Consider the following 57,148-nt stretch of genomic DNA (forward strand, 5'->3'; position numbering starts at 1 on the left):
TGGACTGGACCAATGCGCTGCTGGACCCGGACCGCATTGCGCTGGAACGGTTCCGCGAATCACCTTTTGCCCATCCTTCGGTCATGTTCCGTGCTGCGCTCATACCGGAGCACGGTCCGTACCGCGACGGCCCTTTTCCGGAAGATTACGAGCTGTGGCTGCGCTGGATGGAGGCGGGAGTGCGCCTTGCCAAGGTGCCGCAGACCCTGCTGCGCTGGGATGACCCGCCCACGCGTCTTTCGCGTACGGATTCCCGCTATGGCACAGACGTGTTCTACGCCATGAAAACGGGCTATCTGGCCCGCTGGCTTGCTGCAAACAATCCGTTCCATCCACATATTTCCGTTATCGGCGCAGGCAAGACAAGCCGTCGCAGGGCACTGCTGCTGCGTGAACATGGCGTTGTCATCGATCGCTGGATCGATGTGGACCCGCGTAAGATCGGCAACGTGGTGGATGGTGTGCGTGTTTGCGGGCGCGATTGCCTGCCCGCTCCGCAGGCAGGGTTCTGCCTTGCCTATCTGGCAGGACACGGCGCAGCGGACGATCTGGAAGCCTTTCTGCATTCCATCGCCTATGTGGCGGGCAGGGATTATCTGCTGGCCTCCTGATGGATGGCAGGGCAGGCATGCAGCGGCTCTGCGCCCCGTTTGTGCCTTCAGTTTTCCCTATTGTTCTGCCGCGGCAATGTGTTGAGCCAATTGCCTGTATAGGCTGTACAACCCGTTTTTCACAGTGTAAGCAGAGCAAAATGGACTGTGGGTAACCTGTTATTTACTAACGGATTCGAGCTGAATCGCCGCCTTGCATCTTTTACGATGCGGAGCGGCAGAGGGTCGCGGGAGGTGCGGCAATGCCTTGCGAAGAACGAGGAAGCATCTGCAAGTCCGAATTCGTTTTTGTTCAGCTGCGGGATAATATATTCCGGGGCGAACTGAAGCCCGGAGAGCCCCTTCCTTCCGCCAGACGGCTCGCCGAGCTGATGCAGGTAAGCAAGTATGCCGTGGACAAGGCCATGAATACGCTTGCGGACCTCGGCTATATCGAACGGCGCAAGGGCCAGCGCTGTGTTGTGGCGCTGCCGCACACGCAGGTGCCGTCCAGTCCCTTCTCCTTCATCATGAATCCCCGCAGCGCCACGCTGGATGAGCTGATGGAAGTGCGCATAGGGCTGGAAAGCCACGGCGTGACCCTTGCCGTGGAACGGGCAGACGAGCGCGACATTGCCTTTCTCAAACACTCGCTGGCAGAGCTCATGGACGGCGACCGCGACAGCGAACGCTCGCGGGATTCCGACATCAGGTTCCACATGGGCATAGCGCTGGCAACGCATAACTCCGTGTATATCGACCTGATACGGCATTTCTACAGCTACATGTTCGACAGCATAAGCGACCTGCACGACCAGCTGTATGAGAACAGAAGCAATCATCAGATTATCGAGCAGCATCACTACAAGATTCTGGACGCCATTGTGAGCCGCGATGCCAACGGTGCCAGGCGCTACATGGCCCAGCACATCATGTTCCTGCGCTCCTTCCTCCGCGACAGGAATACGGAACGGAACGCTGCCGCGAGCAAGCCGGATCCTCAACGGTCCGAATCGCAACTGTCCTAACCGCAACAGTCTGAAGCAGACACCGGTCCGCATGATCTGACCGGTTTTCCGGCTTTCTCCTCCTGCTTTCTCCCTTCTCCGGGTGTTGCCTCTCCGGTGTTCAGCATCGGGTCTATGGCTGCGCTGTAACCCTTCCTTCACCAGACTTTATGGTTTGCGTAACCATGGTGACACCTTGTGTTCACGCATGGGGCGCATGTGATGGTGAACATTGTACAGTTTGCAGAGCCGGGCAGGGAAACCCGGGAGGAGGGATGATGAACGGCACTGACACGAGCAAGGGCGACAGGGAGCAGGAAGCGGAGATACTACGGGCCGATCTGCATGTGCACTCCAGATTCTCGACCAGACCATCGGAGTGGATTCTGCAGAAGATCGGCTGCGCAGAAAGCTACACAGATCCCGTGGCCCTGTACCACACCGCCAGACGGCAGGGCATGGACCTTGTCACCATTACCGACCACAACACCATAGAAGGCGCGCTGCAGATAGCGCACCTGCCCGGCACCTTCATATCCGAGGAAGTCACTGCCTATTTTCCGGAAGACCGCTGCAAGCTGCATGTGCTGTGCTACGACATTACCGAAGCCCAGCATGAGGAGGTGCAGCGTCTGCGCACCAACGTGTACGAGCTGGTGGATTACTTTCTTCAGCAGAATATTCCGCATGCCATGGCCCACGCCATGTATTCCCTGAACGGCAAGCTCTCGCAGCAGCACCTTGAACGGCTCATTCTGCTGTTCCGAACCTTCGAACTCAACGGCGCGCGCAACGAGGTGCTGAACAACACCCTGTGCGAGATTCTCTTTTCGCTGGATGAAGTCCGCGTGGAACACATGGTCAACGACCACAACATCATGCCCCGGATGCACGAGCCGTGGCGTAAGTGCCTTATCGGCGGCTCGGATGATCATTCCTCGCTGAACATTGCCCGCACCCACACCCTTGTGCGCGACATGGCCACCGGCACCGCAGGGCGGGAGCGTATCCGCGATTTTCTGCGCGGCATCGCGGATGGCCGCTCAGAGGCCATCGGCAAGGCAGCGCAGCCGGAGACCATGGCCCACAACCTCTATTCCATCGCCTACCAGTTCTATAAGAACAAGTTTGCCCTGAACCGCCATGTGAACCGCGATCTGCTGCTGCGCTTTGCCGACCGCGCCCTGACCTCGTCGCCGGAGCCGGAAGGGGGCCTGCTGACCCGTCTGCACAGCCTTATCGGGTTCAAACGCGCCAAGCATATGTTTGCCAAACCGCCCCGCAGTGTGCAGGGACTGCTGCAGAAGGAGGCAGAAGAGATCATCTGGAATGATGGTGAGCTGCGCAACCTCATCAACACCATGGAGAACAGCGGGTTGGCTTCCGAGCAGGCATGGTTCCGGTTTGTGAACCACGCTTCGGAAACGGTCATGCGCAATCTGGCCGATTCGCTCATGGGCCATGCCCTGGGTGCAAATCTGTTCAGCGTCTTCAATACCATCGGCTCGGCAGGGTCACTCTATGCCATGCTGGCACCATATTTCGTGGCCTACACCCTGTTCACCAAGGACCGCACCTTCTGCGCCGAGAGCAGAGACCATTTCATAGAGCGCAGCCATGAACGGCAGCGCCTGCATATCGGTCACTTTACGGACACCTATCATGACGTTAACGGTGTGGCGCGTACCCTGCAAATGCAGCTGGACATAGCGCACAAGGTGGGCAAGCGGCTCAAGGTCATCACCTGCGGGCCATCTTCCGTAACGGATAACCGCCCCGGTGTGGTCAACTTCGAGCCGATAGGGACCTTCACCATGCCGGAATATTCCGAACTGGCGCTGTATTACCCGCCGGTGCTGCGCATGCTGCAATATGCCTACGACCAGAACTTCACACACATCCATTCCGCCACACCCGGCCCTATAGGTCTGGTGGCGCTGGCGGTTTCGCGCATTCTGCAGATTCCCATTCATGGCACCTATCACACGGCCTTTCCGCAGTATGTAAGCATGCTCACGGACGACGCCGCGCTGGAAGAAGCCATGTGGCGCTACATGATCTGGTATTACAACCAGATGGACAGGGTCTATGTGCCTTCGCACGCAACGGGCGAAGAGCTTATCGCCAAGGGGTTGCCGCGCGAGAAGGTGGTGTTCTACCAGCGGGGCATTGATACGGAGCAGTTTCACCCCCGTTACCGCAACGGCTTCTTCAAGCGCTATGCGGCGCAGACCGGTGATGCCGGTGGCGCCGGTGCTACCGCTGATGCTGCCGGAGCCGCGTCCAGCGGACGGCCTGACGATCGGGTGGCCGATCGGGCCAAATCAGCCACCGGTCATGTCTCCAGCGATGTCACATATGAAACGCAGGAATCCGGCTCCACGGTTTCCGCAACCTCCGGCATCTCCGGCGATGCAGCAGTGAACAGCGCTCATGAGGGAAGCGCAGGAGCGGCAGCGGGCATATCTGCGGGAGCAACTGCGGGAAAGGCCGCAGGCGAAGGGCAGAGCATCCGGAACGACCTGAAATTTGTGTACGTGGGTCGCATCTCGCGAGAGAAAAACATCCATGTACTGACAGAAGCCTTCCGGCTGATGGCCCACAGGCAGCAGGGTATCCGGCTTGTCGTGGTGGGAGATGGCCCCTATCGGGAAGAGATGGAGCTGGACCTGAAGAACCTGCCCGTTACCTTCACCGGCTACCTCACGGGCGAGGATCTGGCGGCGGCGTATGCCTCGTCGGACGTGTTTGTGTTTCCTTCCGGTACCGATACCTTCGGCAACGTGGTGCTGGAGGCGCAGGCTTCCGGCCTGCCGGTGATTGTCACGGATATGGGCGGCCCCAAAGAAAACCTTATTCCCGGCAAGACCGGCTTTATCGTGCCGGAGGGTGACCCCGTGGCATTGGCCGATGCCATGCTGCAGTTTGCGGATGCCCCGGAAATGCTGGATGAGATGCGCAAGGCCGCCCGCGTGTATACCGAGAGCCGCAGCTTTGAAGCCTGCTTCATGCACCAGTGGGAGATGTATCGCGAAAAGCGGGTGGCGTAGCTGCCCTGATTGTATTTACGGAATCTATTCACGGGAGGGGCGCAAATTTCGCCGTGCACATGCCCCGACCGTAATCGCCCCCGCCGGAATGGGCATCCGGCGGGGGCGGTGTTGTTTGCATGGCAGCTGGTATGGACAGGAGGAAACAGTTGCAGGTCCCAAAGGGTTTTCGTCCGAGGCGCTTGAACATCCGTATTCAGGACACGCCCTCAGGTGGAGTAGACAGATCATAAAAAAGCCGGAGGCGTTTCCGCCCCCGGCTCTCTTTTTCTTATGGCAATCCGGCCCTAGAACTCGATGTTGTTGGGCGTTCTGGGGAAGGGGATAACGTCGCGGATGTTGGTGATGCCGGTCAGCATCATCAGCAGGCGCTCAAAGCCCATGCCGAAACCGGCGTGGGGCACGGTGCCGAAGCGGCGGGTATCCAGATACCACCAGTAATCTTCGGTGTTCTGGCCCATCTCGCGGATGCGGCTTTCCAGCACGTCCAGACGCTCTTCACGCTGCGAACCGCCGATAAGCTCGCCGATGCGGGGTACCAGCACGTCCATGGCGGCAACGGTTTTGCCGTCTTCGTTAAGGCGCATGTAGAACGCTTTGATTTCCTTGGGGTAGTCGCGCACGATAACAGGCTTGCGGAAGTGTTCTTCCGCCAGATACCGCTCATGCTCGGTCTGCAGGTCGCAGCCCCAGGTTACGGGGTATTCCCAATCCTTCTTGGCGGCGAGCAGAATGTCTATGGCCTCGGTATACGTCACGCGGGCAAAGGGCTCCTTCACCAGCGTTTCAAGGCGGCCCATCAGTTCCTTGTCCACAAAGCTGGCAAACAGGTTCAGGTCGTCCGCGCAGTGTTCCATCACGTGCTTTACCACGTACTTGGTCATTTCTTCGCCAAGGTCCATGTCGTCATGGATGTCTGCAAAGGCCACTTCAGGCTCGATCATCCAGAATTCGGCAGCGTGGCGGGGGGTATTGGAATTCTCGGCGCGGAAGGTGGGGCCGAAGGTGTATACCTTGCCCAGACCCATGGCGAGCAGTTCCGCTTCCAGCTGGCCGGAAACGGTGAGGTTGCTCTCGCGGCCGAAGAAGTCGTTCTCGAAAAAATCGCCGCTTTCGGGCTTCTGTGCGCCCTCCACGGGCAGGGTGGTCACGCGGAACATCTCGCCTGCGCCTTCGCAGTCGGAACCGGTGAGAATGGGGGTGTGTACGTAGAAGAAGCCGCGCTCACGGTAGAAGGTGTGTATGGCATACGCGGCTTCGGAGCGGATGCGGAAAGCTGCGCCGTACTTGTTGGTACGGGGGCGCAGGTGGGCTATGGTGCGCAGAAACTCGTCGGAATGACGCTTTTTCTGCAGCGGAAAGGTCTCGGCATCTGCCACGCCGAGCAGCTTCAGTTCGGTACAGCGGATTTCCCACTTCTGGCCCTTGCCGGGAGATTCCACCAGCTCGCCGAGAATCTCGACGGATGCGCCGGTGTTCACGTCCTTGATGACGGGGTAGGTGGGGACTGTTTCATCCACGATGACCTGAATGTTGTTCAGGCAGGAACCGTCGTTCAGTTCAAGAAACGAAAAGCCCTTGGAGTCGCGGCGGGTGCGCACCCAGCCGCATACCTTCAGTTCCGCCGCCGGGCTCTGAGCATTGAGCGCATCAACTACCTGCGTTCTACGCATACACTATCTCCTTGCAATCCCTGAATATGATAAGGCCATGCCAGCGGCCCTTTTTCTGCCGGTAACGCGGCAGCCGAATGCCATGCCACTTCTGCCGCTGCCTTGGGATAGGCGCAATGCGCGTTATGGGTCAACAGATTTTGCCCGGGTGCGCAATAAAACGTCGGCACGCTGTGCATATCATGAATATGACAGAGAAGATACGGCTCAGGAGGGGGCGCGGTGCAGGCGCGGTGCATAAGAAAAGGCCTCCCTTAGCGCCAACAGAGGGAGGCCTTTCATGCCAAAAGCAAATCTTTCGCATTTATGCGGGCCGATACTCCTAGCGGTCCCGCATGACAGTAACAGTCCCGCCGCTCGGGCGACGGGAAAACTCCTCCACAATAATTCGGGGGAACCCTTCGCACTGGTTCTCTCCGCGTGGCACGGGCGGCAAGCCGCCGTTACCGGGGAACATCCGGCCCCACCGGATATTCCGGGAAAACCTATCATTCCGTCCCGTGCGCGAAACGGTCCGGAACAGACCTTGCGTGCGATAATGCCACCGATCAGACATTGCCGCTGCAGGCCAAGAAAATGATACATCCTCCGTCTCGGTTCATTGATCCCAGAAAAGCCACTGACATGGGAGCGTTCATATCTCCCGCCGTCCTGTTACCCCCTGTCGATACCTCCATCGGCAGGCAGAAGCGGCTGTCGGGTTGATCGCGGAATCCCGGCGACGCGGATTCAGAATCCGCAGCCCGTTGATCCGGCGCAGCATGCCGCAATGGCAATGCCGTTGTACCGGACCCTGCAGACGGGGCCGCCGAACCGTGAGCTGGCCGGTCTCCAGTCAGCAAGCTCAGGCGGGAAACACACCCCGACCATGAAAAACCCATGCAATCACTCCAGTTCTGTCAGATGCAAACATTCATGTCAATTCAGTTAGGTTTGTTTAAATGATCAGTTTATTTGAAGAGTAGCGCCGCTTTTAGCCCTGTTTGCAGCGCTTGACGTATCGGTTGCGCGATTGTAATGGGGATTTTTGCCGGAATGGTCATGAAGTGGTCCAAAGCCATGTTTCACAGGCTCCGGCAGGGATTATTGAGTTTCCGGCCGCATGTACCGTGTGGGGTGCGCGGCGGGGGGCTTTATGAAGAAGCGAGTTTGCAATTATGACGCATGCCAACAAAGATGAATTGATCCGTATTGCACGTGAATCGGGTCTGCCCGTTTCAGAAGATGCCACCGTAACCGATGTGGTGCAGCTGCTGGGCACGCTGCCTATTCTGACGGACGAGATCGCGGAAGCGCTGAACCATATTCTGGGCAACGTGCGCCAGGTGGATAACGCCGCGCGCGCCTAGCGTTTTCCCCCATGCGGAGCTGCGGGTTCCGCCTGCCGAGGCTGCCGGGCGTTTTGCCGGGCGGCATGATTTGCTGCAACCTTCAGAATACGTGGCCCCTGCCGAAAGGCGGGGGCTTTTTGTGTGTTGTTCCGGCAAGATAGGTTTGGGTGAGCGGAAGGGAGCGCCTGTGGTGCAGAAAGAAGCCGTTAGCATGCCTTGATGCAGAGAGCTGACAGGGAAGGGCAGGTCGACGGCAGTGCGGGGTGGGCAGGAAAAAATTAGCTGGCCGAACAGCGAGTTGCAGAAAATACCATCCGGCCCGATTGCCGAAACTCTGCAACTGGGATACCTGCGCAACACGTCCCTTGTGCGGACTAGCTCTCCGGTACCGGTTTGCCGAATCGTTCGGCGGGGGGGATGAGGAGAGCGCGGAGCAATTCCATGGATTTTGCCGAGGCAAAACGGCGGGCCTATGCCGAGATGCGGCTGTGGCAGCGCCCTTTCTTCATCCTGTTCTGCTACCTGTTCACCGCCTGCTTCTATTCCCTTGCCTACTTCATGCACTACAGGGAATTCAAGCAGTTGAGCCACAGCCTTGTAGACGCCTTCTACTTTTCCATGATCACCATCACTACGCTCGGATACGGCGACATAACGCCCGCCACCGAGCTGGCAAAGTGCATTGTGGCCTCGGAAGCCATTCTCGGCGTTATCGTTATCGGCCTTTTTCTGAACTCGCTGGCCAGCTTCTATGCCCGCGTGCGTGAAGAGACGGAAAAAGAGGATACAAGGCTCAAGCGCCTGTGGAACATCACCAAGCGGCTCGACCTTATCGAACCGGCAGCCGTGATTCTGCTCATAGCCATGAACAGCATGATGGCCAAGAAGGTGAAGAAGTTCACCGCGACGGAGCTGCGATCCATCACCTTTCATGTGGGCGATCTGAAAGACCTGTTTTCGCCCAGCCATTTTTACAGGGCGGGCATATCCACCCCCGCCGTGTTCTTCTACTTCGACTGTCTGCGTAAATTCACCGCCAAGGTGGACCTGCTTGTGGCGCAGGACGACATGTCGCTGGAGCGGGAGCGCGCGCGGCGTATCGTGAACCTGCTGCGCAAGATAGAATCCACGGATGTGGAACCGGCCTTTCGCGAAGGGCATGCCCGCAAGCTGAGCGATGGCAGGCGCGAGGCCGATGTCATCCGGTTCTATCTGAGCAGGGTGCGCCGTGATCCTGATTCCATTCCCCTGCGCACGGTGGTGACCCCCGTGTTCATTCTGCGCGACCAGATACGGCTGGTTATCGAACTGCTCATCGAGCTGGCCGAGCTTTCCGAAGGGGTGGACAGAAAGGCGCTGCATCAGTCGGTCTGATTTGCCTCAGTGGGCAAGCTGCCAGACTGAAACCGGCTCGCGTTTTCCCTTCAGGGCATGGCTGCCCGCATAAGTCATGCGGCTGCGCAGGCTGCTGTCCTTCAACGCTTTGTACAGCGTGTCGGAAATAATAATGCTCGTTCCCAGTAACTTGCTGAGGGATTCCAGCCGTGCCGTCGTGTTCACGGCATCGCCGATGACCGTGAATTCCAGCCTGTCCGGCGATCCCACAAGGCCGGAAATGACCTGCCCCGTATGCAGCCCTATGCCTATGGCAACTGGGGACGACAGGCGCGCGTTGATAAGGGGCAGGCGGTCGCGGATGGCAATGGCCGCCTGCAGGGCATTATCCGCGCAGGTACACTCTTCTCCTTCTTCATGCTCTGCCAGCCCGAATACGGCCAGCATGCCGTCGCCGATGAACTTGTCCACCATGCCGCCGTGCGCGGTGATTATCTCGACACAGGCCGTGAAATAGGTATTCAGGTCTTCCACCACGGTTTCGGGCCGTGCGGTTTCCGTTGTTGTCGTGAAATCGCGTATGTCGGACATGAAAATGATCACGTCTCTGCGACTGCCGCCAAGGGCAAGGCCACGTGCCGTGCCCCGTATCAGGTGCTCGGCAATGCGCGGGTCCACCACCTTGCCGAGCAGGTTGCGGATGTGCCGCTTTTCGCGCAGGCCTGCGATCATGTGGTTGGTGCCACGGGCGATGAGCCCGAACTCGTCACGGCGCATTTCGGGTACCTGTACGGTCAGGTCGCCGTTGCGCACCGATTCCAGCGCATCGGTCTGCGCGTTGAAGGCAAGACGCAGGTTGCGGGCATATGACCAGACAACCCGCAGCGTGAAGCAGAGAATGACGGCGCAGACAAAGACGATTTCAAGCGCCACGAACACGGCCTGTGTCCGCACATCGTCAGGCGGAAGGCTCTGCAGATAGAGCAGGTCCTTGAAAACCACCATGGAGATGATGAGGGCGTTGCAGGCCATCACGACTGATGCGAGCAGCGAGATGCGCCGTGTGAGCGAGCTGAAGGGGGGCGCAGGCGGCGGGCTGCCTTCCGGCTCCCTATGCTGCGTGGTATGGCCAACACCTGAGGGGGCGTCGGGGAGCGTGGCCTTGGCGGCATAGCCATGTCCGGCATGGTCACCCGCGTCTTCAACATACGCGTATTCATCATACCCCTTAGCGACATATGCCTCATCACCACTCGTGTCCTTGTCACCCGTGACCGTGTCTCCCGTGTCGTGGTCACCCGAGTCATCAACTCCCACTTCTTTACCACCCACATCACGGCCACCCACATTATTGGCATACGTGTCATTGGCATACGTTTTGGGAGTCGACGCATTGCGGTCTTTCATTTTCCGGTCGTTCTGTTCAGGCCCCCGCATGGCCAGTGCGACAATCCGCTCCCTTTCCAGCGTGATATCCAGTGCCATGAAAAGTCCGAAGCTTACCGTGCCGGTGAGCACCTTGAGCCCGCTTTCCAGCGGGAATCCGAAAATGGCCATGTCGAACAGGGTAATGGCTATGCCGAGGCCGGAGGTAAACGCGATATCCAGCAGGAACTGACGCCTGCCCGCGCCGAGATCGTCCGGAAGGACATAGGCGGGTTCGGCAAACGACCGCAGGGCATGCAGGGTGGCGTATCCCGCAATAAGCACCATAGCCCATTGCCAGACGGGCAGCGAATCCACAAAGGGGCAAACAAGCCCGCCGTATATGGTCATGAGCAGGGCGGAAACACCATAAAAGGCAAGGGCGTGGGTCTGTGTTGTGCCTCCGGTTGGCAGGCTGTGCGGTGAATCGGGCAATGGTCCGGCCGGTGCCGCTGTGATCAACGGCGTTGATGGAGGTGTCGTTGCCGGGCTGGTCGTATTCTGACTGGTCATGGTCTGGCTCCTGCATGGGGCGTGTCCGGATGCTGGCAGAGCATAGCAGGTTTCGGGCATTGCACCAATCCCGGCAGTGATTTCAATCATACGATAATCAATCCCTTTCTCTGCGCATCCATGACGCTGCGCTTGCCGGTTTTGACCGGTTCTTCCGGTTTCTGTCCGCGCAGGCTGGGCGAACTTGGCGAACTGGGTGAACTTGGCGAGCTGGGTGAGATGCGGAATACGGATGTCGCTTTTGTCGCTCTTTCCGCTTTGGGTTGTTGCCCATGCAGGGAAAGCCAGCTATTGTAACGACCTGTGTTAACATACCCCTGCACGGGCGGCTGCGCCGCCTGATTAGGGGGAATAACGGGGAACTCATCGGGGAGCCGGAATGGAAGGGCGCAAGGTCAGTGACAGCGAAACCGTGGCAACGCACCGCGCATTGCCCAGCGATGCCAATCCCGCAGGCAATGTGCATGGCGGGGTCATTCTCAAGCATATAGATCTGGCCGGAGCCGTGTGTGCCATGCGCCATGCGCGGGGCCACACCGTGGTGACAGCCTCCATAGACCGCATGGAATTCAAGGCCCCCGCCCATGTGGGGGAACTGCTCATTCTCAGGGCCAGCGTGAACATGGTGAGCTCCCGTTCCATGGAAGTGGGCGTGCGTGTGGAATCGGAAGACCTGCTCACCGGCGACGTGCGCCACGTGGCCTCTGCCTACCTTACGTTTGTGGCCATGGATGAGAACCGCAAGCCCACGCCCGCACCGCCCCTCATTCTGGAAAGCCAGACCCATCAGCGCAGAAACGAAGAGGCCAAGCGCCGTCGTGAGCTGCGGCAGGAAGAGCGCCGCCGCGAAAAGCTGGCGCAGGAAAGCATGGCCCATGCGGCTGGCGGTGAGCCGGTTCGGGCCAAGGAATTTTACTAGCACCGGGCATGGATATGCAGCCGGGTACACATCAGGCGGATTCCGGATCGTCGCAGGAACATGCGCAGGAGACTGCCGCCGACCCCTCGCCTGACGAAGGTGAAAATATGGAAAGAACGGTTGCCCGCAACGCCGCCGTTGTTTCAGGGGCTACGCTGGTTTCGCGTGTGCTGGGGTTTGTGCGCGACTGCGTGGTGGCTTCCGTGCTGGGGGCAGGCCCGCTGGCGGATGCCTTTTTCATAGCCCTGCGGTTGCCCAATCTCATGCGCAGGCTGTTCGGCGAAGGCTCGCTTTCTCTTGCCCTTATCGGTGAATTTGCCCACACCCGACAGCAGTCCGGAGCCGTATCGGCCCATGCCATGGTCCGGACCTGCCTTGTGTGGCTGCTGATCATTCTTGGCGTAGTGTGTGTTGCCGCCATGTACTGGTCCGGTCCGGTAACGGCGATGCTTGCACCCGGTCTGCTGCATTCCCCCGAAATATTTGCGCGCACGGCCGAGCTTGTGCGTCTGTGCTTTCCCTATGCGCTGCTTATCTGCATAACTGCCCTGTGCGGGGCCGTGCTGCAGGCGCGGGGGCATTTTCTCGCTCCGGCGCTGGCTCCCTGCGTCTTCAACTGCTCCCTTATCGCCGGTGCCGCCGTGGCATGGATTGCGGGCTGGCCCGTGCCGGAAACCCTTGGTGTTGCCCTGCTGGTTGCCGGTGTGCTGCAGATTGCATTGCAGCAGCCTTTTCTTGCGCGGGCGGGGTTCCGCTGGCGCGGCGCATGGTCGCTGAAGGATGAAGGGGCAAAGCGGGTGGGCAGGCAGATGCTGCCTTCCGTCTTCGGGGCGGCCGTCTATCAGCTGAGCATAGTGTTGACCACCATGCTGGCTTCTTTACTGCCTGAGGGCAGCATATCCCACCTGTATTATGCCGACCGGCTGGTGCAGTTTCCGCTGGGCGTTTTCGGCGTGGCCGTGGGCACGGCGGCACTGCCTGCGCTGGCAAGCCTTGCGGCCCGCGGCGAAACGGTCCGGTTCCGCACTGCGCTGGAAGATTCTCTGCGCCTTACCCTGTTCATCAGCCTGCCCGCTGCGGCGGGGCTTGCAGGCATGGCCGACCCCATTGTGAATATCCTTTTCGGGCGGGGCGCCTTTACGGATACTGCCGTGCAGCAGACCGTGCTCGCCCTGTGGGGCTATGCGCCGGGGCTGCCCGCCTTTGCGGCAACGCGCCCGCTTATTGCGGCCTTTCACGCCCGTCGCGATTCCGCAACGCCGGTTGCTGCGGCTGTGGGCGGGCTTGCGGTTACGGTGGGCGGCGGTGCCGTGCTCATGCAGTTCATGGGAGTGGCAGGTCTGGCCCTTGCCGTTTCCTTGGGCTCGTGGGTTAATGTTGTTCTTCTGTACCGGCTGTTCCTGCGCAGGGAACAGTGCGGCGGCTTCAGTTTCCGCTGGGCTGCGGTCTACCTTCTGCTGAGTGCGGGGGTGTGGGGGGCGGCGGCATACAGCTCATTCCGCTTTGGTGCATGGAGCCTTATAGCAATTCCTGTTATCATTGTATTCTACGCGGGGAGCGCTATGGTGTGCAGAAGTCCGGACATGAGGCTGCTGTTGCGGCGCCAGGCTGCCGGATAGCTTCCGGCATGGCTGTTGCGTTTCGGCAGAGTCTGCACGGGCACCCTGTATGGTGTTTGCATCTTATTGCGTGGTGGGGGGGAGCAGCCCGTCGGCGTTTTGCGCTCTCCGTATTCCGTTAGTATTGTGGCGCAGTTTTTCGAAAGAGACGGATCATGGTGAAACGAACAACAGGGATGGGGTTCAAGAGTCTGCAGGCAAAGCTGGCTACACTGGTGGTGGCTGTCTCTACGCTGGTATTGCTGTTGTTCAGCGCGTACGATTATGTTTCCGTGCGGCACCAGAAGTATGTGGAGCTGGAAACCTTTACCCAGCAGCTTGCGGCACGGTCCGCGCGTACCCTGCTCAGGCCGGTATGGAACGTGGACCTGAAGGCGGTGGAATCCATCATTGCCTCCGAGCTGAGCGACAGGCGGGTCTTCGCCATGTTCGTGCTGGAGGATGACGGCCGCACCGTTTTTACCGGAGTCCGCAACGATGGTACCCGCCTTGCCGCCATTCCCCTGGATGAAACAAAGGACATGCTGCTCTATTCCGAAGAGCTGAGCATGGACGGCCAGTATATCGGCTCCGTGCTGGTCATGGTTACGCCGGAGCATGTACGCAAGGAACTGCTTGATCAGGTTATCGCCACGGGCGCACGCACCATTGCCCTTGTGGCGGTGCTCGGATTTCTCATTCTGTACGTCGCCAGACGTATCGTCATTCGTCCTCTTCAACGTCTTTCCGACACCACGCACAGTATCGCCGAAGACAAGATTTATATGGTGCGTGCCGAAAAAACCCACGATGACGAAATTGGCTCTCTTGTGGACAGCTTTAACGAGATGCTTGAGCGCATAGAGGCGCGCGACCAGATGCTGAATAACCGCAGAAAGCATCTCGAGGCACTGGTGAGCGAGCGCACGGCAGAGCTGGAAGAGGCCCGGCGCAAGTCAGAAGAGGCCAGCAAGGCCAAGAGCGAATTTGTTGCCAACATGAGCCACGAACTGCGCACCCCCATGAATGCCATCATCGGCATGACCGACATAGCCGAAAAGACCAAGCTTACGGCCAAGCAGCATGAATATCTCAAAATAATAAAGGCTTCGGCCCGCTCGCTGCTCGGCATCGTCAACGACATTCTCGATATTTCCAAGATAGAGGCCCAGAAGCTGGAACTGGAAGCCATTCCCTTTGACCTGCGCAAGACGCTCGACGAAGTGACCGACCTGTTCGGCGACCGTGTTTCCGAAAAAGGGGTGGAACTTGTGGCAGACGTAGAATCCGACGTGCCCAATTCCTTCCTCGGAGACCCGCTCCGGCTCAAGCAGGTGCTCATCAATCTGGTGACCAACGCCTTCAAGTTTACCGACAGGGGCGAGGTGTATATTTCCATTTCCCTTGCCTCGCTGGAGCAGGGGGTTGCAGGGCTGGATTTCTTTGTGCGCGATACCGGCATAGGGATTGCGGCGGACAGGCAGGAGCACCTGTTCGAAATGTTCACGCAGGCCGACGGTTCGACCACCCGCAGGTATGGGGGGACGGGACTCGGGCTCGCCATTGCGCGGGAGCTGGTTAACCTTATGGGCGGCGAGATCACTGTGGAAAGCGAAGAGGGCAAGGGCAGCATCTTCCGCTTCTCCGTGCCGCTGCGTCTTGCCGAGCGGCAGGAAACGCGCCAGTACGAACTGCCGCCGGAAATATGGAAACACCGCGTTCTGCTGGTGGAGGACAACCGCAGCAACCGGTCCGTCATAGAGCGTATGCTGGCATCCATGGGTATGCAGTGCGATTCTCTTGAAAACGGAGCAGAGGCATTGGCAGTGCTTGAACGCGATGCCTCCCGCTACGGTCTGCTTCTGCTGGACTGGCGGCTGCCCGGCATGGACGGCCTGCAGGTTGTGGAACGGCTGCTTGCGCAGAAAGTGGCCCTGCCGCCCGTTATGCTGATGACGGCGTTCGGCCGTGAATCGGAAGTGGAGCGCGCAGAAACACTTGGTATAAAAGCCTTTCTGCTTAAACCCGTGAAGATCGCTTCGCTGCATCGTATTATACTTGAAACATTTGGCTTTGCCGAGCAGGGGGGCGATACCGTCCCCGAAGGTCTGGATATGAAGGAATTCAATGGCGTCAGAGCGTTGCTGGTGGAAGACAATATCATTAACCAGCATGTGGCCCGCGAGGTGCTCCAGAGCGAGGGTATGACTGTGGATGTGGCCGAAACCGGCCGCGTTGCGCTCGATTTGCTGGAAGACCACACCTACGATGTCATCTTCATGGATCTGCAGATGCCGGTCATGGACGGCTTTGAAGCCACCCGCGCCATCCGCGCCATGCCGAAGTTTGATGCCGTTCCCATTATCGCCATGACGGCACACGTGATGACGGAAGACAAGGCGCTGGCCCAGAGCGCGGGCATGAACGATTATATCACCAAGCCCATAGACAGGCTGCTGCTGTTCAGCGCGCTGCGTAAATGGGTTGGTCCACACCGCAAGCAGAAGGCGGATGAGGTATCACCCGACGGAATTGCACCGGAAGGATTGGTTCCAGACAGGGCAGGGCAGGCGCTTTCATCTGATACGCAGGCTCAGGGAGGAGCTTCCGGCACGCCCATTGCCCCCGTTCTGCCTGCAGCAGGGACTGGTAACGGCAACGGGCAGCAGGCACCTGCAAAGAGCATGAGCGCAACACCGCGGAGCTTGAAAGACGTGTTAACCGTGCCTGAGGAGCAGATGCCCGTTTGCAGCGAGAAAGTGCCGCTGCCAAAGAGCCTCCCCGGTCTTGATATCGTGGAAGGTGTGCAGCGTGTCAGCGGCAAGGAATGGCTGTACCTGAAGATTCTGGAAGGATTTCTGGGCGCGTATGGCGGCTCCATGGTTGATTTTCGCGCATTGTACGAAGCCGGAGATAAGGAGGGGCTGTCGCGCAAGGCGCATACCGTCGCGGGGGCAGCCGGAAATGTTTCCGCAAAGGAACTGCGGCTGAAGGCGCTGGCTGTGGAGCAGGCTGCGGGCAAGGGCAGCGATGGTCTTGCAGTTTTGCTGGATGCTCTTGAGGTGGCGCTTGAAGAGGCTTGCGAATCCATGCGCACGGTCGTGCGCATGTGCTCTGAAGAATAGCGACGGAAGTATTTCTGACCATAGATAAAAGAGAAGCCCCGCTGATGCGGGGCTTTCCTTTTTTGGATGGGGCGAATGATGGGGATTGAACCCACGACAACACGGGCCACAACCGTGTGCTCTACCAACTGAGCTACATCCGCCACAGGCAAGAACGGCTCTATACATGGACCATAGGGAGTGGTCAAGCATATTTTCCATAACTCCAAAAAAGATTTGCTCCCCACTTCGGTGCAGCGTACAAGAGTGTGCTGGCAGCGGAGAGGTTCCGCAATCCGAAGTGCCGGCCAGACAACACCCCAAAGGGAGTAGTATGGAAAAACTCGTCATCGAAGGCGGGCAACCGCTCAAGGGAACGATTAGGATAAGCGGCGCAAAGAATGCCGCACTGCCCATTCTCATGGGGTCCATCCTTCTGGATGAACCCACCACGTTTACCAATGTCCCCAATCTCAAGGACATTCGCACCACCATCAAACTGCTCGACATCCTCGGCTGCCCCGCATCGTTTGAAAACGGCGTTGTGCGCACCCGCCCCTGCGAGCTCAAGCCCGAAGCACCCTATGATCTGGTGAAGACCATGCGTGCCTCGGTGCTGTGTCTCGGCCCGCTGCTGGCCCGTCTCGGGTATGCCAAGGTGGCATATCCCGGCGGCTGTGCCATTGGCGCGCGTCCGGTAAACCTGCATCTTTCCGCGCTGGAACAGATGGGCGTGGAGTTCGATCTGGACTCCGGCTACATCATCGGCAAGGTGGATACCTTGCGCGGCGCGCATATTGTTTTTGAAAAGATCACCGTGGGCGGAACGGAAAACCTGCTCATGGCCGCCGCTCTCGCCGAAGGTGAAACCATTCTTGAAAACGCCGCGCGCGAGCCGGAAGTGGTGGACCTTGCCAACTTCCTCATCGCCTGCGGTGCGAAGATTGAAGGCCACGGCACCAGCGTCATCCGCATTCAGGGTGTTCCGCGCCTGCATGGCTGTGAATATCCGATCATGGCGGACCGCATAGAAGCGGGCACCTTCATGGTGGCAGCCGCCATCACCAAGGGCGATCTGCTGCTGGAACATTGCCCCTATGAAGCACTGGACGCCGTTAATTCCAAGCTGCGTGAAATGGGCGTGGAAGTGACAAAGGAAGAAGGCGGCGTGCGTGTGCGGTATACCGGCACCCTGAATTCCGTGGACATCACCACCCAGCCTTATCCCGGGTTCCCCACCGACATGCAGGCCCAGTTCATGGCCCTGATGTGTGTGGCGGACGGCTCGGGTATGGTGGAAGAAACCATCTTCGAGAACCGCTTCATGCACGTGCTCGAACTGGTGCGCATGGGCGCGGATGTCCGCCTTGTGGGCCGTACGGCACGCATCAAGGGCGGACGTGAACTGAATGGCGCCCCTGTCATGGCTTCCGACCTTCGTGCCAGCGCATCGCTGGTGCTGGCAGGTCTTGCGGCTCAGGGTACCACCCATGTGCAGCGCATCTATCATCTGGACCGCGGGTATGAGCGTATTGAAGAAAAGCTCAATCCCGTGGGTGCCAGCATAGTGCGCATGCAGGAAATCGAAGAATAATCCGGGGCTTCAGTGCGCCGTTTTTCCGAGTATTCCAAAGCCCCCGCCATGTCGGGGGCTTTTTTACTGCCGTGGCAATGGCTGGCCCTGTGCTGGTTTGCCGGAATATGGAGCACGCGGCATCCTCTGCCTGCTGTTGCCGTGGCGTTGGCCGCCACGGGCATGTATCTGCGCTGGAGCGTGCAGGGGGCCTCTGCTCCCGCAGCCGTGACGGCGGCTCCCGACTCCGCTGAACCGGTTTCCCTTCAGATATCTCAGGGCTATGCGTATCGCCTTGCCGCATGGGCGCGGCCCGTGCTGCTGCCGCTTTTGCTTACTCTGCTGGCTGTTGCGGCGGGATACGGGGCTGCCGTGTTGCGCACAACCGATGCTTCCGGGCTTCTTCCCGCCTTTGTGGAAGGCCGCAAACCCGTGGTGGTGACGGGAACGGTGCAGGCTGTGGAGCCTGCGCTGAACAACCGTCTGCAGATCATTCTGGACGATGTGTGGTGCGATACCGGCGATCAGCAGGTGCCCCTTGCCGGACGCATGGTCTGGACATGGGATTCCCCCGAACAGGTGGGCGGCATGGGCGAGGCCGCACGTCCGGGACCCGGCCAGCAGGTTTCTCTGCGCCAGCGGGTCAAGCCTGTTCGCGGCTTTCTGAACGAAGGTACGTGGGACAGCGGGCAATACTGGCGCGACAAGGGTGTGCTCTGGCGGGTGTGGACCCGTGGCAAGAAAAACGACCTGCGTATTTCCGGTGTTCCTTCCCGTATCTGGCAGTGGCGTGAGGCTGTGCGCACGCAGATGATGGGTGTGCTTGCTCCGGTGCAGGATGCCCTGCGTGTCACTGCTGTGCAGGCCGGACTGGGTGATGCGGCAGATAGCGCGGCTGCCGGTTCGAGGTCAAAGGCCGGTTCGGATAATGAAGACGGGACTGGCGATACCGCCGATACCGCTGACGGCGGTGCGGAGGAACAGGCCGGTGTTGCCATGGATTCGTGGCGCACGCTTGTTCCGGAAAAAGGCAATCCCGCCTCAGTCATTCCGGCACTGTTGTTCGGCGACAGATTCTATCTGACCTACGAGCGCATGGACCAGCTCTCTCTGGCTGCCGTGTCACACTCCCTGGCGCTTTCCGGCATGCATCTGGGTGTCATGGCTGGCTCGGGCTGGTGCTTTGCGTGGCTTGCGGGCTGGTTGTGGCCGGCGCTGTATCTGCGTCTGCCGCGGCCCAAGTTGGCTGTTCTGTTCGCTGCGCCGTTGGTGGCAGGTTATGTGTGGCTGGGGGGCGGTTCGCCATCCCTGCTGCGCGCCGCACTCATGTTTGCCTGCTGGGGCGTGTTGCTGTGGCGCAACCGGCCGCGCGTGTTGCTGGATGGCGTGTTCATTGCGGTGATGCTGATCTCCCTGTGGGATCCGCTTGCCCTGTTTGACCTGCGATTGCAGCTTTCGGCTCTGGCTGTGCTTTCTCTGGCCCTGTTTCTGCCTGTGCTGCTGCCTGTGGCGCTCGATTGCGCTGAATGGCTGTGTGGAAAGCGCAAAGGCTCAGCGGATGCCGCCGGTGACGCAGAGGAGAATACTGCTGCCGGATTCCGCTTATCCCGTTTGGCATCGAGTTTGGCATCGCATGTGTGCAGGGGGGCGGCAGGGCTGCTCGCGGCGAACCTGAGCATACAGCTCGGCATGTTGCCCGTGGTGCTCTGGAATTTCAATACCACCAGTTCATGGTTCCTGCTCAATCTGCTCTGGTTGCCTGTGCTCGGCTTCTGGGTGCTGCCGCTGTGTCTGGCAGGGCTGGCCTTCAGCGTGTTCTGGGCTTCTGCTGCTGCCCTGTGGTTTCAGGCTGCGCTGCTGCCCGTTTCGTGGCTGTTTGGCGGTCTGGACTGGCTGCAGCAGGCCGGATGGCTGATCCCGCATGTGGCCATGCGCCCGCACTGGCTGAGCATGGCCGGATACTGGATGCTGCTGGTGTGCTGTGCTTTCCGGTTCGGCGGCGTGGCTGCGCGCCATGCGCGGATGCTCAGGGGTGGTATGGCAGCGGGGGCCGTGCTCCTGCTGCTGGCTCCGGTCGGCCGCATGGTGACAGGAATGCAGGACGTGGTGACCCTGACCCTGCTCGACGTGGGGCAGGGGCAGTCCGTTCTCATCACGCTGCCGCATGAGCAGCGTATTCTGGTGGATGGCGGAGGTTTCGGGCTTGCCGGTTTTGATACGGGCAAATCCATCGTCACTCCGGCGCTGACATGGCACATGCCGCCTTCTCTGGCTCTCGTGGCCAACACGCATCCCGACACCGATCATCTGCAGGGGTTGTTTTACCCGCTGCGCTATTTTGACGTGGACCGGTTTGTGGTGAACGGCGACAAGCCTTCGCGTTCCAATGCCGCACGGCTGCGCGAGGTGGAGAAGGGGGCTGGCGTGAAGCCGGAAACCGTTGCGGCGGGCGATGTGCTGTTCGAGCATGAAGGGCTGCGTCTTGAGGTGCTGCATCCGCCCCGCGACAGGGGGCGTGCCTCATCCAACAATGCTGCGCTGGTGCTGCGCCTTGTGCGCAACGGGCATGGTCTGGCGCTGCTCATGGGGGATCTGGAAAAGGAAGGAATTAACGCCCTGCTGGCTTCCGGACGCGACCTGAGTGCCGAAGTGCTGGTGCTGCCGCACCATGGTGCGAAATCCAGCCTTGTGCCACGTCTGTACGATGCCGTGCGCCCGCAGATTGCCCTTGCGGGAACAGGCTATCTCAATCACTGGAAGTTCCCTTCGCAGGCGGTTCGCGACGAGCTGGTAAAGCAGGGTATACCCCTCTACCATACGGCGGAACACGGTCAGGTGCGTATTGTGTGGCGCGGAGACGGTGCGCCGCAGGTGTCCACCTTTCTGCCTGCGCCCTGATTGTATCTGATTTGATCTGGCCGGTTTTGCCTTTCCGATGCTGGATAAGCATGTCATCCGGAACCGGGAAATAGCCCAGGCACAAACAAGGAACGGCGCCTTGAAGACGCCGTTCCGATACCAACCATCAGACACCCCGTAGTGTCACACACTTTCATGGATTGCGGAGCCGCAGCGCCTCAGGGATTCTTGGCCATGGCCTGAGTCACGCGCAGCTTGAGTTCGGTAAGATCCACGGATTTCACGACATAGAAGTCCGCAGCAATGGATTTGAGATCGTGCTGAAAACTGTCATATGCGGTGCTGAGAATCACCGGCAGGTCCTGATCCTTGCTGCGTATCTGCTGCAGCAGGTCAAGGCCGGAAATGTCCGGTCCGAGCTTGATGTCGAGAATAACCACCCGCGGGGTTTCACGGGCTATGACAGCAAGAATGTTCTCTTGTCCGTCGGAGGTCGCGACAGTATACCCTTCCGCCTCAAGCTCTTCCTGATACAGCATGCGGATATGCTTTTCGTCATCAACGACGAGTAATTTCTTGCTGGACATGGACACCTCCAAGATAGCCCGGTTCAGCGAGTGAGTCTGCAGTGAGCATAACAACAGCAGCGGGAGATCCCGGCAATTATTTTCGCTGGATACCATATAGTATTACAGGACAGGGAACGTGACAAGCAGGCACGGACAAATCCTTGAAAAAGTTGCACGAGTGCTTGCCGGTTGCGAATTGCGGGGATTCGCGTAAGTTGCCCTCACGGATGAGGCAGTGGCGCATCAGTCCGCTTCAGAACGCGGTCTGGCCTGCGCTGCCCCCTTCAACGAACCCTCAGTCAAATGGACGCATCATGTCTGAACAGACTTATGAACCAGCCCCGTACGGGGTGACTGTAACCCTCGAACCGGCCAACGAAACCCGCGTGATGCAGGTGAAGAACGTGCAGCAGATGCTCAGTCAGCTGCAGATTCGCCCCACCACCGTGCTCGTTATCCGCGACGGCGGCTTGCTCACTCCGGACCTGAAGCTGCAGCATGGTGACAAGGTTACCGTGCGTACCGTGGTTTCCAGCGGCTAGAAGCGCACCGGAACGGCTTCCCATCACCACGGGAGCCGCATGAACCAAACCCCAAGGATGTTTTCATGAAATGCAAACGCTGCAAAGTGCCCGCAGTCGTCGCGCTGCCCAGCCATAACACGGGTTTCTGCGCCGAATGCTTCGACCTGTTCTTCACCCGTCAGGTTGAACGCGGCATTCATTCTGAAAAATTGTTCACCAAGGAAGACCGCATCCTCGTTGCCCTTTCCGGCGGCAAGGATTCGCTGGCCTGCATCCTCGTGCTCAAGCGCCTTGGTTACGATGTAACCGGCCTGCATATTGATCTCAGCATTCCCAACAGCTCGGAATTTGCCCGTGGCACAGTGGAACGCTTTTGCGAGGAGCACGGCATTGCCCTTATCGTCAAGGAAATGGCCAAAGAAGGCCTTGCCATTCCCGATGTGAAGGCACGGCTCAACCGCCCCATCTGTTCCGCCTGCGGCAAGATCAAGCGCTACTTCTTCAACAAGGTTGCACTGGACGAAAAGTACACTGTGCTGGCCACCGGCCATAACCTTGATGACGAAATAGCCCGCCTGTTCTCCAACGTGCTGCGCTGGGACGTGGGCTACTTGAGCGATCAGGGCCCCATGCTGGAAGCGGAGAACGGTTTTGCCCGCAAGGTGAAGCCCCTGTTCCGCCTTTCCGAATACGAAACGGCCAACTGGTCCTTCCTGCAGGGCATTCCCTACCATTACGCTCCCTGTCCGTATTCCAAGGGCGCCAGCTTCACCTCCTACAAGAAGCTGTGGGCCGATCTGGAAGAAGAAATGCCCGGCCGCAAGCTCGCCTTCTACCTCGGCTTCCTTGAGAAGGGTAAGGCACCTTTCCAGCGGCAGGAGGCCCTTACTGGCGATTCTCTCGCTCCCTGCACCTCTTGTGGCTATCCTACCTCCGCAGAGGTCTGCGGTGTGTGCCGCATCAAGGATGCCGTCTCCGAGCGGAAATAGCCGGATACTTAGTCATACGATTAAAAGAAGGGCAGGGCTGCATGAGCAGTCCTGCCTTTTTGTTTGGGGATATGATGCAACTGGATTGCGTCTGGAATTCGTTTATATTCCATCGACCTGTTGGGTAAACCGCTCATGCGCCGCGTAGTAAGATTCGGGGATTAAAGCGAAGGTAGCTTTCCAAACTTTGCATAGCGCAGTAGCCCGATTAGCAAAAATACACCTCCCTGTACCCCGAGTAGAATAATGTCTCCACCTGCAAGCCAGGAAAGCACTGCGGCAAGTCCGTACAGAACTTCCATTACCGCCCGCTTATAACGCTTTTTTCGGGTCTTCCCGAAGCGAGCGTCAAGGAGCCTAGAAAACAGGAAGAGCAGGAGGACAAGCAGCGCAAAAAGCAGGTATGGAAAATATTCATATATAAACAGACTATTCAAGCATATCTCCTTCCCATTCTGCTCTATGCGCACCTATTATAGCTGCGTCCGTTTTGAGCTGTGTTATCGCTTTTTTCACAACAGGAACCTCCTTGGCTACACCACTTATTGTCCCTGAAATAAATCCTGTTCCTCCACCAATTACAGCACCAGTCCCTCCTCCCGATACAAAGCCTCGTCCGGCGCCTATAACAGTACTCGCTAACTGGTTCTTTAAGATTCTTGAGGCAGGATTATTCCAAAGAGTATCCTTTTCAGAGTTGGCAGCCTCTCCCTCTAAACCCCACGGGTCAACGCAGTTGATCGGATCATCCACACAGTAATCCCGCAGGTCGCCATCGCCGTGTGTGTCGCGGGCGGGGTCAAAAAACAAGAGGGAGCATGCTGATGAGTGATGAGCAAGCACAATGCCAATAAGCGATGCAATACTTTGCAAAACACAGTCATCGTTTAATAAATTATCACTATAAACGAATATATTTAAATTCTGAAAATGTGGATGCTACTCTTTTTACATGATCAAGATTGCCAATCTCTTTTTTTGCATATTCAATCTTAACCATCCCTCCATAATATCTTAATCCTGACTTTGTATATATATTCATATGTGTCATTTCTGGACAAAAAGAGTAGCTTGAAAATGTAATACTCTTGATGTTGTCTAGTTTTAAAATTGTTGTCCCGTAAATATTTCTTGATAGGATGCCATCAGATGAAATAGAAACAATATATCCAATGGATCTCGAGATCAGGAATGTTACGCATGAGACTAGCAAGAGTGCTACGCCAAGCACTTCGCCATGTATCACAAGTGCTATTCCTGCGATCAAAGTAAAAATAGAATGTAGAATCCAAAAAACACCAATAGCAATGTATTATGTTTGGTATGCTTTCATATAGTATTGTGGCGCGCGGCAACATCGCGCGCCATATCGTTTATGTTTATTCTTTTGAAGAACCAAATTCCTTCACACGACTCTGTTCTTCTTTCACATGCACCTCCATTGGGATTGGGAGTGCTTTTATGCCAACACCAAGACTATATCCTTCGCCAGTATAGCCAGCCCCTTGGATTTTTTCTGTTCCCAAAGATGGGACTCCCGGAATCGGCAATTGATAACTTGCTCCTATCTTTTGTGATTTTCCTGCAAGGTCTTTGATCGTTTTCGCCGTGGTTGCTTGATATGAGGCTTCCCCAGAAACACCAAAGCCGGAAGAGGCGCCGTAGTCTCCATAGTACTCAACACCCCAATTTCCCTTATCATCCTTCACAACCATTGCACCGGCTCCTGCGCCAAAACCGAAACCACTGGCGGAAAATCCAACTCCAACCCCCTTGGTTTTCAGCCCCCACGGGTCAACGCAGTTTATGGGATCATCCACACAGTAATCCCACAGATCGCCGTCGCCGCGCATGTCGCGGGCAGGGTCAAGGGCGGTAAAACGGCCCAGCTCGGGGGAATAGTCACGGTAGCCGAAGCGGATGAATCCCGTGTGGCGGTCCACAAGGCCGGAGGCAAAGCCAACTGGCAGGAATAGCTCGGGATTGGAGTCGTTCAGCATAGTCCCGAAGCTATCATATGCCATTTCCTTTATCAACTTGCCTCCATTGGCATCCGGCAGCACCGCCAGCTTGAGCGAGCCTATCTGGTCGAATCCGAGACGATAGGTCGCGGCACCCTGCGGATGCTCCATGGTAACAGCTACGGGGCTGTGACCGGATTCGTAGTGGAACAGGCAGCGGGTGCCGCTGGTGTGGTCTATCCATGCGCCGAGACGCAAGGCATCCTTCCAGATGTAGGATTCGGCCAGCACCATTTATGTGCTTTTCCACCGGACCGAGTGCAGAGCCGTAGTAATAGGTAATCTGCGTACCATCAGGCAGGACAACACTGTCCAGCCGGGTGTCTGCGCCATAGGCAAAGGAGGTGGTCTCATCACCTTGCCGGGGCGAGCGAATCCGGCGGCAGAGGGAACCTTCCGGCGTGTACTCGCAGCGCACGTTGCCAACCTGCACCAAGCGACTGAGTTCCCATCGCTTTATGACAAAAAAGCCCCCGTCCTTGCGGACGGGGGCTTCGTATTCTCAGCTATGAGGCTCGGTTGTACTAATCCTGCTTCACTTCGCGCAGACGCAGGCTCAGGTCGCGCAGCTGGCGCGCGGAGACTTCGGAAGGTGCATCGGTGAGCAGACAGGTTGCCTTCTGGGTCTTGGGGAAGGCGATAACGTCACGGATGGACGGGGAGCCGGTGAGCAGCATGACCAGACGGTCCATGCCGAAGGCGATGCCGCCGTGGGGCGGTGCGCCGTATTCGAAGGCTTCCATGAGGAATCCGAACTGCTTGTCTGCCTCTTCCTTGGTAAAGCCGAGCGCGTCGAACATGTATTCCTGCTGGGCGCGGTTATGGATGCGGATGGAGCCGCCACCGATTTCGCTGCCGTTCAGCACGAGGTCGTACGCACGGGCCTTAACCTTGGCAGGATCTTCCTTCATCAGGGCTTCCTGACCCACCTGCACGGCGGTGAAGGGGTGGTGGCAGGCAACATAGCGCTTTTCGTCCGCGTCGTATTCGAACAGCGGGAAGTCGGTCACCCACAGGAAGTTGAAGGTGTTCTCGGGGATGAGGTTGAAGCGCTTTGCCACTTCCAGACGCAGGTTGCCCAGCGCGCTGTTGCACATATCCGGTGCACCGGCCTGGAAGAAGATGATGTCGCCCACTTCAAGACCAAGGGTCTCGGTCAGGTTCTGCTTCTCGGCATCGGACAGGAACTTGGCAAAGGGAGACTGCCATTCGTCGGCCTTGATCTTGATCCATGCCAGACCCTGTGCGCCGTAGATCTTCACGAACTCGGTGAAGACGTCGATTTCCTTGCGGGAAAGCTCGCCGCCAGCGGGCACGCGCATGGCCTTGACCATCTCTGCCTTGGCAAACACCTTGAACTCGGATTCGCGGAAGATGGAGGTCACTTCCTTCAGCTTCAGATCGAAACGGGTGTCGGGCTTGTCCACGCCGTAATCGGCCATGGCCTGATCGTAGGTCATGCGCACGAAGGGAGCGGTAAGCTCCACGTCGAGGCAGTCCTTGAACACGCGGCTCACAAGACCTTCGGCCATGGTCTGCACCTGCAGTTCATCCACGAAGCTCATTTCAATATCGATCTGGGTGAACTCCGGCTGACGGTCTGCACGCAGGTCTTCGTCACGGAAGCAGCGCACGATCTGGTAGTAGCGGTCCATGCCGGAAACCATGAGCAGCTGCTTGAAAATCTGGGGAGACTGCGGCAGCGCGTAGAACATGCCCTGATTCACGCGGCTGGGCACGAGGAAGTCGCGCGCACCTTCAGGGGTGGACTTGGTCAGGCAGGGGGTTTCCACTTCAAGGAAGTTCAGCTCATCCAGATAGCGGCGCACTGACTGTGCTGCACGGTTGCGCAGAATGAAGTTTCTGGCCAGCTTGGGACGGCGCAGGTCGAGATAGCGGTATTCAAGGCGCAGGTTCTCGGAAGCATCCACGCGGTCTTCAATCTGGAAAGGGGTGGTCTTGGCGGTGTTCAGCAGCTTCCATTCGGAAACATACACTTCCACTTCGCCGGTCACCATGGTGGCGTTGGTCATGCCATCGGGGCGGTGACGCACAACACCCTTTATTGCCAGCACGTATTCCGTGCGCAGAATGTGCGCGGTCTTGTGCGCATCAGCATTGAAATCGGGGCTGAAAACCACCTGCGTCAGCCCGGCGCGGTCGCGGAGGTCGATAAAGATGAGGCCGCCGTGGTCACGACGGAACTGCACCCAGCCCATAAGGCAGACTTCCGCGCCGATATTATTGGCATTCAGCTCGCAGCAACTGTGGGTGCGAACCCAGTTACCAAGGGGCTCTATGTACTGCTGGTGTTCCTGCTGAATATCCAAAATCTGGTCGCTCATTGTCATATCCTCATGACGTGCGGACAGTCTGTCCTGTAATATGTTTATGGTGTTATGATTATTTATATATGTTCAACAATCTCGGCCATGGGCACGGAAACCTGCTCGCCGGAGGCCATGTCCTTGACCACGACGGTGCTGGTTGCCAGTTCGTCGCCGCCGAGAATGAGCACCTTGCGGGCGTTCTTGCGGCTGGCCTGACGCATCTGCGCCTTCATGGACTTGGCGGCAAAGGCGAGTTCACCCACCTTGCCTGCTTCGCGCAGCGCCTGTGCGAGCATGAGCGCAACCTCAAGGCCATTATCGTCCAGCACGGCGATGTAGAAGTCGGGCTGTGCTGCTGCGCGTTCGCCCAGCATGAGCGCAAGACGTTCCATGCCGCAGGCAAAGCCGATGCCGGGTACGTCGGGGCCGCCGAGCTGCTTGATGAGACCGTCGTAACGGCCGCCACCGGCAACGGAAGCCTGTGCGCCGATGGAGCCGGAAACAACTTCAAAAGTCGTGCGGTTGTAGTAGTCCAGTCCGCGTACAAGGCGCACGTTCTGGATGTATTTGAGGCCTGCCCGGTCGAGCACGCTCAGCACCTTGGCGTGGTGGTCGGCACATTCGGGGCAGTTGTGTTCCAGAATGGTGGGTGCATCCTTCGTCAGCTCTTTGCAGGCGGGCACTTTGCAGTCCAGCACGCGCAGGGGATTGGTATCCATGCGGCGGCGGCAGTCTTCGCACAGGGCAGAGGTGTCCAGCTTGGCAAAGAAGGCCTTGAGCGCGTCGTTGTATTTGGGACGGCACTCGCGGCAGCCGAGGGAGTTTATTTCCAGCGACAGGTCGGTAAGGCCGATGCGGGTGAGGAAGGTCATCAGCATGAGGATGACTTCGGCGTCCGCGTGGGGCTCAACCGGTCCGAGGCACTCGCAGTTGATCTGGTGGAACTGGCGCATGCGGCCCTTCTGGGGGCGTTCGTAACGGAACATGGGGCCGAAGGTGAAAAGCTTGGCCACCTGTTCCTGCGCATGCATGTTGGCTTCGATGTAGGCGCGCATGACGCCTGCGGTGGCTTCCGGACGCATGGTCAGGGAGCGGCCCTTGCGGTCGTCGAAGGTGTACATTTCCTTCTGCACCACGTCGGTTTCGTCACCGATGGAACGCTTGAACAGTTCGGTGCGCTCCAGAATGGGGGTGCGCAGTTCCGTGTAGCCGAAGCTGCCGAACACCTCGCGTCCGATACCTTCCATGAAGGTGAAGGCGTCGCTGTCCGGCGAGAACATGTCGGCAAAACCCTTGATCTTTTGTACGCTGCTCATGTCGCTATCTCGAAGATTGGTCTGCCGTTGCCTTCACCCGGCAAATGCTGGGGATGAATGCTGTCCGGCGGGCGGTTGGTGCGCGCTGTCAGGCTTGTGCCTGCAGCATCACGCAGAAACAGCACTGAATAGTCCAACGGGCGGTAATTGTCAAAACTGTAAACATAGTCCGAAATACCAAGGGCCCGCTCCATGTGGAGCAGGCCCTTAGCACTTTGCCCTTGTCCGGTTCCGAAACGGAATGGCTATTCCGCGCGGAATTCTCCGCTCTTGCCACCGGCCTTGTAGACGAGGCGGCAGTCGCGGATGACAATATCTTTCTGTACGGCTTTGCACATGTCATAGATGGTCATGGCGGCTGTCTGGGCGGCGACAAGCGCTTCCATCTCCACGCCGGTCTGGCCGGTCGTGCGTGCTTCGGCCTCTATATGAATCTGGCAGGTTTCATCTTGAATGGAGAACCGCACATCCACATAGCTGAGGAACAGGGGGTGGCAGAGGGGGATAAGTTCCCACGTGCGCTTGGCTGCGAGAATGCCCGCAACCTTGGCGGTGGTGAGCACGTCGCCCTTGGGTAGGGCCTGCCGCTTGAGCAGGTCCAGCGTGCTGGGAGAAACTTCAACCACCGTGCGCACTATGGCCACGCGGCGGGTGTCGTTTTTGTGGCCCACATCAACCATGGTGATGGAGCCGTCCGCGCTCATGTGGGAAAAATCCTGATCGCTCATGCTAGTCCACTCCCATGGCCTTGCCGACTTTCTTGAACAGGTTCTTTGCCTTGGTCATGGGCTTGTCTTCTTCCAGCTGGGCAAATTCGCGCAGCAGTTCTTCCTGCCGCTTGCTCAGCTTGGTGGGCGTTTTGACCACGATCTCGACGAGCAGGTCGCCGTTGGAGCCGTAGCCCAGTGAAGGCAGGCCGTAGTCGTGCATGCGGAAAATCTCGCCATTCTGGGTACCCTTGGGAATTTCCACCGTGATGGGATCATCAAGGGTGGGCACTTCTATGCGGTCGCCAAGGGAGGCCTGCACGAAGGAGATTTCGCGGGTCACGATCAAATCCTGCCCGTGACGGCGGAAGGTCTTGTCCTGCTCCACGGTGATGACCACATACAGGTCGCCGGGAGGCCCGCCATGAATGCCGGGTTCGCCTTCGCCGCGCAGGCGCAGACGGTTGCCGGAATCCACACCCGCGGGAATACGCACGGAAAGTTCCTTCGTCTCCTGCACTATGCCCGCGCCACGACAGCGGGGGCATGGATTGGAGATGATCTGGCCGGTGCCGCTGCAGGCGTGGCAAGGCATGGAGATGGAGAAAGGTCCCTGACTCTGGCGCACCTGACCCCGGCCGTTGCAGCGCGAACAGGTTTCCGGCTTGGTTCCCGGGGCAGCTCCTGTTCCTTCGCATTCGGTGCAGGTGACCCGCTTGGGGATCTTGAGGGTGACTTCGTCGCCCTTGGCTGCCTGCCGGAAGTTGATATTCAGGTTGTAGCGCAGGTCCGATCCCGCCTGAGCGCGGGGGCCTCTGGATGCGCCGCCCATGGAAAAGCCGAACAGATCGCCGAAAATATCGCCGAACTGGCTGAAGATATCCTCTGCGCTGTGGAAGCCGCCACCGCCGAAGCCGTTACCGCTGACTCCCGCGTGTCCGAACTTGTCGTAGCGTTGGCGCTTGTCGGCGTCGCGCAGGACGTCATACGCTTCCGCCGCTTCCTTGAACAAAGCTTCGGCCTCGGGGTTGTCCGGGTTGCGGTCCGGATGGAACTCCATGGCTTTCTTGCGGTAGGCTTTCTTGATTTCGTCTTGCGATGCGCTTCGGCCTACGCCCAGCACTTCGTAGTAGTCACGCTGGCTCATAGTTCCCTGTTACTCGGCGGTCTTGGTTTCTTCGTGGGTATACCATTCCATATTGTCGGGCAGAACCTTGCCTGCGGCGATTTCGCGCAGGGCGGTCACGACTTCCTTGTTCTTGCTGTCCACGAGGGGCTTGTAGCCTTCGCGGAACTGCTGAACGCGTTTGATAGCCATCTGAACCAGCAGGAAGCGGTTGCCTATGTGCTTCTGGCAATCTTCTACGGTAATACGGGCCATGTTTGACTCCTTGTATTGAAATGAACGGAAGCGTTTTCCGTTGTTCTCTTGTGTGTTCCGCTAGAGTGCGGGCAGCCTGCTCATGAGATCGTCAAGCAGCAGGCGTTCTGCCGGAAACCAGATATCTTCGCCTTCAACCTGTATCCAGCACCGTCCGGATGATACCGGATCGGAGAAAAAATTCACCGTTGCAAGCGTATGCCGGCCGGGGCCGGAAAATTCCCATGTCAGCAAGTTTCGTGCTCCGGCGGGCAGTTCCTTGCGTGGGGCGTCTACAAACTGCAGCGAACCGAGTCGCCACATGATGACATCGAGTCCGGTCAGTTCCTTGCCCGATGCCCCGTCGTGCCAGCCGTCTGCTGCGCGCAGTGCCGTGTATTCTCTGACCTTGCCGTTCCGGCGCACGGTAAAGCGTTGCTCTTCCGTCTGGCCCAGGTCAACCTCCAGCACCGGCTTTTCGCGTAGCGCAAAGGCCGAAGCATTGAGCTTGTCCACCAGTTCCGCTTCTACCTCCACAGGCACGTTCTGCCGTGAGAGGCGGCATAAAAAGACCTTGCCGTCCGATCCGTCGTGGTACAGCTCAATGGTTTCCGGAGCCGCAGACTTCTTGGTCCATACGGAAATCTTGAGCGAGCGGGGCGGCAAGGCGGCCTGTGGCTCGATGGCCACGTTCCTTGCCCGGGCGTTGACCAGCGTGTGCAGATACAATGCTGTTTTGGCCTGCGCCACGGAATGCCGTGTCAACTGCTCCGGAGCAGAAAAGATGAACATGTCGCCCGTGCGGGAAATTTCCCAAACGCCGGTACCCGGCCCTTCTGCGCTGATGCGCGTAATGTCCTCAGGTTCGGTGGCGCTGACAAGCCGCAGATCGTGAAAGAACGATTCCGGCTTGTTGAAAAGATTTCTGTACTGGTTGGTAACCAGCACCACCTGGTCCCCCTGCAGGGAGCTTCGTGCGTATACGGTTCCCTGAGCCGGGCCGTCGGCGCCTATTACTATGCCCCAGACATCCTTGCCCGTTAGGGTAATGCTGGTGTTGTCGTTGTCCAGACCGAAGCTGCTTTTTTCGCGTCTCGTGAAGCGGCCCACGTGAGAAACCGGCGGCGTGTGGCCGATGGTGTCCAGAAGGCCTTTCAGCCTTGCCTCGTTGGCGCGGATGGGTGCCGTGCCGTTGACGGGCATGATGAACCATCCTTCGGCAGTGCGGCTGAACAGGGAGTTGCCCGCAGGCGACTTGAGTTCAATGCGCGTCAGCGATTTCAGGCTCAGGCCGGGCCATGTGGGGTCGCCGATAAGGATGACCCCCCGCTTCGTCCATTGATGGATTCCCAGCCCTAGTCCGGTTGCGAGGATCAGCAGGGCCAGAAATATGGCAATGCGTCGCTTCATATATATAATGCTGGCCTGTCGCCGCTGCGGTTTCCGGCATATCTGTTGATGATCCGGCAGGCCTGTGTAGGTAGGCCGGTGCTCAAATGCCGTATCTGCCGTAAAAAAACAAAAAGCGCCTTGATCCTGAGGGAGAGATTCCTGATTGGCAAGGCTGCAATACTCATAATGCGTCCGGACCGTTATGACACGCAAAGCATTCTCTGTGGCAGAGGGCGCACGTGCATGCAGTTGGTTCCGCACCCGAAGCCGGTCTGGTTTCGGAGGCAGTGGGTCAAAAATAACAACAGGTTAAAAGGACGCAATATGCCAAGCTGCGCAGCATACTCTTGCGGTCGTTCTGTGTCAATAAACAGGGAGCTCCTTTTTCCGGTGAACGGTTGCGTACCGCAGTGAAGAAGGGTATGCGGGCGCTTCAGCGGGTGAAGGGGAGTGCTGAAGGCGGGTGCGCCGAAGTGCCTGCAGAACCATTAACCGGAACGTATCGCTGAAGACTTTTTGCGAAGAGGAATGAATATGGCGCGGGAAAAACTTTCATACGCACAAAAGCAGTGCATAAGCAGCGCGGGTAAGCTCATGCAGTCCACGCAGATGATCTATCCGGGTGCGCGGATTGGCGTTGCCATGTCCGGCGGCATGGATAGCTGGGTGCTTATGCAGACCCTGCTGCACAGGCGCAGAATCGTGCCGTTCACCTTCGAGATCATGGCGTTGCACCTGAACCCCGGTTTTGATCCGGAGAGCCACGCCCCCCTTGTGCCGTGGCTGCAGGAGCGGGGTATTTCCTATCATGTGGAAGTGACAGACCACGGTGCGCGCGGTCATTCGCCGGAAAACAGGAACAATTCACCCTGCTTCTATTGCGCCATGCTGCGCCGTACCCGCCTTTTCGAGCTTTGCCGAGATTACAATCTCACCCATCTTGCCTTCGGGCACAACGCGGACGACCTTGTGGGTACCTTCTTCATGAACCTGTACGAGGGCGGCAGCGTGCGCGGCATGTCCATCAAGGAAGCCTTCTTCGGCGGGCGCCTCATGGTCATACGCCCGCTCATGCTTGTCGAGAAGTCGGTCATCAATCGCTGTGTTCGCCAGTGGGAGCTGCCCCTGTGGAGCAACCCCTGTCCGTCCGCTTCCGATTCCCGCCGCAAGGAGGTCATGGATGACTTCTGGGAGATGGCTGCGCGCAACAAGGGGCTAAGGCAGAATGTTTTCAATGCCTTGACCCGTTGGCAGCTGGGCTTGACACTGGATGGCAAAGCAAAGTAAAGAAGCGGAGAATTGGTTGAGGATTGTCCTTGCTATAGGGCTCTGAATTTCCTGATGGAATCGTGTAGAAGAGCGAAGCGGAAGAATGCTGTTTAGCAAGTATCACATAGTTATCTTTAGAGAAAACGAAGGTCATTGCAAAAAATTATTTTTGCGTGGATGGCTATGTGTGCTGGTGTTCGGCATTTTTCTGACATTTGCGGCCGGAAACGTTGTTTTCTGGAAATATTACACCAGCTACCAGAAGCTTTCTCAGGAGTACGCCTCGGCCGAAAAGACGGTTGAGGAGCAGAATAACCAGATCCTCAGCATGGCGAACAAGCTGAAGAGCGTGCAGAACGATCTGCAGCGCATTCAGCAGTTCGACTCCAAGCTGCGCGTCATGATCAATCTGGACAAGGATCAGGGCGACACGGCAGCTGCCATGGGCGGTTCCCGCTCCAAGGATTTTTCAGAAAGTTATCTTCCCATTCACCGTCAGGAGCTGCTTGCACGCAAGATGCACAGCTTCCTCAATCAGCTGAACACAGAAGTCCGGCTTGAGGAAGTGCAGCAGCAGGAGCTGATGCAGCGTTTCCGCGAGAACCGCGAGCTGCTCGCATCCACCCCCTCCATCTGGCCGACCGAGGGCTGGGTTTCCTCCCCCTTCGGCATGCGCCGTTCTCCGTTTACCGGACGCCGCGAATTCCACAAGGGCATCGATATTACCAACCGCAAGGGTACGCCGATCTATTCCTCCGCCAAGGGCGTGGTTTCCTTTGCCGGTGTGGACGGCGGCTACGGCAACGTGGTTGTCGTGAGCCACGGCGACGGTATAGATACCCGCTTCGCCCACATGCAGCGCTTCGTGGTCAAGGCCGGGCAGAGTGTCACCCGTGGTGAACTTATCGGCTACATGGGCAATACCGGACGCTCCACCGGACCGCACCTGCACTATGAAGTGCGCGTGAGCGGTGTGTGCGTGAACCCCATGCGCTACATACTGAACTAGTCAAATTTCTTCCTAGGCATGTTGAAGCCCCCGTCTGGATAATCCGGCGGGGGCTTCAGCTCTTTTTATCAGGGGGGCGGGAATCAGGCGCCTTCGTCGGCAGCCAGTTCCCCTACAACCGAAGAGAGCAGGGCGCCGGAAATTTCCTTGGCGCTGCGCAGAATGATCATGGTGCGGGTGGCGAACACGGGCTCGATGTCATTTATCTCCATGAGAATGCGTTCCAGCGAATCGGTGTCGCTGCAGCGGATGCGGGCTATGAAGCATTCTTCGCCGGTCATGTGATAGGCCTCTTCCACCCCTTCAATGGCAGAGATGGCCTGGCCTACTTCGGGCGCGAGCCGGTGGGGCGTGATTTTTACGCTCACAAAGGCTGAAAGCGGCAGGCCCAGTGCGGCAGGTTCTACCTGAACCGAGTAGCCGCGGATGATGCCGCGTTCTTCCATTTTGCGGATACGTTCGAACACGGCGGAGGTGGTCATGCCGAGCTGGCGTGCAATTTCCGCGTTGGATATGCGGGCGTTTTCCTGAAGAATAGTCAGAATGCGCCTGTTTTTTTCGTCGATTTGTATCTTGGGCAGGGTTTTGTACTTCATGAAACCATCAAATATTCGCAGGTCGTGGAAAGGTCAAGATGCCGGTAACGGCAGGCGGGAGTGTCCGGCCACTTTTCTACACTGCGGTCATTGCAGAGGCGCATGCAGGCGCGGATACATACCGGCTCTGTTGCAGGCGGAAAGATGGCAAAATGCCCGCCGGACCGGCGTTTCATTGTCACCCGTCTGAGGCTTTTTCTTGCCCTGCCCGAGTCTTCGTGGTAGCCGCAAGCATGTTCGATCTCGATCTCGCACTCAGCGTCCGGAAGATCTCCGTCGCATTGATTCCCATGCTGCTCGGCATGGTTTGTCATGAAGTGGCCCACGGCTGGGTTGCCTGGAAGCATGGCGATCCTACAGCCAAGAGCCTTGGCCGCCTTACCCTGAACCCGCTGCCGCATATTGACCCCATGGGCACGCTGGTGTTCATTCTCACCGCGCTGACCAGCCCCTTTGTCATAGGCTGGGCCAAGCCGGTGCCTGTGAATCCCCGCTATTTCAGTAATCCGCGCAAGGGAATGATGCTTGTGTCGGTGGCGGGACCTGCGGCCAACTTCCTGCTCGCCATTCTATTTGCCATGGGCTACCGCCTTGCCGGTTCCGGCATGCTGATGCCCGGAGGCGTGCAGGAGTTTCTGCTGGCCATGTGCGCAACCGGCGTGTGGATAAACCTTACGCTCTGCTGGTTCAACCTCATGCCCATTCCGCCGCTTGACGGCAGCAAGATCGCAGCTGGTTTCATGCCGCCCCACATGGCGTACAAGTACCTGCAGATCGAACGGTACGGGCTTATCGTTGTCATGATTCTGCTGGCATCCGGCCTTCTGGGCAAGGTTGTCTGGCCCCTTGTGGACGGTTCGGCAGATCTCATATCCGCTCTCATCGGCATCCGCTGATGCCGACATTCTTTCTGGAGGACTTTGATGACTAGACAGCGCACGGTATCCGGCATGCGGCCCACGGGCTCGCTGCATCTCGGCCACTATTTCGGCGTTATCAAGAACTGGGTGGAAATGCAGAAGGAGATGGACTGCTTCTTCTTTGTCGCCGACTGGCATGCCCTGACCAGCGACTATGCCGAACCCGCCCGTATCAAGGGATTTGTTCCCGAACTGGTGAAGGATTGGGTGGCATCGGGTCTTAACCCCGAAGAGTGCGTCATCTTCCAGCAGTCTCTGGTCAAGGAACACTCCGAACTGAACCTGCTTTTCGGCATGATCACGCCCCTCGGCTGGCTTGAGCGCTGTCCCACCTACAAGGAACAGCGTGACCAGATCACCAACAAGGACCTTGGTAACTACGGGTTCCTCGGCTACCCCGTGCTCATGGCAACCGATATTCTCATGTATCGCCCCCAGTGGGTGCCGGTGGGACAGGACCAGTTGCCGCATGTTGAAATGACCCGCGAAATCGCCCGTCGCTTCAACTTCCTGTATCAAACAGATTTCTTCCCCGAACCGCAGGCCCGCCTGACTCCGGAAGCAAAGCTCCCCGGTCTGGACGGACGCAAGATGTCCAAGAGCTACAACAACTCCATCTACCTGCGCGAATCCATGGAAGAGATCACCCCCAAGGTGCGCGGCATGCTCACCGACCAGAACCGTCTGCGCAAGACTGATCCGGGCGACCCCAAGGTGTGCAACCTGTTCCCCTACCATGTGCTCATGACGGATGAAGCCACGCAGGCGGAAATCTGTCAGGGCTGTACCACCGCCACGCTCGGCTGCGTGGACTGCAAGAAGATCCTTCTGACTTCCATGGAGCGCTTCCTTGCTCCCATACATGAGCGCCGCCGCGAACTGGATGCCCGTCCCGACATGGTGCGGGACATCATCAATCACGGAACTGAGCGCGCCCGTGTGGAGGCGCAGAAGACCATGGAAGGCGTGCGCAAGCACTTCCATTTCGATTTCTAGTCTTACGCAATATGAATGAAGAGGCCGGCGGAGTAACTCCGCCGGCCTTTTTCATGCTCAATGGGTGGGCATAGCCCGCTGCAATCCGGTCAGCCGTGCGGCGAAAAGTTCCGGCCATATGTGGCTTGATCTGCTGCCTGCGGGGCGGATGCGTTCTGCATTGCCTTATTCAGCCTGCCCGTCATGCTCTGCATGTTTTTCCGGCAGGGGGGCAAAGCAAAGCTGGCTGCCAGAGCGCTTGGCTTCATACATGGCACTGTCTGCCGCGCTGAGCAGCTCGCTTGCCGTGGTCCCGTGATGCGGATACAGGCTGGCACCGATGCTGGCACCGATGGAGCATTCCGTTATCTGGCAATCGTACGGGGAGAGCAGATGGGCAAGCAGTTCGCGGCTTATGCGTTCCACTGCGGCGGGGCCAGAAACATCCCAGAGAAGCACGGCGAATTCGTCGCCACCCATGCGGGCAGCGATATCCGAGCTGCGCAGACGGCGGTCAAGCCTTCTTGAGACCTGCTGCAAAAGGTAGTCACCAACCTGATGACCGTAGCTGTCGTTTATCGGCTTGAAACCGTCCAGGTCGATGAACAGCAGCCCTATCTGGCATCCGGAGCGGTTTGCCTGTTGGAGCATTTCTTCCAGCCGCTTATTGAATCCTATGCGGTTGGCAATGGCTGTGAGCGGGTCAGTTATAACCATGAGTGCCAGCTGCTCCTCGGCCTGTTTCTGGGCGGATATATCCATAATCAGCCCTTCTAGGCGCTCAAGCCGGTCGCCTATGCCGAATACGCCGCGCGCGCTGATTCCCACCCAGAAGACCTCACCGTCCTGACGCTGCACCTGTGCTTCAAACCCGTTTACGACCCTTTCGGATATAATGCGTTTCTTGAGTATTTCCAGCTGTTCAGGGTCAGCGAAAAGTTGTGTGGCAATGCTCGTGACCTGATACGTCATACCCGGTGCCGAATCATAACCGAACATGCGTGCCATTGCCGGGTTGACCCCGATAAATTTGTCGTCGGCGGTGGCAGTAAAAATACCTTCCGCCGCGTTCATGTAAAGAGCGCGGTAGCGTTCTTCGGCACGGCGCAGTGAATTCTCGATGCGCTTGCGGTCGGTGATGTCCATGATGACTCCCGCAAGGCCCAGCAGCGTTCCGTTTTCATCAAACATGGACTCTTTGCTGAACATTACTTCGCGCAGGCCCTCGTTGGTCTGGATGGAGTATTCGTATTGCTGAATGGCGGGGCCGTGCGATTCCAGCAGGGCTCTGTCCATATCGTGGTATTTTTCTGCAAGATGTCTGGGTGCAATGTCGAATACGCTCTTGCCGAGCAGCTCCTGACCCTTCTGGCCGAGCTGGGTCTCGAACGCTTTGTTGAGAAGCTGGTACCGGCCTGCGGGGTCTTTGAAAAAAATCGGCGTGGGCAGGGCATCAAGCAGGGTCTGAAGAAATGTGTGGCTGTGCCGTAGCTGTCGTTCAGCCTCCTTTCCTTGCGTGATGTCCATAACGGCACCCTGTATGTAGCCGTCCTCCGTGTGTACGGTGGCTGTCATGAGTGCCTGACGGCTGCGCCCGTCGCGTGCGGTGAATTCGAGTTCAAAATTGTCTATCCGGCCGTTTGTCTGCAACAGCTCCACTATCTGTTTGCGAACGGAGGGGTCCGAGTAAAAGCTTGCGGGCTGACCGTCCTGCAGGAGTTGCTCCGGGTCGTCATATCCCAGCCGCTCGGCGCACGCTTTGTTCAGGTAGAGAAAACGGGTCCCGTCAAGGGAAGAGCGGAATATGGCAACCTGCGCAAGATCCATGAGCGACCTGAGTTCGCGTGCTTCCAGCCATGCCTGCACGCAGCCGCGATCCTGCTCAGGCAGCTGGTTGCAGGCGGGGTTCTGATTGCTGTTCTGCTCCGGACAGGTTGCCGGTGGCTGCGCGTGACGGGAAGCGCGTCTGCATCCAAGCCTCCATGCGATGAATACGCTCAGAAGCCACAGGGCAACGGTGACGGGAAACAGAGGAACGGAGGCCGGAGGGGGACTCTGCGCGGCTGAAGGTGCGCTTGCCAGAACTGACGTTGGCAAGAGCGGCAGGATGGTGAGAGCGGTCAGTACGGAGGATGCATCAATTCGCATGGGTCCCTCGATAGTGTGGAGTCAGAGCTAAGTATGCCATGCAACGGCAAAAGCCCCAATGAGTAATTTGTGGTTAACGGACCGGCTTTCATCTATTTGATGCAAAGAAGGCCGAGGTCATTTGACCTCGGCCTTTTCGTTGCGGATATGCTATTCCATTGCGGTTCAGGCTTCGACCTTTTTGCCCGCAAAGTACACAAGGGCGATAACGGCCGCGCAGCCGAGGGGAAGGGTCAGGCCCACAGGCAGGCCGAGCCCTGCCGGCAGGTAGCCGCACAGAACGGCCATGGCCGCAACCGTGACGGCGTAGGGCAGCTGGGTGCGCGTGTGATCGATATGGTCGCTTGCGGCACCCATGGAGGAAAGGATGGTGGTATCTGAAATGGGTGAGCAGTGGTCGCCGAAAATGGCTCCGGTAAGCACGGCACCGATGTTCAGGATAAGGTATTCATGTTCCGGTGCAATGGCCCATGCCAACGGAATGGCCAGAGGCATGAGAATGCCCATGGTGCCGTAGGAGGTGCCGGTGGCAAAGGAGATGATGGAACCCATGATGAAGATGATGGAGGGCAGCAGGTAGGCGGGCATGGAGTCGGAAAGCACGCTCACCAGCCATGCGGCGGTACCCAGTTCCTTGATCATGCCGGAAAGGGACCATGCCAGCAGCAGAATGACCGCCGTGATGTTCAGCGATTTCACACCCTGCACCCAGGTGCCGATGGCCTGCTCAACGGAGAAGATGCGCTTGGCAACGCCCATGGTCATGGCAACAATGCCCGCTATAAGCGCCGACTGGAACAGAACCACGGAAGCATCGGATGCGCCGAAGCATTCGCGGATGGCGGTAAAGCTCATGGGGCTTTCGTTCAGCAGGGCCTGAAGGGCGGCGTTGTCTCCGCCGTTAATGGAGTGGTAGCCGTTGAAATAGAAACCGAGAAAGGCCGCAGCAATCAGCGTGCCGATGGGGATGATGGCGTTCCAGATGCTGGGCACCACGTGCTCTTCGGGTTCAAGGTCGGTGGCTTCGTCCGCAACCATGGGCTTGGCGTTGTCGTCCAGCACTTTGCCTTCACGGCGCGCGCGGCGTTCGGCTTTGAGCATGGGGCCGAATTCGCGCATGAACATGATGCCGGCGAGCACGAAGAGCAGGATGAAGATGTTGTAGAAGCGATAGGGAATGGTCTCCACAAAGGAGGTGTAGGCGTTGGCTTCCAGCCCGATGGCGGAAAAACCGTCCTTGATGAGACCCACTTCGTATGCGACCCATGTGGAAATGAGGGCAATGCCCGCAATGGGCGCTGCGGTCGCGTCGATGATGAAGGCCAGCTTCTCGCGGGAAACGCGCATGCGGTCAGTAACAGGACGCATGATGGGGCCGATGGTCAGCGAGTTCGCATAGTCGTCGAAGAAGATGAAAAGGCCCATGAGCCATGTGACGAACTGCGAGCTGCGCGGCGTTCTGGCCTTTCTTGCAAGTGCCTCGGCAATGGCGCGTGCACCGCCCATTTTGGATACGAGAGCGATGAGCCCGCCAATGGCAAGGCACTGCAGAACGATACCGGCGTTCCACGGGTCGGCCAGAGAGCCGAGCACCTCGCGGGAAACGCGCAGAAAAGAGTCGATCATGCCGTCATACAGATTGAAGCCTTTGGTTTCCAGCAGCATGGCGCCGGAAAACACGCCGAGGAAGAGTGAAAGAACAACGTTGCGGGTGATGAAGGCCAGTGTGATGGCGACCAGCGGGGGAACAAGTGTCCAGAAGCCGAAGCGTGCGGCGTTTGCGGGGCCGAGGCTGGAATCCGCTGCAAAAGCGGGCAGCGCCGTAAAGAGAAGTGCCACAAGAGTGGAGAGAATTGCCCAATAACGCGATTTCATGATGAAAAACTCCCTTGGTGCCGTATTTTTTTGAATGACACCGCAGTAGTTCCTATTGGAAATACGCTTTTTATGCAACCTGTCAGGATACTCATGGTAACCTTGTATGCAGGCTGTGCCTACGAGACAAAAAAGTGGGTACTTGTGCATTCGTGTGTACCGTGGAATATGTTTGGTAGAAGAAATTACCATATCCGGAGGAAGCACATGAAGGTTGTTGCATTTAACGGCAGTCCCCGTAAGGGGGGCAATACGGAAGAACTCATTCTCAAGGTTTTCGAACCTCTGCAGGCAGCCGGGGTTGAAACGGAGATGATTCAGGTTGGCGGCACGGGGCTTCGGGGTTGTATAGCCTGCATGAAGTGTCGTGAGCGCAAGGACGGCAAGTGTGCCATCAAGAAGGACGGTCTGAACGATTACGTGCAGAAGATGCGCGAGGCAGACGGCATCATTCTCGGTTCGCCCACCTATTTTGCGGACGTGACCGCCGACATGAAAGCCCTGATCGACCGTTCCGGATATGTGACCCTGAGCAACGGGGCGGAGCTGCGCCGCAAAGTGGGGGCTTCTGTCGTGGCCGTGCGCCGTGGCGGAGCAACACACGTGTTCGACACCATGAATCACTTTTTCCAGATCAGCCAGATGATCATTCCCGGTTCCACTTACTGGAATATGGGGTACGGGCTGACCCCCGGTCAGGTGACAGGAGATGACGAAGGCATGCGCAACATGGTCAACCTTGGCGAGACCATGGCGTGGCTGATGAAGGCTATTGCTGCCGCCGGCAAGGACTAGACACCGGCCCTTCGGGGCTTGCCCCTGCCGCAATACACGGAAAAACCGCAGGCTGCCTGAGCAGTCTGCGGTTTCTGTTTTAGCGGATAGGGTGGTCGGGCTACTTGTTCTTGTGTTTGCGGGCCAGAGTAATGCCTGCAAAAAACCCGGCAACCATGCCAAGGGCTATGGCGCGGGGCAGGTTGTCCAGCAGTCCGGCAAAGTTGGCAAAGGCACCCAGGGCGCCGCCGATGAGTATTCCACGGACCAGAAAGTTGGGTGTTTCCTTGGCCATACGCACTCCTTGGTAGGTCATGTAGTGGTGCTGAAGGTACGGTCCGCAGGCAGCTGTGTCAACGGAAGAAGCGAGTTGCAAAAGGGAGTGAGCGGTCACCTAAAGAAATCTTAAGAGGGGCCGATAGGCAGTGCAGAATGTTTTGCAACTGTTACCGCAAGGGGGCCACATGCAGATAAACGGCACCGTATTCCATCACTACAGCGAGCTGGGAAAAGGCTTGCGAGTGGAAGAAACACAGGAAGCGCAACCCAAGCGCACCTCTGCAAATATCTCTGCCGGGACGGAAGGTGACACCGTCAGCATCTCGGAAGAGGGCCGCAGCATGGCCGTGGCTCAGGCACAGGGTGGAACAGCGGCCGCTTCCGGCAGCGAAGAGGATTCGTCCTCCGCTGAGGATCAGCTGATCGAGCGCATCAAGAAGCAGATCCAGAAGCTGCAGGAAGAGATCAAGACGCTTCAGAATGATATGACCCTGTCTGACGAAGAAAAGGCCAAGCAGCTTCAGATGAAGCAGAGTGAGCTGATGCAGTTGCAGACCCAGCTGCAGAAGGCACAGGAAGAGCAGCTCAAGGCGCAGGGCCTCTCTCTGGGCGGCGGAACGCGCGCACAGGGCTTTGGCAATTCGCTCTCAAAGTAAGAAGACTCAATGACGGGCGACGCACCTGCATGGCGATCAGGTGTGTAACCGACATTTTCAGACCTCCAAAAGCAGGCAGCCCGGTCCTTTCGGATCGGGCTGCGCGCTTAGGAGGTCTTCTTTTTCAAAGGGGGAGTTGTTGCAGTGGGCGATGCAGCAACTTGTGAACAGGCATGAGAAAGAGAAGCTATGAGGAGTTCGTCTGTTGTTCGCGTTATCGTCTATATATCGTATGCCGCAATAGCGGCTTTTAATTCTGGGCGGGGCTTCGCGCGTTGAAGCCCCGCTCTGTGTGATCCTGTCGATCGGGCGGGCAGAACGGTGAGGAGGAGGTCCGTTCGACCCAGGGGTCAACCTGTCTTTCGCTGTTGTCTGCAGTAGGGATGCAGACTCGGGCGTTACCGTGGTGGTTCAGTGTGCATCCCTCAAAGGGGGAAAAAGAATGCACACTGACTGTCAGGGAGCTTGCCACTCCCCTGTTCGAACCAACGTGTGAGGAATACGTTCAAGCCTAGCGTTATTCGGTTGTCTTTCCCGTGAAACCCTTCTGCCACAAAAGGCATCACGTTCCGGCAACCGCTTATTCTCTGGACCTGCATACCGTTTTATGTGTTGCTCGCAGGTCCTGTTGGATACTTGCCGTTGCTGACTCTCATATAGCATGAGCCGTGCCAAGTTTTGAAAGTGTTATATCACAGGGCGTTATGCGCTTATGGAAAATTGAAGAGAATTGCTTGTGCAATATATTGCGCAACAAATTGCACAAATAAGTGAGGGGGCGGGCTGCACTTGTGCAATTGCACAAGTGCAGAACCATACGGCACACCATCTGTGGCAAGATGAGCCGGATTTGCCGGATATACCGGAGGCAGAATGGGGCTGAGCGGGGATGCCCGGGTGTGGCTACGCGTGTGCGGTATCTGAGGGCATGGTCTCTTCGGTTACGACTGCAATTCCGGCCAGATGCAGGCGCTCTGCGAACAGGCCGCTGCCCGCAATGCGGGTGCCGGAGAACGTGCCGTCGTATATGATGCCGAAACCGCACGAAGGGGAGCGGGACTTGAGTACCGCTTTTGTGCAACCGGCAAGTTGCACAAGGTGCATGGCTTCATCCACACCCTTGAGCATTGCCGCGGTAATGTCCGTGCCGTCACTGTCCATGGCCCTGCCGTTGCTCAGCTCAAAGGGCGGACGCGGGGTGGGCAGGCCGCCGAGCTGCTCCGGACACACGGGCAGAGCCCGGCCTTCGCGCACAAGCTGCATAACGCGCTCATCAGGTGTGGAATTGCCGTCGTATCGGCAATGGCAGCCTGCAAGACAGGCGCTGACAACATATTCCGGCATTGCGGTTCCTCTCTGCGCATAGTAGGCGGGTATAATTCGAATACCGTGTATTCGTACCTTCAGCCGCCGCAAGGTGCAAGCGGGTGTCCTTCGGCAGGCAGAAAAACAGCGGGGAGTTAATCATTGCTCCGGCATTGCGTGCATGCATTCATTATCCTGAACAGGGGAAGACAGGTGGACCACTCATGTGCAATGCAGACCAAACACACCGGATGATGGGCGATTTCTTCCGCACAGGATTGCGTGAATTCTGCAGCAAGGCAGGCAGGGGGATTGCCATGCTCTGTGTGCTGGCGGTCATTCTTGTCAGCACACCGTGGACAGGGCTCAGCGAGGATGAAACAACACTCAGTTTTGTCTCTGTGAATTGGGAACCGTATGCCGGAGAGTTTCTGCCGGAGAAGGGGTTCACCACTGCCATTATCAAAGAAGCGTGCAGCCGTGCAGGATTCAAGGCCACGTTTCATTTCATGCCGTGGAACAGGGCGGTGGAAGGGGTGCGCAACGGTCAGTTCGACGTCCTTTACAGTGCGTATTACAGCAGGGAGAGAGCGGAGGAGTTCGGCCTTTCCCGTCCGTATGCGCATAGTCCTCTGGTGTTGTGCGCGCGGTACGATTCGTCCGCCTCGTGGAATGGTACGATTGAATCCCTTGTTCCCTACCGCATAGGCATTGTGCGGGGATACGTGAATACGCCGGAATTTGATTCGGCCGCCGTGCTGCACAAGGAAGAAACCAATTCCGACCTGCTGAATCTGCGCAAGCTGCTTGGACGCCGTGTGGATATGATCACCATCGACAAGTATCTGGCCATCTTCATGCTCAAATCCAACCCCACTCTGGAAGATGGTATACAGAACGTGCGTTTTCTCACTCCTCAGATGGATGTGCGGAGCGTGCATGCCATGTTTTCCCGTAAACGTCCGCAGTGGGAACAGCATCTGGCACAATTCGACAAGGCACTGGAAGAGATGGAGCAGGATGGCACCATAGAGGATATCAAACTCCGGTTCGGCTTTCTCACGCCCGACGATCTTGGTGAAGCGGGGGCTGTCTCTCGGTAGGGCTTGTTTCCTGCTCCGGTGGACTCCGTTGTCTTTTGCGGGACGTTATCTCACATGCGATCTCTGCTCACGCGGTACCTCAGCGCGCGCGACGTCTCAGCTCACGCGTTTCTTTTGTCCACGCACTTCCTTAGCCCTCCTGTCTCCATAGCCCGCGTCCGTCGTCAGTGCACACGCTTCAGGTTCCGGCCGTCTCCTGTTGCGGGGAACTTGGCGGGCGAACGCTTTGTTTGCTCCCTGCTCTCTGCTATAGAGCCTTCATGCAGCGATGGATAATGCATCTGGACATGGATGCCTTTTTTGCTTCCGTAGAGCAGCTCGATCATCCGGAATGGCGCGGTAAGCCCGTCATTGTGGGGGGGCGCGAGCGTGGAGTTGTTTCCGCAGCATCCTACGAAGCCCGCAAATATGGTGTGCGTTCGGCCATTCCCGTGGCCCGCGCCCAGAAGCTGTGTCCGCACGGCATCTTCACGCGCGGCAATATGGCCCGCTATGCGGAAGTGTCGAGGCAGATCATGGCGCTGCTCGGCAACTATTCACCCCTTGTCGAACCTGCTTCCATTGACGAAGCCTATCTGGATGCCACAGGGCTTGAGCGCATTTTCGGATCGGTTGAGGATATGGCCCGCAGCATTAAGCGGGACATTAAGGCCGCTGTGGGGCTTAACTGCTCCATAGGCATTGCTCCGGTGAAGTTTCTTGCGAAAATTGCTTCCGACTATAACAAACCGGACGGCTTGTTCATACTATGGCCGGAGAATGTGCCTGCATTTCTGGCAAGCCTGCCTGTGGCCAAAATTCCGGGTGTGGGCGGCAAGTTTGTCGCGGAACTGGAAAAGCTGGGGGTGACCACCTGCAAGGATGTGCTGGGATATCCGGACAGCTTCTGGGCGCGGCGGTTCGGCAAATCTGGCGAATCGTTGTGGCGCAGGGCTCAGGGCATTGATACCCGCAAGGTGGAAACAGACCAGGTCGCCAAGTCCGAAAGTGCTGAAAACACCTTTGCGCAGGATACCGACGATGTGGAATTGCTGAAAAAATGGCTGCTGAAGCAGGCGGAACGCGTGGGGCGCAACCAGCGTCGCATGGGGGTGAAAGGGCGCACCGTCACGCTGAAACTCAAGTATGCCGACTTCACATCCATAACCCGTAGCCGGAGCCTGCCGGAATCGACTGATTCAACGGATGTGATCTTCCGCACTGCCTGCGAGCTGCTGGATGGGGTGAAGCTGCAGCAGAAGGTGCGGCTCATCGGGGTGGGGCTTTCCAACTACGGCAAGGGGCCGGAGCAGTTGAGCCTGCTTGACGGCAGCGCCGGCGGCCAGACCGGCGGCATGGTAGCCACCGCAAAGCAGCGCAATCTCGACAAGGCGCTGGACACTCTGCGCGAAAAGTTCGGGCGCGATGCTGTTACGCGTGGCAGGCTGTTCGACTTTGACAAGTAGCCGCGCCGCTACTCGTCTCCATCCACATACTTTCTTACGATAACATCGTATCTGCCGCTTTCACGCAGTTTTCTGAGGCCGCTGTTGAAGGCGTCACGCAATTTTTTGTCCGCAAAGGCTACGGCCAAATGTGCAGGGGGTAAAATGTCGTGAATGACATAGCGCAGCCTGAGCGGATTGCAGCCCCCTTTGTGGGCGTAATATTCGAAGATGTGTTTCTCCAGCACAACGACCTTGTCCCTGCGTGCGAAGAAGCTCGCAACCTGCGCTTTCTGGTCATTTTGTTCCGCATAATTGGGGTTGCCTGCCGCCATGTTGCGGAACTCTTGCGGCAGCCATTTGCTGGCACCGAGAAAGGCATCAACACGGCATTTGGCCAGATCGTCAAGGTTGCGGATGGTGGTTCTGTTTTCCTCAAGTGATACGGCCACGTTGCTGAAGGTGATGTGGCTGTCCGAAGCGTAGATGCTGTCATTGAGGTGCGAGGAACGCAGTGGAAATGCAGCATCTATCTTGCCGGTGGTGAGGGCCTCGACCATGCGCGGGCTCGGCAGAAAGGTGAGGGTCACCTCGTACCCCTCAAGGTGCAGTGCCTCGCGGACAATATCCACACTCAGCCCGCTTTGCCGGTCGGGCATGACAAAGGGAGCGGTGGATTCCTGTGTGGCAATCCGCAAAGGCCGTTTGGATGTGGCGAAAGACGGCGTGGTCTGAAGCAGCGACCCGAGCAGAAAACTGGTCAGCAGAAGGAATATGGCGGGGATTCTCATGAATAACGAAGGGTATGTATTACGAATTGTATGTTGATTTGAATGGTATCTGGTGCCCGAAATGTATTTCGACCGGTCGGATCATCCGCAGATAACGGCCGTCATCCGCCTGCATGTATCTTCGTCAGGTTCATACTTCGTCCCGTTTATGGAGATGACAGGGCGCATGCCGATAAGCGAGTTAAGCACATAGGCATGGCGGAAAGAGCCTGTCATGTGCGTGCGGATGGTGCAACCATGCACGGCAAGCAGTTCTTTTGTCGCAGCAAGCGCGGTGGATTCCAGTCTGTCGAAGCTGTTTGGCGCGCAGAAGTTGGCTCCGTCGCTGAAGACAAGGGCGGCAGTGGTTGTCTCCAGCACAATCCCCCCCGGTTGCACGAGAATGGCGTCATCATACCCCATCATGGAGGCATTGCGCCGTTCCATCCAGTGCAGCATGTAGTTCATGGTTTTATGGATGAAATAGGGGTTTTGTACAGGGGATACTGAGATGGAAAGGCGATAGTTTTTGTCTGCCTGCGGGGTGTAGGAGGCAGCTGTGACAACGGGAACGACAGGGCCGTGTTCGTCTTCCACGGGGTAGAAGATATTCACGCGGGCCGGTGTTCCGTTCAGGTCGTTGGCGGCCAGAACGGCGTCTATGGCGCCGTCGTAGTCCAGTTCTTCCGCATCAAAGCCGAAATACTCCAGACTGTGGCGGGCGCGGGCAAGGTGGGCCTGCAAATGGCAGACAGCCGTGCCGTTGTAGAGCAGTGTTTCAAAAAATCCTACGCCGAAACGGAATGCGGGTGACGAAATATCCTGCCGCACTCCCCCGTCATGCAGTTCGCCTTGTCGGTAGTATATCATGGTGCCAGCGCCCGTAGGAATTTGCCCGCCTTGGCAAGCGTTTCTCGATATTCACTTTCAGGATTGGAATCTAGTACTATACCGCTTCCGGAAAAGAAGCAAAGGGCTTTGGTGATACTATCATACCAGCCGGTGCGTATGGCGATGCTGGAGTCCATGTTCTGCGGGTCTTCGATAAAGACAACGCTGCCGCAATACAGTCCTCGGCTGTGCGGTTCTTCCGCTTCTATTATGCGCATGGTGCGCTGCTTGGGGCAGCCGGTGACCGAGCCGCCGGGAAAGGCGTCCAGCAGCAGGTCAAGGCATGTGAAGCCTGAGCGCAGTGTGCCGCGTACATCCGAATACATCTGAATGAGCCGATCCACGGTGAAGGTTTCCTTGTGGGCGGAAACCTGCACGCTGCCGTATTCGCAACAGGCTGCGATATCGTTGCGGATAAGGTCCACGATCATGGAAAGCTCTGCGCTCTCTTTGGGGGAGGCTGTCAGTGCCTTCTCCATGCCCTCTGTGAAGGACTCGAATTCCAGCGTGCCCTTGATAGGCTGCGAGAGCACCTGCCCGTCCCGCACGCAGAGAAAGCGTTCCGGCGAGGTGGAGAGGATGCGCGTGGAGCCGTGGGACAGCCACGCATAAAAAGGCGCGGGGTGCTGATCCCACATGTGCATGAAAAAGGTGAGGGGGTCAAAGCCGGTGCCGGAAAGGTCCGCATCAAAGCGGGTGGAGAGATTGAGCTGGTAGGTGTCGCCGTCGCGGATATGCTCAAGCACTCGCTCGACCCCGCGCACGTAGCCTTTCCGGTCGAGGGACTGGCGCAGTCTGCGGGAAAGGGCATCGCGGGAGAGCGGGGCGACATGGGCGGGTATCGGGTCTGGCGGTATCACTCCGGTGCACAGGGCTTTCAGTTCGTCGATCAGGGCCGCAGATTGCTTTCCGCACAGGGAATCAGGAAGAATTTCAGCGGTGTGGCACTCCAGCACATGCTCCTTGCCATGTCTCTTGTCATGGCCATAGTCATGCCCGCTGTCATGCCTGCTGTCATGTCTGGCCGTATGGTTGCCCGTATCAGTGCCTGCGGTACCGTCAACAGAATGCGGCGGGGAGCACGGTTCCTGTGCGGGGGAGATGATGAGCTGGATGGCGTATTGCCGGAAAAGTCCTTCCGGCAGGTCTTTCTGCCTGTCCGCCAGCTTACTTTCCGGTGTGTCTTCGGGCCAGTTTTTCGGCTTTTGGTCTGCTCTGCCATTTGGACTATTCTCCGGCTTATCACTCCGGATGCCGTATCGGGCCAGTCCGCCGGTGTAGTTCAGGTAGCCTATGGTTCCCGATACAGCGGTTGCGCAGGGGGTGAAGCAGAAGTCATGCAGGTGCTCGCGTGGTGTATCGGTATGCAGTTCAAGTTCGCGCACAGGGGCAATGCCCGCAATACTGCGTTCCGTGCGCGGTGCGGCGGCAGGCGCCAGAGGGCCGCACAGCAGCAGGTCCGCATGGTAGGTGCGGGCAAGATGGTGCAGCAGTGCGGGCAGGGTACGGCTACTGACAGAGGCGGAAAAAACGCAGGGCATGTTCTATGTACCACGTGCCATTAGGGGTGAGAAAGGATTCGGGATGAAACTGATAGCCCATGAGCGGGCGGCTTTCGTGCTGCAGCGCCATGACCACGGGCGGGCCATCGGGGTTCTGTTCCCGCAGCGTTGCGGTTATCCGCAGGCCTTCGCCTACAGTGTCACAGTGCAGGGAATGGTAGCGGGCCACGGTGCGTACCGTGCCTTCCATGAGAATATCGCCCTGCTTGCCATGCGCGCCGCCCATGCTGGCGGGGAGCCGGCTTGTGGTGCCGCCGAAGTGGCTGTTTATGATCTGCATGCCCATGCATATGCCGAGCACGGGGACGCCGCTGTCCAGAAAACGTGCATAATCGGGATATTCACGCGGGTGCCCGGGCCCGGGGGAAATGACGATGCAGTCGTAGTGCTCCGGTGCCATATCCTTCAGCGCTGCATACGGAGCCACTTGCGGTGTGATTGCGGTTGCGGCCATCAGCAGGTGTTCCAGATTGCGGGTGAAGCTGTCGTTGTTGTCAGCGAGCAGCAGGCGCACAGGTTACTCCGGCTGAATCCAGATAAGCGAAGCCTGACGCCCTTCAACCCTGCTGCGGCGGTATGAGAAGAACATGTCCGCATGGGAGTGGGTGCACAGGTCGATACCGAAGATGTTGCCTGCGGGAATGCCCGCCTCCTGCAACTGGTCGCGGGTGAGCTGCCAGAGGTTCATGGTCTTTCTTTCCGCATCGAACCAGCGGGTCCAGTCCTTGCCCCATTCCATGTCAAAGTTCACGAATTCCGCCATGGCAGGCCCAAGGCTGGGGCCACGCACGGCCATGAGATCTTTGGGGAGCACGTTGTAGCGTTCGCAGAAGGCTCTGACCGCGCTTTGCGGATAGCCGATGCGGTTGCCGCGCCAGCCAGCGTGCAGGGCGGCAATATATCTGCCGCTGGTGTGGGCGATGAGAATGGGCTGGCAGTCTGCGGTCTTGATGACCAGCACCTGGCCGGCATTGTGCGTGGCTGAGCCGTCTGCTTCTACGGTGGCTGCCGTGTCAGCGGGTACATGCTGCGGGTCGAAGACCAGCGCATCACCATGCACCTGCCGCAGCTCACACCATGTTTCCACACCAAGTGCCTGCATGAGCTGGCTGCGGTTTGCCGCAACATGCTCCGCATTGTCCCCTACGTCATGGGAGATGTTGGAACCGCCGAAATCGCCTTGGCTCACGCCGCCCCTGCGGGTTTGAAAAGCGCAGCGCACGGACGGAATGCCGGGAAAACGGAAGGGGATGAAGTTTACAGCCATGTAAGTTCCTTTTCGCTGCACAGGGCGTTCATGCGCACATCCCACGGGTCTGCCGGAAGTTCGGGCAGAATCTGGAAGGAGTAGGCAAAGCCGATCTTGAGGGTGCGCTTCATGGAAGGGTGCGCCAGATAGCGGTCGTAGTATCCGGCACCGAAGCCGAGCCTGTTGCCCTGCCGGTCAAATCCGAGACCGGGAGTCAGAAGGAGATCCGGCTCGAATTCGGGATGGTCCGGGGACATGGGCGGGCAGGCCAGCGGGTCAGGTTCGCGGACGCCAAAGGTGCCTCTGAGCAGTTCGTGCTCTCCACGGCAGGGGCAGAGGTCCATTTCTCCCTTGCGTTCAGGATCGACTCTGGGCAGGAGCACTGTCTTTCCATCCCGCCACGCCTGTCTGAGCAGTTCCGAAGTGTCCAGCTCGTTGCGAAAGGCCACATAGAGTACTATCTGACGGGCCTTTTTCCATTCCTGCAGTCCTGATATGTGTCCCTGGGCGGCAATAGAGCAGGCGTGTACCATGTCGGCAGAGAGTGCTTCGCGTTCGGCGAGCAGCTGTTTTCTGAGTGTCTGTTTGTTCATCCGGATATCTGTTTCCGGCGCGCTGAAGCGCCGGCCATAGGTAAAAAGCTGAGCGCGGGAAGCGGTTCTGTCGTCATTGCCGTCCCGTGAAATAGTCTGTAGAGTGGCGGATAGTTCGGAAGCACCACCTTCGCAGGCAGGTGTTCCGTGCTCTCTCCTGCCGGATTCCGGCAGCCCGCCTACCTCGGAAGGGACGACTCTAACAAGGAACATGTGCCATGCAAAGTGGTGAATATTGGATCGGTCTGGGCGACATCCACGACGATACCGCCCGAATCGGAGATATACCCGGACTACGTCAGGCCGCAGGCGTCATTCTGTCCGGAGACCTGACCATCGGAGGCAGCGTGAAACAGGCGGAGCGGGTAATGCACGCCGTGAGCGCCTGCAATCCGAACATATTCGCCCAGATCGGCAACATGGACCGCATGGATGTGACGGGGTATCTGGAGGCAAACGGGTGGAATATTCATGTGAAGGCTCGCGAGCTCGCACCCGGTATAGGCATTATGGGCGTGGGTACCTCTACGTTCACTCCTTTTGGCACGCCCTCGGAGTTTCCGGAGTCGCGCATTGCCGAGTGGCTGGACGAGGCCTACCGCGCGGCCATGCCCTACAGGCGGCTCATTCTGGTTTCGCACACCCCGCCGTTCAACACTGACTGCGACCGCATTTCCTGCGGCACACATGTGGGCAGCAGGGCCGTTCGTGAATTTATAGAAGAACACCAGCCGGACATTTGCCTGTGCGGCCACATTCACGAGGCGCGCGGTGTGGATATGGTGGGACGCACAACTGTCATTAATACAGGGGCTTTTTCCAGCGGCGGGTATGCGGTAATACGTAATTCGGGGAGAAGATTGCGCGCGGAATTGCAGCTTTTGTAGCGTAGTTTCATTTTTTTTGAAAAAAAGATTGACAGCTAGCGGCGGTGTGTATACATATGTCGTCCCTGAGCGGGAACGGCTTTTTCAGCCGGAACCGCACGAATTTCAGACATGACGCGGGGTGGAGCAGCTCGGTAGCTCGTCGGGCTCATAACCCGAAGGCCGTCGGTTCAAATCCGGCCCCCGCTACCAATTTAACCCCCTGTTCGGGTAACACTCGGGCAGGGGGTTCATCTTTTTTCCACGGCAAGTTTCTTTCCGCATGCTGTCTGCTCACGGAACCTGCCCTTTCAATAGGAGGATGCCTATGGCCAAAGAAGAAGCCATTCAGGTTACCGGCGAAGTCATTGAAGCCCTGCCCAACGCAATGTTTCAGGTGCGCCTTGAGAACGGACACGTAATGCTGGCTCACATATCCGGCAAGATGCGCAAGTTCCGCATCCGTGTGCTTCCCGGCGACAAGGTGACCGTAGAGCTTTCGCCCTACGATCTCAGCCGCGGCCGCATCACCTTCCGCCCGCGTTAGTTTCCTTCGGAAATGCGCAGACAAGAAGCCCCTGTACCATCTGGTACAGGGGCTTCTTGTCGTGTGCATATCGTTTTGCGAATAGCTTGACGAGATGTAGTGCAGTCTTTATTCCTTACAGCTATTATATATTGTTGTATGCGGAGAATCGAGATGAGCACTCGGATTGTTTTGCTTCTCTGCCTGCTGCTTATGCTGGGGGGCTGCGGCAGCAAGGCGCCTGTGCAATTTTCACAGGAAGAATATCGTGTCATGGTGGATCAACTGCTCAGAGCAGATGAAATCAAATGTGGTGTTCTTGAGGGGAAGAAGACTGCAATTGCCGTTAATTATGTGGAAGGTGGGAAATACGGGTGGGAATCATTCACCTTCAAAGATAACAAGGCCGAACGTGTAACGCTGGATGACCCGACACCGGAAGAACTGCAAGGCATCATACACGGTGTGCTGGTCCGGCAGTGCAATATACTGCCTGTTACAAAGAATGATGCGCCCGATGTGACGGTCAGTATATCGGTAAAGCGCTTTTCTGCAGAGCTGAAAGGATTCGAGAAAAGCAGAAAGCGTATGCTTCCTTCGTTGGTGCTTACGTCCGATGGACATACGGCGGGGCAGGGAACATATCAGATTGATCTTGATTCCACCATTGAGCTGAATGGTGAATCCCATGCCTTTTCTCCCTCGATCGATCTGGATGTGTCTGCGCGGGTGGACCACACCAGCAATTACTATGTCATCGGCTTCACCGGTGCGAACATAACGACAAGAGAAGCAATGGCTGTCTACCGTAAAGGCAGCCGGATTGCGCAAGGCAAGATCGTTATGGATGAAGAGCTGGATGCAGTAGGGTTCTTCTCGCACAAGAATACCCTGTCAGGCGTGGTTACCACCTATGTCCCTGAAACAAATCAGGTAGACGAAGTGTATGTGCTGAAAGAAGAGGATGAATCTCTTCTTGGCCGCAAGGAGTTGCTGTACGGGAAACCACTCCTTCTCTATCTGCTGTATATGAAGCCGCAGGGCATGCAGCGTGTGCTGCTCTATGATGTTGCAAAGCAGCTTGTCCGGCTGGCGAACAAGAATGCCGGGGTGCCTCTCCCGGATCTTGAAGGAACAGAGAATGCCGGGAGGGCTGGAGGCAACGGAACCAATCATGAATCCCTTACCTCCATGGCAGGCGCGGCGTACTAGCGAATCGGGAAAAAGCTGCGGCTGCCGGTTCTGGTAACGCCCCTTGGCCGCGGTCGCAGCTTGATCCATATACAAGACGCCGGAGCAATGCTCCGGCGTCTTTCTTTGTTCGCGCTGTTGTTTACGAAATGCAGTCAGATTGTCTGCAAAAGGTAAACGCTAGTTTTTCAGGCTGTGTATGGGGGCAGGAATACGTCCGCCAAGGCGGATGAAGTTCTCTGCGTTGCCGCCGGGAACAGGCATGATGCGTGCTTCACCAAGCAGGCCGCCGAAGCTGACCAGCTCGCCCACGCCCTTGCCGGGGACGGGAATGATGCGCACGGCCGTGGTCTTGGAGTTGATCATGCCGATTGCCATTTCGTCCGCAATGATGGCGGAAATGGTGGCGGCGGAGGTGTCGCCGGGAATGGCAACCATGTCGAGGCCCACCGAGCACACGCTGGTCATTGCTTCCAGCTTTTCCAGCGTCAGGGCGCCGGATGCGGCTGCAGCGGCGATGCTGGAATCTTCCGATACGGGAATGAACGCGCCGGAAAGGCCGCCCACGTGGGAGGATGCAAAGGCACCGCCCTTCTTGACCGCATCGTTCAGCATGGCCAGCACGGCGGTTGAGCCGGGAGCACCGATGGAGGAAAGCCCCATGCTCTGGAAAATTTCGCCCACGGAGTCGCCCACTTCAGGAGTGGGAGCAAGGGAAAGGTCGGCCACGCCGAAGGGCAGGCCGAGGCGGGCAGCCACTTCGGTGCCGATGATTTCGCCAACGCGCGTAACCTTGAAGGCGGTGCGCTTGATGACTTCGGCAATGTCGCTGAGCGTGCGGTTGGGGTTGCGCTCCATGGCACGGTCGATGGCCTTCTTGACCACACCGGGGCCGGAGACACCCACGTTGATGACCACTTCAGGCTCGCCCACACCAAGGTAGGCACCGGCCATGAAGGGGACGTCCTGCGGAATGTTGGCAAAGACCACCAGCTTGGCACAGCCAAGGCCGCCGCGGTCAGCGGTGCGGTTGGCAATGGACTTGATGGTTTCGCCCATCAGGGCCACGGCGTCCATGTTGATGCCGCTGCGCGAGGAGGCCACGTTAATGGAGGAGCAGACACAGTCGGTTACGGCCAAAGCTTCCGGTAAGGAATCGATAAGCGCGCGGTCACCTCTCGTCATGCCCTTTTCTACCAGAGCGCCGAAACCGCCGAGGAAGTTGACTCCCGCAGCCTTTGCAGCATCATCCAGAACCTTGCAGGCCTTGACCATCTGGTCAGAGGTGAACGAGGCGCACACAACCCCCATGGGGCTGACGCTGATGCGCTTGTTCACAACGGGAATGCCGTATTTGTCGCCCACCTCGTCGCAGGTGGCCACGAGCTTTTCGGCATATTTGCCGATCTTGGCGCGCACCTTGTCGGCAAAGGTGTCGAAGTTGTCGCTGGCGCAGTCGAAGAGGCTCACGCCCAGCGTGACGGTACGCACGTCAAGGTGCTCGTTGCGGAGCATGGCCAGTGTGCTGAGTACTTCACGATCCGTCAGCATGTTCGGTTCCTTGTATGTAAATGGTGAAATATCGGCGGAGCCGGGTCTTAGACGGGCTGCACGCGGTGCACGGCTTCGAAGATGTCGCGGTGCTGCATGCTCACGCGCACGGCGAGCTTGTCGGCCTCTTCGCGCAGTTCGGCGCGCAGATCGGCAATGTCCTTGGTAAGAGGCACGGCCACCTCGTAAACGATGAGGGCGTTGCCGTCGTCCTTGCCGCCGGGCATGAGGGCCTTGAGGTTCTCGATATTCACGTTGTGGCGGGAGAAAACGCCGGTGACACCGGCAATCAGACCCGGACGGTCGGGGCCGTCAACGGTAACCACATAAGGCTCGGTGGCGATGGTGTCGCCCCATCCGGAACCGTCAAACAGGCGGGCGGTGACGTTAAGGTCCACCTTGCGCTGCTCAAGGCCGGCTTCGAGCTTGGCGTGCAGCGTATCAATCTGCAGTGCATCCGGCACATCGGCAATGACGATGGCCGCGAATTCGCTGTGCAGAATGGTCTGGCTTACTTCGTCGATATTGCAATCCAGCTCGTTCATGAGGCTGGACACCGCATGCACGATGCCCGGACAGTCACGTCCCAGAAAGGAAACAACTACTTTATACATGAAAGGAACTCCTAACCGGCTAGAGTGTACCGCGAGACCTTGTAAGGCAACGGCTCCGTTGTCAAGCACTTCATCCCGGCTGTAACACCCTTGTCTGTAAGGTCTCGCACCGGTTGGACCACTGGCTGCCAGAGCCGGTTTCGGCCCTTGCGCAGATTGATGCAGGCAACGGGTAAGACCTAGGGCCGCATGGCCCGGATGGAATGCTCCGGCATTTTGCATAACAAGAGTGAATTTATGCTGACACTGTTCAGAAAAGTATGATAAGTCTCAGTAACTTTATGGAGTTCCCTTGTTTTATCTCCGGAAGGGAATGCTCACAGTGGGCAGGAGAGTGGCAGGGCAAAGAACAGGAGTATGAGACGGTCTGTATTTTTGCTTGCCATAAAATTATAATTCGCTATTAGTAACCATTATTTGCACTGGTTTGCTCCGGTCCCGAGCCGGTATGGCGTATTCCAGGGTAATCCTTAACGAGACTCGCCGGCGCGCGTTGCAGGCGAAATCCTTCTCTGAAAGGGGGAAAAGGTATGGATGTTGTTCTGTTGTCGAGGTTGCAGTTTGCTGTGACCGTATTCTTCCACTTCATTTTTGTTCCGCTCACGCTGGGCCTTTCCATCATACTTGCTGTGATGGAAACCATGTACGTCCGCACCGGTGACGAGATGTACAAACGCATGGTCAAGTACTGGGGCAAGTTGTTCATCATCAACTTCACCCTCGGCGTGGTGACGGGTATCACCCTCGAATTCCAGTTCGGCACCAACTGGTCCCGCTACTCGGAATATGTGGGGGACATCTTCGGTTCGCTGCTGGC

General features: G+C 57.8%; 50 protein-coding genes and 2 tRNA genes (2 of these 52 only partly in view). 26 read left to right on the plus strand and 26 right to left on the minus strand.

Annotated features, from left to right (window positions below):
- From HUV30_RS14680 to HUV30_RS14690, 3 genes are all read left to right on the plus strand, one after another.
- Window positions 1-611 carry the 3' portion of a glycosyltransferase family 2 protein gene (locus HUV30_RS14680; RefSeq protein WP_174406263.1) on the plus strand. Its footprint begins 406 nt before the window's first position, so the window shows 611 of its 1,017 coding nt (coding positions 407-1,017); the start codon falls outside the window, past its left edge; it ends in the stop codon at window positions 609-611.
- Between the two features lie 242 nt (window positions 612-853).
- On the plus strand, window positions 854-1,618 hold the full coding sequence (locus HUV30_RS14685; protein WP_174406264.1) for a FadR/GntR family transcriptional regulator: 765 nt from the start codon (window positions 854-856) through the stop codon (window positions 1,616-1,618).
- A 254-nt stretch (window positions 1,619-1,872) separates the two neighbouring features.
- Complete coding sequence (locus HUV30_RS14690) at window positions 1,873-4,647, plus strand: glycosyltransferase (RefSeq protein WP_373869340.1); 2,775 nt, start codon at window positions 1,873-1,875, stop codon at window positions 4,645-4,647.
- A gap of 287 nt (window positions 4,648-4,934) precedes the next feature.
- Here HUV30_RS14690 and asnS read toward each other — a convergent pair whose 3' ends face one another.
- The gene (gene asnS / locus HUV30_RS14695; RefSeq protein WP_174406265.1) at window positions 4,935-6,320 is read right to left on the minus strand and encodes an asparagine--tRNA ligase; all 1,386 of its coding nucleotides are present in this window, start codon (window positions 6,318-6,320) and stop codon (window positions 4,935-4,937) included.
- Between the two features lie 1,157 nt (window positions 6,321-7,477).
- Between asnS and HUV30_RS14700 the strand changes: the two genes are divergently transcribed.
- Both HUV30_RS14700 and HUV30_RS14705 read left to right on the plus strand, forming a co-directional pair.
- Window positions 7,478-7,669: a hypothetical protein gene (locus HUV30_RS14700; RefSeq protein ID WP_174406266.1), complete on the plus strand. Its 192-nt coding sequence runs from the start codon at window positions 7,478-7,480 to the stop codon at window positions 7,667-7,669.
- Between the two features lie 423 nt (window positions 7,670-8,092).
- A complete protein-coding gene (locus HUV30_RS14705; RefSeq protein WP_205245243.1) occupies window positions 8,093-9,025 on the plus strand; it encodes a potassium channel family protein in 933 nt (310 codons plus the stop codon).
- Window positions 9,026-9,031: 6 nt separating this feature from the next.
- Here HUV30_RS14705 and HUV30_RS14710 read toward each other — a convergent pair whose 3' ends face one another.
- Entirely contained in the window at window positions 9,032-10,924 is a 1,893-nt protein-coding gene (locus tag HUV30_RS14710) for an adenylate/guanylate cyclase domain-containing protein (protein ID WP_174406268.1), read from the minus strand.
- 21 nt (window positions 10,925-10,945) lie between these two features.
- Here HUV30_RS14710 and HUV30_RS14715 point away from each other — a divergent pair, with 21 nt between their 5' ends.
- From HUV30_RS14715 to HUV30_RS14730, 4 genes are all read left to right on the plus strand, one after another.
- A complete protein-coding gene (locus tag HUV30_RS14715; RefSeq protein ID WP_174406269.1) occupies window positions 10,946-11,221 on the plus strand; it encodes a hypothetical protein in 276 nt (91 codons plus the stop codon).
- Window positions 11,222-11,303: 82 nt separating this feature from the next.
- A complete protein-coding gene (locus HUV30_RS14720; RefSeq protein WP_174406270.1) occupies window positions 11,304-11,843 on the plus strand; it encodes an acyl-CoA thioesterase in 540 nt (179 codons plus the stop codon).
- 8 nt (window positions 11,844-11,851) lie between these two features.
- On the plus strand, window positions 11,852-13,462 hold the full coding sequence (gene murJ / locus HUV30_RS14725) for a murein biosynthesis integral membrane protein MurJ (RefSeq protein WP_243452208.1): 1,611 nt from the start codon (window positions 11,852-11,854) through the stop codon (window positions 13,460-13,462).
- A 155-nt stretch (window positions 13,463-13,617) separates the two neighbouring features.
- On the plus strand, window positions 13,618-16,566 hold the full coding sequence (locus HUV30_RS14730; RefSeq protein WP_174406271.1) for a response regulator: 2,949 nt from the start codon (window positions 13,618-13,620) through the stop codon (window positions 16,564-16,566).
- Window positions 16,567-16,633: 67 nt separating this feature from the next.
- Here HUV30_RS14730 and HUV30_RS14735 read toward each other — a convergent pair.
- Window positions 16,634-16,709 (minus strand) — tRNA-His (locus HUV30_RS14735).
- 170 nt (window positions 16,710-16,879) lie between these two features.
- Between HUV30_RS14735 and murA the strand changes: the two genes are divergently transcribed.
- Entirely contained in the window at window positions 16,880-18,139 is a 1,260-nt protein-coding gene (gene murA, locus HUV30_RS14740) for a UDP-N-acetylglucosamine 1-carboxyvinyltransferase (protein WP_174406272.1), read from the plus strand.
- Between the two features lie 12 nt (window positions 18,140-18,151).
- A complete protein-coding gene (locus tag HUV30_RS14745; protein ID WP_174406273.1) occupies window positions 18,152-21,016 on the plus strand; it encodes a DNA internalization-related competence protein ComEC/Rec2 in 2,865 nt (954 codons plus the stop codon).
- A gap of 179 nt (window positions 21,017-21,195) precedes the next feature.
- Here HUV30_RS14745 and HUV30_RS14750 read toward each other — a convergent pair whose 3' ends face one another.
- Window positions 21,196-21,564, minus strand: coding sequence for a response regulator (locus tag HUV30_RS14750; protein ID WP_174406274.1), 369 nt, complete (start codon window positions 21,562-21,564; stop codon window positions 21,196-21,198).
- Between the two features lie 296 nt (window positions 21,565-21,860).
- Between HUV30_RS14750 and HUV30_RS14755 the strand changes: the two genes are divergently transcribed.
- Together HUV30_RS14755 and HUV30_RS14760 are read left to right on the plus strand one after the other, a co-directional pair.
- Entirely contained in the window at window positions 21,861-22,088 is a 228-nt protein-coding gene (locus HUV30_RS14755; RefSeq protein WP_174406213.1) for a MoaD/ThiS family protein, read from the plus strand.
- Between the two features lie 65 nt (window positions 22,089-22,153).
- Window positions 22,154-23,059 (plus strand): PP-loop family protein, encoded by a 906-nt coding sequence (locus tag HUV30_RS14760; RefSeq protein WP_174406275.1) that lies wholly within the window; start codon window positions 22,154-22,156, stop codon window positions 23,057-23,059.
- A gap of 161 nt (window positions 23,060-23,220) precedes the next feature.
- Here HUV30_RS14760 and HUV30_RS14765 read toward each other — a convergent pair whose 3' ends face one another.
- From HUV30_RS14765 to HUV30_RS14805, 9 genes are all read right to left on the minus strand, one after another.
- On the minus strand, window positions 23,221-23,496 hold the full coding sequence (locus HUV30_RS14765) for a hypothetical protein (RefSeq protein ID WP_174406276.1): 276 nt from the start codon (window positions 23,494-23,496) through the stop codon (window positions 23,221-23,223).
- Window positions 23,489-23,812: a hypothetical protein gene (locus HUV30_RS14770; RefSeq protein WP_174406277.1), complete on the minus strand. Its 324-nt coding sequence runs from the start codon at window positions 23,810-23,812 to the stop codon at window positions 23,489-23,491. The genes HUV30_RS14765 and HUV30_RS14770 overlap by 8 nt, the downstream gene beginning before the upstream one ends.
- 626 nt (window positions 23,813-24,438) lie before the next feature.
- Window positions 24,439-25,314, minus strand: a complete 876-nt coding sequence (locus HUV30_RS14775) for an RHS repeat domain-containing protein (RefSeq protein ID WP_174406278.1) — start codon at window positions 25,312-25,314, stop codon at window positions 24,439-24,441.
- A 290-nt stretch (window positions 25,315-25,604) separates the two neighbouring features.
- The gene (gene aspS / locus HUV30_RS14780) at window positions 25,605-27,425 is read right to left on the minus strand and encodes an aspartate--tRNA ligase (protein ID WP_174406279.1); all 1,821 of its coding nucleotides are present in this window, start codon (window positions 27,423-27,425) and stop codon (window positions 25,605-25,607) included.
- 62 nt (window positions 27,426-27,487) lie between these two features.
- Entirely contained in the window at window positions 27,488-28,726 is a 1,239-nt protein-coding gene (gene hisS, locus HUV30_RS14785) for a histidine--tRNA ligase (protein ID WP_174406280.1), read from the minus strand.
- Between the two features lie 245 nt (window positions 28,727-28,971).
- Window positions 28,972-29,454, minus strand: a complete 483-nt coding sequence (moaC, locus tag HUV30_RS14790) for a cyclic pyranopterin monophosphate synthase MoaC (protein ID WP_174406281.1) — start codon at window positions 29,452-29,454, stop codon at window positions 28,972-28,974.
- 1 nt (window position 29,455) lies between these two features.
- A complete protein-coding gene (dnaJ, locus tag HUV30_RS14795) occupies window positions 29,456-30,580 on the minus strand; it encodes a molecular chaperone DnaJ (RefSeq protein WP_174406282.1) in 1,125 nt (374 codons plus the stop codon).
- 9 nt (window positions 30,581-30,589) lie between these two features.
- Window positions 30,590-30,814 (minus strand): DNA-directed RNA polymerase subunit omega, encoded by a 225-nt coding sequence (gene rpoZ / locus HUV30_RS14800; RefSeq protein ID WP_174406283.1) that lies wholly within the window; start codon window positions 30,812-30,814, stop codon window positions 30,590-30,592.
- 60 nt (window positions 30,815-30,874) lie between these two features.
- On the minus strand, window positions 30,875-32,203 hold the full coding sequence (locus HUV30_RS14805; RefSeq protein ID WP_174406284.1) for a DUF4340 domain-containing protein: 1,329 nt from the start codon (window positions 32,201-32,203) through the stop codon (window positions 30,875-30,877).
- 516 nt (window positions 32,204-32,719) lie between these two features.
- Between HUV30_RS14805 and HUV30_RS14810 the strand changes: the two genes are divergently transcribed.
- A complete protein-coding gene (locus tag HUV30_RS14810; protein ID WP_174406285.1) occupies window positions 32,720-33,472 on the plus strand; it encodes a tRNA lysidine(34) synthetase in 753 nt (250 codons plus the stop codon).
- A gap of 85 nt (window positions 33,473-33,557) precedes the next feature.
- On the plus strand, window positions 33,558-34,463 hold the full coding sequence (locus HUV30_RS14815) for a M23 family metallopeptidase (protein WP_174406286.1): 906 nt from the start codon (window positions 33,558-33,560) through the stop codon (window positions 34,461-34,463).
- An 83-nt stretch (window positions 34,464-34,546) separates the two neighbouring features.
- On the opposite strand, the gene HUV30_RS14820 is transcribed toward HUV30_RS14815, so the two are convergent.
- Window positions 34,547-35,059 (minus strand): Lrp/AsnC family transcriptional regulator, encoded by a 513-nt coding sequence (locus HUV30_RS14820; protein WP_174406287.1) that lies wholly within the window; start codon window positions 35,057-35,059, stop codon window positions 34,547-34,549.
- A gap of 233 nt (window positions 35,060-35,292) precedes the next feature.
- On the opposite strand from HUV30_RS14820, the gene HUV30_RS14825 reads away from it, so the two are divergent.
- Window positions 35,293-35,955, plus strand: a complete 663-nt coding sequence (locus HUV30_RS14825) for a site-2 protease family protein (RefSeq protein ID WP_174406929.1) — start codon at window positions 35,293-35,295, stop codon at window positions 35,953-35,955.
- A gap of 27 nt (window positions 35,956-35,982) precedes the next feature.
- Entirely contained in the window at window positions 35,983-36,975 is a 993-nt protein-coding gene (gene trpS / locus HUV30_RS14830) for a tryptophan--tRNA ligase (protein WP_174406288.1), read from the plus strand.
- 165 nt (window positions 36,976-37,140) lie between these two features.
- Here the strand turns inward: trpS and HUV30_RS14835 are convergent, their stop codons facing one another.
- Together HUV30_RS14835 and HUV30_RS14840 are read right to left on the minus strand one after the other, a co-directional pair.
- Window positions 37,141-39,102, minus strand: a complete 1,962-nt coding sequence (locus tag HUV30_RS14835) for a sensor domain-containing protein (protein WP_174406289.1) — start codon at window positions 39,100-39,102, stop codon at window positions 37,141-37,143.
- A 165-nt stretch (window positions 39,103-39,267) separates the two neighbouring features.
- Window positions 39,268-40,977 carry a Na+/H+ antiporter NhaC family protein gene (locus HUV30_RS14840; protein WP_174406290.1) on the minus strand — a complete coding sequence of 570 codons (1,710 nt, stop codon included), beginning with the start codon at window positions 40,975-40,977 and terminating at the stop codon, window positions 39,268-39,270.
- Between the two features lie 207 nt (window positions 40,978-41,184).
- Here HUV30_RS14840 and HUV30_RS14845 point away from each other — a divergent pair, with 207 nt between their 5' ends.
- Window positions 41,185-41,772 (plus strand): flavodoxin family protein, encoded by a 588-nt coding sequence (locus tag HUV30_RS14845; protein WP_174406291.1) that lies wholly within the window; start codon window positions 41,185-41,187, stop codon window positions 41,770-41,772.
- 100 nt (window positions 41,773-41,872) lie between these two features.
- On the opposite strand, the gene HUV30_RS14850 is transcribed toward HUV30_RS14845, so the two are convergent.
- Window positions 41,873-42,046: a hypothetical protein gene (locus HUV30_RS14850; protein ID WP_174406292.1), complete on the minus strand. Its 174-nt coding sequence runs from the start codon at window positions 42,044-42,046 to the stop codon at window positions 41,873-41,875.
- Window positions 42,047-42,215: 169 nt separating this feature from the next.
- Here HUV30_RS14850 and HUV30_RS14855 point away from each other — a divergent pair, with 169 nt between their 5' ends.
- The gene (locus HUV30_RS14855; protein ID WP_174406293.1) at window positions 42,216-42,686 is read left to right on the plus strand and encodes a FlxA-like family protein; all 471 of its coding nucleotides are present in this window, start codon (window positions 42,216-42,218) and stop codon (window positions 42,684-42,686) included.
- A 903-nt stretch (window positions 42,687-43,589) separates the two neighbouring features.
- Here the strand turns inward: HUV30_RS14855 and HUV30_RS14860 are convergent.
- A complete protein-coding gene (locus tag HUV30_RS14860) occupies window positions 43,590-44,030 on the minus strand; it encodes a 2-thiouracil desulfurase family protein (protein WP_174406294.1) in 441 nt (146 codons plus the stop codon).
- 185 nt (window positions 44,031-44,215) lie between these two features.
- Between HUV30_RS14860 and HUV30_RS14865 the strand changes: the two genes are divergently transcribed.
- The gene (locus tag HUV30_RS14865) at window positions 44,216-45,094 is read left to right on the plus strand and encodes a substrate-binding periplasmic protein (RefSeq protein ID WP_174406295.1); all 879 of its coding nucleotides are present in this window, start codon (window positions 44,216-44,218) and stop codon (window positions 45,092-45,094) included.
- 260 nt (window positions 45,095-45,354) lie between these two features.
- Window positions 45,355-46,539: a DNA polymerase IV gene (dinB, locus tag HUV30_RS14870; RefSeq protein WP_174406296.1), complete on the plus strand. Its 1,185-nt coding sequence runs from the start codon at window positions 45,355-45,357 to the stop codon at window positions 46,537-46,539.
- Between the two features lie 8 nt (window positions 46,540-46,547).
- Here dinB and HUV30_RS14875 read toward each other — a convergent pair whose 3' ends face one another.
- The 6 genes from HUV30_RS14875 to HUV30_RS14900 all read right to left on the minus strand — a co-directional run bounded on the left by HUV30_RS14875 (window position 46,548) and on the right by HUV30_RS14900 (window position 51,796).
- A complete protein-coding gene (locus HUV30_RS14875; protein WP_174406297.1) occupies window positions 46,548-47,309 on the minus strand; it encodes a substrate-binding periplasmic protein in 762 nt (253 codons plus the stop codon).
- Window positions 47,310-47,390: 81 nt separating this feature from the next.
- A complete protein-coding gene (locus HUV30_RS14880) occupies window positions 47,391-48,158 on the minus strand; it encodes an aminotransferase class IV (protein WP_174406298.1) in 768 nt (255 codons plus the stop codon).
- A complete protein-coding gene (locus HUV30_RS14885) occupies window positions 48,155-49,720 on the minus strand; it encodes an anthranilate synthase component I family protein (protein ID WP_174406299.1) in 1,566 nt (521 codons plus the stop codon). The genes HUV30_RS14880 and HUV30_RS14885 overlap by 4 nt, the downstream gene beginning before the upstream one ends.
- A complete protein-coding gene (locus tag HUV30_RS14890) occupies window positions 49,689-50,255 on the minus strand; it encodes an aminodeoxychorismate/anthranilate synthase component II (RefSeq protein WP_174406300.1) in 567 nt (188 codons plus the stop codon). Before HUV30_RS14890 ends, HUV30_RS14885 begins: the two co-directional genes overlap by 32 nt.
- A gap of 3 nt (window positions 50,256-50,258) precedes the next feature.
- A complete protein-coding gene (locus HUV30_RS14895) occupies window positions 50,259-51,008 on the minus strand; it encodes a purine nucleoside phosphorylase YfiH/LACC1 family protein (RefSeq protein ID WP_174406301.1) in 750 nt (249 codons plus the stop codon).
- Window positions 50,999-51,796 carry a 5-formyltetrahydrofolate cyclo-ligase gene (locus HUV30_RS14900; protein ID WP_243452209.1) on the minus strand — a complete coding sequence of 266 codons (798 nt, stop codon included), beginning with the start codon at window positions 51,794-51,796 and terminating at the stop codon, window positions 50,999-51,001. The genes HUV30_RS14895 and HUV30_RS14900 overlap by 10 nt, the downstream gene beginning before the upstream one ends.
- 5 nt (window positions 51,797-51,801) lie before the next feature.
- Here HUV30_RS14900 and HUV30_RS14905 point away from each other — a divergent pair, with 5 nt between their 5' ends.
- The 4 genes from HUV30_RS14905 (at window position 51,802) to HUV30_RS14920 (ending at window position 54,187) form a co-directional block, all read left to right on the plus strand.
- Window positions 51,802-52,470 carry a metallophosphoesterase family protein gene (locus HUV30_RS14905; RefSeq protein WP_174406302.1) on the plus strand — a complete coding sequence of 223 codons (669 nt, stop codon included), beginning with the start codon at window positions 51,802-51,804 and terminating at the stop codon, window positions 52,468-52,470.
- A 115-nt stretch (window positions 52,471-52,585) separates the two neighbouring features.
- Window positions 52,586-52,662: transfer RNA gene (locus HUV30_RS14910), tRNA-Met, on the plus strand.
- A gap of 115 nt (window positions 52,663-52,777) precedes the next feature.
- On the plus strand, window positions 52,778-52,996 hold the full coding sequence (gene infA, locus HUV30_RS14915) for a translation initiation factor IF-1 (RefSeq protein WP_174406303.1): 219 nt from the start codon (window positions 52,778-52,780) through the stop codon (window positions 52,994-52,996).
- Window positions 52,997-53,149: 153 nt separating this feature from the next.
- A complete protein-coding gene (locus HUV30_RS14920) occupies window positions 53,150-54,187 on the plus strand; it encodes a hypothetical protein (protein WP_174406304.1) in 1,038 nt (345 codons plus the stop codon).
- Window positions 54,188-54,346: 159 nt separating this feature from the next.
- On the opposite strand, the gene HUV30_RS14925 is transcribed toward HUV30_RS14920, so the two are convergent.
- Together HUV30_RS14925 and HUV30_RS14930 are read right to left on the minus strand one after the other, a co-directional pair.
- Window positions 54,347-55,717, minus strand: coding sequence for a PFL family protein (locus HUV30_RS14925; protein WP_174406305.1), 1,371 nt, complete (start codon window positions 55,715-55,717; stop codon window positions 54,347-54,349).
- A 47-nt stretch (window positions 55,718-55,764) separates the two neighbouring features.
- Entirely contained in the window at window positions 55,765-56,331 is a 567-nt protein-coding gene (locus tag HUV30_RS14930) for a glycine cleavage system transcriptional repressor (protein ID WP_174406306.1), read from the minus strand.
- Between the two features lie 530 nt (window positions 56,332-56,861).
- Here HUV30_RS14930 and HUV30_RS14935 point away from each other — a divergent pair.
- Window positions 56,862-57,148: the beginning of a cytochrome ubiquinol oxidase subunit I gene (locus HUV30_RS14935; protein WP_174406307.1), read on the plus strand. It continues 1,018 nt past the right edge of the window; only the first 287 of its 1,305 coding nucleotides appear in the window; the start codon lies at window positions 56,862-56,864; its stop codon lies off the right edge, out of view.

Source organism: Desulfovibrio subterraneus, assembly GCF_013340285.1.
Taxonomy (GTDB): Bacteria; Desulfobacterota; Desulfovibrionia; order Desulfovibrionales; family Desulfovibrionaceae; genus Halodesulfovibrio; species Halodesulfovibrio subterraneus.

What these genes read in the sequence shown, in the direction of transcription:
- HUV30_RS14685 (WP_174406264.1), top strand. Translation starts at nt 854, where the DNA reads ATGCCTTGCGAAGAACGAGGAAGCATCTGCAAGTCCGAATTCGTTTTT.
- HUV30_RS14690 (WP_373869340.1), top strand. Translation starts at nt 1,873, where the DNA reads ATGATGAACGGCACTGACACGAGCAAGGGCGACAGGGAGCAGGAAGCG.
- asnS (WP_174406265.1), bottom strand. Translation starts at nt 6,320, where the DNA reads ATGCGTAGAACGCAGGTAGTTGATGCGCTCAATGCTCAGAGCCCGGCG.
- HUV30_RS14700 (WP_174406266.1), top strand. Translation starts at nt 7,478, where the DNA reads ATGACGCATGCCAACAAAGATGAATTGATCCGTATTGCACGTGAATCG.
- HUV30_RS14705 (WP_205245243.1), top strand. Translation starts at nt 8,093, where the DNA reads ATGGATTTTGCCGAGGCAAAACGGCGGGCCTATGCCGAGATGCGGCTG.
- HUV30_RS14710 (WP_174406268.1), bottom strand. Translation starts at nt 10,924, where the DNA reads ATGACCAGTCAGAATACGACCAGCCCGGCAACGACACCTCCATCAACG.
- HUV30_RS14720 (WP_174406270.1), top strand. Translation starts at nt 11,304, where the DNA reads ATGGAAGGGCGCAAGGTCAGTGACAGCGAAACCGTGGCAACGCACCGC.
- murJ (WP_243452208.1), top strand. Translation starts at nt 11,852, where the DNA reads ATGGATATGCAGCCGGGTACACATCAGGCGGATTCCGGATCGTCGCAG.
- HUV30_RS14730 (WP_174406271.1), top strand. Translation starts at nt 13,618, where the DNA reads ATGGTGAAACGAACAACAGGGATGGGGTTCAAGAGTCTGCAGGCAAAG.
- murA (WP_174406272.1), top strand. Translation starts at nt 16,880, where the DNA reads ATGGAAAAACTCGTCATCGAAGGCGGGCAACCGCTCAAGGGAACGATT.
- HUV30_RS14750 (WP_174406274.1), bottom strand. Translation starts at nt 21,564, where the DNA reads ATGTCCAGCAAGAAATTACTCGTCGTTGATGACGAAAAGCATATCCGC.
- HUV30_RS14755 (WP_174406213.1), top strand. Translation starts at nt 21,861, where the DNA reads ATGTCTGAACAGACTTATGAACCAGCCCCGTACGGGGTGACTGTAACC.
- HUV30_RS14760 (WP_174406275.1), top strand. Translation starts at nt 22,154, where the DNA reads ATGAAATGCAAACGCTGCAAAGTGCCCGCAGTCGTCGCGCTGCCCAGC.
- HUV30_RS14775 (WP_174406278.1), bottom strand. Translation starts at nt 25,314, where the DNA reads ATGGTGCTGGCCGAATCCTACATCTGGAAGGATGCCTTGCGTCTCGGC.
- aspS (WP_174406279.1), bottom strand. Translation starts at nt 27,425, where the DNA reads ATGAGCGACCAGATTTTGGATATTCAGCAGGAACACCAGCAGTACATA.
- hisS (WP_174406280.1), bottom strand. Translation starts at nt 28,726, where the DNA reads ATGAGCAGCGTACAAAAGATCAAGGGTTTTGCCGACATGTTCTCGCCG.
- moaC (WP_174406281.1), bottom strand. Translation starts at nt 29,454, where the DNA reads ATGAGCGATCAGGATTTTTCCCACATGAGCGCGGACGGCTCCATCACC.
- dnaJ (WP_174406282.1), bottom strand. Translation starts at nt 30,580, where the DNA reads ATGAGCCAGCGTGACTACTACGAAGTGCTGGGCGTAGGCCGAAGCGCA.
- rpoZ (WP_174406283.1), bottom strand. Translation starts at nt 30,814, where the DNA reads ATGGCCCGTATTACCGTAGAAGATTGCCAGAAGCACATAGGCAACCGC.
- HUV30_RS14805 (WP_174406284.1), bottom strand. Translation starts at nt 32,203, where the DNA reads ATGAAGCGACGCATTGCCATATTTCTGGCCCTGCTGATCCTCGCAACC.
- HUV30_RS14810 (WP_174406285.1), top strand. Translation starts at nt 32,720, where the DNA reads ATGGCGCGGGAAAAACTTTCATACGCACAAAAGCAGTGCATAAGCAGC.
- HUV30_RS14815 (WP_174406286.1), top strand. Translation starts at nt 33,558, where the DNA reads ATGCTGTTTAGCAAGTATCACATAGTTATCTTTAGAGAAAACGAAGGT.
- HUV30_RS14820 (WP_174406287.1), bottom strand. Translation starts at nt 35,059, where the DNA reads ATGAAGTACAAAACCCTGCCCAAGATACAAATCGACGAAAAAAACAGG.
- HUV30_RS14825 (WP_174406929.1), top strand. Translation starts at nt 35,293, where the DNA reads ATGTTCGATCTCGATCTCGCACTCAGCGTCCGGAAGATCTCCGTCGCA.
- trpS (WP_174406288.1), top strand. Translation starts at nt 35,983, where the DNA reads ATGACTAGACAGCGCACGGTATCCGGCATGCGGCCCACGGGCTCGCTG.
- HUV30_RS14835 (WP_174406289.1), bottom strand. Translation starts at nt 39,102, where the DNA reads ATGCGAATTGATGCATCCTCCGTACTGACCGCTCTCACCATCCTGCCG.
- HUV30_RS14840 (WP_174406290.1), bottom strand. Translation starts at nt 40,977, where the DNA reads ATGAAATCGCGTTATTGGGCAATTCTCTCCACTCTTGTGGCACTTCTC.
- HUV30_RS14845 (WP_174406291.1), top strand. Translation starts at nt 41,185, where the DNA reads ATGAAGGTTGTTGCATTTAACGGCAGTCCCCGTAAGGGGGGCAATACG.
- HUV30_RS14850 (WP_174406292.1), bottom strand. Translation starts at nt 42,046, where the DNA reads ATGGCCAAGGAAACACCCAACTTTCTGGTCCGTGGAATACTCATCGGC.
- HUV30_RS14855 (WP_174406293.1), top strand. Translation starts at nt 42,216, where the DNA reads ATGCAGATAAACGGCACCGTATTCCATCACTACAGCGAGCTGGGAAAA.
- HUV30_RS14860 (WP_174406294.1), bottom strand. Translation starts at nt 44,030, where the DNA reads ATGCCGGAATATGTTGTCAGCGCCTGTCTTGCAGGCTGCCATTGCCGA.
- HUV30_RS14865 (WP_174406295.1), top strand. Translation starts at nt 44,216, where the DNA reads ATGTGCAATGCAGACCAAACACACCGGATGATGGGCGATTTCTTCCGC.
- dinB (WP_174406296.1), top strand. Translation starts at nt 45,355, where the DNA reads ATGCAGCGATGGATAATGCATCTGGACATGGATGCCTTTTTTGCTTCC.
- HUV30_RS14875 (WP_174406297.1), bottom strand. Translation starts at nt 47,309, where the DNA reads ATGAGAATCCCCGCCATATTCCTTCTGCTGACCAGTTTTCTGCTCGGG.
- HUV30_RS14880 (WP_174406298.1), bottom strand. Translation starts at nt 48,158, where the DNA reads ATGATATACTACCGACAAGGCGAACTGCATGACGGGGGAGTGCGGCAG.
- HUV30_RS14885 (WP_174406299.1), bottom strand. Translation starts at nt 49,720, where the DNA reads ATGCCCTGCGTTTTTTCCGCCTCTGTCAGTAGCCGTACCCTGCCCGCA.
- HUV30_RS14895 (WP_174406301.1), bottom strand. Translation starts at nt 51,008, where the DNA reads ATGGCTGTAAACTTCATCCCCTTCCGTTTTCCCGGCATTCCGTCCGTG.
- HUV30_RS14900 (WP_243452209.1), bottom strand. Translation starts at nt 51,796, where the DNA reads ATGTTCCTTGTTAGAGTCGTCCCTTCCGAGGTAGGCGGGCTGCCGGAA.
- HUV30_RS14905 (WP_174406302.1), top strand. Translation starts at nt 51,802, where the DNA reads ATGCAAAGTGGTGAATATTGGATCGGTCTGGGCGACATCCACGACGAT.
- infA (WP_174406303.1), top strand. Translation starts at nt 52,778, where the DNA reads ATGGCCAAAGAAGAAGCCATTCAGGTTACCGGCGAAGTCATTGAAGCC.
- HUV30_RS14920 (WP_174406304.1), top strand. Translation starts at nt 53,150, where the DNA reads ATGAGCACTCGGATTGTTTTGCTTCTCTGCCTGCTGCTTATGCTGGGG.
- HUV30_RS14925 (WP_174406305.1), bottom strand. Translation starts at nt 55,717, where the DNA reads ATGCTGACGGATCGTGAAGTACTCAGCACACTGGCCATGCTCCGCAAC.
- HUV30_RS14930 (WP_174406306.1), bottom strand. Translation starts at nt 56,331, where the DNA reads ATGTATAAAGTAGTTGTTTCCTTTCTGGGACGTGACTGTCCGGGCATC.